General features: G+C 59.5%; 47 protein-coding genes and 1 pseudogene (1 of these 48 running past the window's edge). 18 read left to right on the forward strand and 30 right to left on the reverse strand.

The features are described from left to right. Positions 1-982 precede the first annotated feature (982 nt). From AC5YUO_RS14820 to tssI, 10 genes and pseudogenes are all read right to left on the reverse strand, one after another. On the reverse strand, positions 983-2707 hold the full coding sequence (locus tag AC5YUO_RS14820; protein WP_496155748.1) for a ParB N-terminal domain-containing protein: 1725 nt from the start codon (positions 2705-2707) through the stop codon (positions 983-985). Continuing rightward, a complete protein-coding gene (locus AC5YUO_RS14825) occupies positions 2694-3731 on the reverse strand; it encodes a DNA-methyltransferase (protein ID WP_496155749.1) in 1038 nt (345 codons plus the stop codon). The genes AC5YUO_RS14820 and AC5YUO_RS14825 overlap by 14 nt, the downstream gene beginning before the upstream one ends. Before the next feature lie 560 nt (positions 3732-4291). Then, positions 4292-5214: pseudogene (locus tag AC5YUO_RS14830) on the reverse strand (SRPBCC family protein). Next, entirely contained in the window at positions 5211-5552 is a 342-nt protein-coding gene (locus AC5YUO_RS14835) for an ArsR/SmtB family transcription factor (RefSeq protein ID WP_400819196.1), read from the reverse strand. Before AC5YUO_RS14835 ends, AC5YUO_RS14830 begins: the two are co-directional and overlap by 4 nt. Positions 5553-5869: 317 nt before the next feature. Then, entirely contained in the window at positions 5870-6757 is an 888-nt protein-coding gene (locus tag AC5YUO_RS14840) for a hypothetical protein (RefSeq protein ID WP_496155750.1), read from the reverse strand. 55 nt (positions 6758-6812) lie between these two features. Further along, positions 6813-11189: an RHS repeat-associated core domain-containing protein gene (locus tag AC5YUO_RS14845; protein WP_496155751.1), complete on the reverse strand. Its 4377-nt coding sequence runs from the start codon at positions 11187-11189 to the stop codon at positions 6813-6815. Further along, a complete protein-coding gene (locus AC5YUO_RS14850; RefSeq protein ID WP_104680217.1) occupies positions 11179-11688 on the reverse strand; it encodes a hypothetical protein in 510 nt (169 codons plus the stop codon). Before AC5YUO_RS14850 ends, AC5YUO_RS14845 begins: the two co-directional genes overlap by 11 nt. After that, a complete protein-coding gene (locus tag AC5YUO_RS14855) occupies positions 11685-12272 on the reverse strand; it encodes a PAAR-like domain-containing protein (RefSeq protein WP_496155752.1) in 588 nt (195 codons plus the stop codon). The genes AC5YUO_RS14850 and AC5YUO_RS14855 overlap by 4 nt, the downstream gene beginning before the upstream one ends. Then, the gene (locus AC5YUO_RS14860; protein WP_496155753.1) at positions 12272-13480 is read right to left on the reverse strand and encodes a DUF2169 family type VI secretion system accessory protein; all 1209 of its coding nucleotides are present in this window, start codon (positions 13478-13480) and stop codon (positions 12272-12274) included. Before AC5YUO_RS14860 ends, AC5YUO_RS14855 begins: the two co-directional genes overlap by 1 nt. Positions 13481-13496: 16 nt before the next feature. Then, the gene (tssI, locus tag AC5YUO_RS14865) at positions 13497-15761 is read right to left on the reverse strand and encodes a type VI secretion system tip protein TssI/VgrG (protein WP_496155754.1); all 2265 of its coding nucleotides are present in this window, start codon (positions 15759-15761) and stop codon (positions 13497-13499) included. Positions 15762-15958: 197 nt separating this feature from the next. Here tssI and AC5YUO_RS14870 point away from each other — a divergent pair, with 197 nt between their 5' ends. From AC5YUO_RS14870 to AC5YUO_RS14920, 11 genes are all read left to right on the forward strand, one after another. Beyond that, complete coding sequence (locus AC5YUO_RS14870) at positions 15959-16132, forward strand: hypothetical protein (RefSeq protein WP_496155755.1); 174 nt, start codon at positions 15959-15961, stop codon at positions 16130-16132. Positions 16133-16334: 202 nt separating this feature from the next. Then, the gene (locus AC5YUO_RS14875) at positions 16335-18746 is read left to right on the forward strand and encodes a TonB-dependent receptor (RefSeq protein WP_496155756.1); all 2412 of its coding nucleotides are present in this window, start codon (positions 16335-16337) and stop codon (positions 18744-18746) included. Between the two features lie 66 nt (positions 18747-18812). Next, positions 18813-19736: an iron-siderophore ABC transporter substrate-binding protein gene (locus tag AC5YUO_RS14880; protein WP_496155757.1), complete on the forward strand. Its 924-nt coding sequence runs from the start codon at positions 18813-18815 to the stop codon at positions 19734-19736. Further along, positions 19733-20761 (forward strand): FecCD family ABC transporter permease, encoded by a 1029-nt coding sequence (locus tag AC5YUO_RS14885; protein ID WP_496155758.1) that lies wholly within the window; start codon positions 19733-19735, stop codon positions 20759-20761. The genes AC5YUO_RS14880 and AC5YUO_RS14885 overlap by 4 nt, the downstream gene beginning before the upstream one ends. Beyond that, positions 20758-21744 (forward strand): FecCD family ABC transporter permease, encoded by a 987-nt coding sequence (locus AC5YUO_RS14890; protein WP_496155759.1) that lies wholly within the window; start codon positions 20758-20760, stop codon positions 21742-21744. Before AC5YUO_RS14885 ends, AC5YUO_RS14890 begins: the two co-directional genes overlap by 4 nt. Continuing rightward, entirely contained in the window at positions 21731-22525 is a 795-nt protein-coding gene (locus tag AC5YUO_RS14895; protein WP_496155760.1) for an ABC transporter ATP-binding protein, read from the forward strand. Before AC5YUO_RS14890 ends, AC5YUO_RS14895 begins: the two co-directional genes overlap by 14 nt. Positions 22526-22810: 285 nt before the next feature. Continuing rightward, positions 22811-23353 carry an RNA polymerase sigma factor gene (locus AC5YUO_RS14900; protein WP_496155761.1) on the forward strand — a complete coding sequence of 181 codons (543 nt, stop codon included), beginning with the start codon at positions 22811-22813 and terminating at the stop codon, positions 23351-23353. A gap of 125 nt (positions 23354-23478) precedes the next feature. Then, a complete protein-coding gene (locus AC5YUO_RS14905) occupies positions 23479-24435 on the forward strand; it encodes a FecR family protein (protein ID WP_496155762.1) in 957 nt (318 codons plus the stop codon). Positions 24436-24568: 133 nt separating this feature from the next. Continuing rightward, complete coding sequence (locus AC5YUO_RS14910; protein WP_496155763.1) at positions 24569-25462, forward strand: DMT family transporter; 894 nt, start codon at positions 24569-24571, stop codon at positions 25460-25462. 96 nt (positions 25463-25558) lie between these two features. Then, the gene (locus tag AC5YUO_RS14915) at positions 25559-27562 is read left to right on the forward strand and encodes an aq_1923 C-terminal domain (protein WP_496155764.1); all 2004 of its coding nucleotides are present in this window, start codon (positions 25559-25561) and stop codon (positions 27560-27562) included. 234 nt (positions 27563-27796) lie between these two features. Next, the gene (locus AC5YUO_RS14920) at positions 27797-28285 is read left to right on the forward strand and encodes a cupin domain-containing protein (RefSeq protein WP_496155765.1); all 489 of its coding nucleotides are present in this window, start codon (positions 27797-27799) and stop codon (positions 28283-28285) included. 127 nt (positions 28286-28412) lie between these two features. Here the strand turns inward: AC5YUO_RS14920 and AC5YUO_RS14925 are convergent, their stop codons facing one another. Both AC5YUO_RS14925 and ampC read right to left on the reverse strand, forming a co-directional pair. After that, positions 28413-29735 carry a solute carrier family 23 protein gene (locus AC5YUO_RS14925; RefSeq protein WP_400819151.1) on the reverse strand — a complete coding sequence of 441 codons (1323 nt, stop codon included), beginning with the start codon at positions 29733-29735 and terminating at the stop codon, positions 28413-28415. Between the two features lie 312 nt (positions 29736-30047). Continuing rightward, entirely contained in the window at positions 30048-31205 is a 1158-nt protein-coding gene (ampC, locus tag AC5YUO_RS14930; protein ID WP_496155766.1) for a class C beta-lactamase, read from the reverse strand. A gap of 133 nt (positions 31206-31338) precedes the next feature. Here ampC and AC5YUO_RS14935 point away from each other — a divergent pair, with 133 nt between their 5' ends. Continuing rightward, on the forward strand, positions 31339-32220 hold the full coding sequence (locus AC5YUO_RS14935) for a LysR family transcriptional regulator (protein ID WP_496155767.1): 882 nt from the start codon (positions 31339-31341) through the stop codon (positions 32218-32220). 3 nt (positions 32221-32223) lie between these two features. On the opposite strand, the gene chrA is transcribed toward AC5YUO_RS14935, so the two are convergent. The 7 genes from chrA to AC5YUO_RS14970 form a co-directional block, all read right to left on the reverse strand. After that, complete coding sequence (chrA, locus tag AC5YUO_RS14940) at positions 32224-33453, reverse strand: chromate efflux transporter (RefSeq protein ID WP_496155768.1); 1230 nt, start codon at positions 33451-33453, stop codon at positions 32224-32226. 222 nt (positions 33454-33675) lie between these two features. Further along, on the reverse strand, positions 33676-34431 hold the full coding sequence (locus AC5YUO_RS14945) for an aspartate/glutamate racemase family protein (RefSeq protein ID WP_496155769.1): 756 nt from the start codon (positions 34429-34431) through the stop codon (positions 33676-33678). An 11-nt stretch (positions 34432-34442) separates the two neighbouring features. Then, positions 34443-35261 (reverse strand): ABC transporter permease, encoded by an 819-nt coding sequence (locus tag AC5YUO_RS14950; protein WP_400819139.1) that lies wholly within the window; start codon positions 35259-35261, stop codon positions 34443-34445. A gap of 4 nt (positions 35262-35265) precedes the next feature. Then, positions 35266-36177: an ABC transporter permease gene (locus AC5YUO_RS14955; RefSeq protein ID WP_400819137.1), complete on the reverse strand. Its 912-nt coding sequence runs from the start codon at positions 36175-36177 to the stop codon at positions 35266-35268. Positions 36178-36413: 236 nt separating this feature from the next. Continuing rightward, positions 36414-37703, reverse strand: coding sequence for an ABC transporter substrate-binding protein (locus tag AC5YUO_RS14960; RefSeq protein WP_080796270.1), 1290 nt, complete (start codon positions 37701-37703; stop codon positions 36414-36416). 30 nt (positions 37704-37733) lie between these two features. Continuing rightward, a complete protein-coding gene (locus AC5YUO_RS14965) occupies positions 37734-38819 on the reverse strand; it encodes an ABC transporter ATP-binding protein (protein ID WP_496155770.1) in 1086 nt (361 codons plus the stop codon). Between the two features lie 182 nt (positions 38820-39001). Then, complete coding sequence (locus AC5YUO_RS14970; protein WP_496155771.1) at positions 39002-39982, reverse strand: 3'-5' exonuclease; 981 nt, start codon at positions 39980-39982, stop codon at positions 39002-39004. Positions 39983-40172: 190 nt separating this feature from the next. Here AC5YUO_RS14970 and AC5YUO_RS14975 point away from each other — a divergent pair, with 190 nt between their 5' ends. Continuing rightward, a complete protein-coding gene (locus AC5YUO_RS14975) occupies positions 40173-41075 on the forward strand; it encodes a hypothetical protein (protein ID WP_496155772.1) in 903 nt (300 codons plus the stop codon). Positions 41076-41111: 36 nt separating this feature from the next. Here AC5YUO_RS14975 and AC5YUO_RS14980 read toward each other — a convergent pair whose 3' ends face one another. The 3 genes from AC5YUO_RS14980 to AC5YUO_RS14990 form a co-directional block, all read right to left on the reverse strand. Further along, the gene (locus AC5YUO_RS14980) at positions 41112-41525 is read right to left on the reverse strand and encodes a hypothetical protein (protein WP_496155773.1); all 414 of its coding nucleotides are present in this window, start codon (positions 41523-41525) and stop codon (positions 41112-41114) included. A gap of 162 nt (positions 41526-41687) precedes the next feature. Continuing rightward, a complete protein-coding gene (locus AC5YUO_RS14985) occupies positions 41688-42581 on the reverse strand; it encodes a transglycosylase SLT domain-containing protein (protein WP_496156561.1) in 894 nt (297 codons plus the stop codon). Positions 42582-42951: 370 nt separating this feature from the next. Beyond that, positions 42952-44736, reverse strand: a complete 1785-nt coding sequence (locus tag AC5YUO_RS14990) for a methyl-accepting chemotaxis protein (RefSeq protein ID WP_496155774.1) — start codon at positions 44734-44736, stop codon at positions 42952-42954. A 274-nt stretch (positions 44737-45010) separates the two neighbouring features. Here AC5YUO_RS14990 and AC5YUO_RS14995 point away from each other — a divergent pair, with 274 nt between their 5' ends. The 5 genes from AC5YUO_RS14995 (at position 45011) to AC5YUO_RS15015 (ending at position 50106) form a co-directional block, all read left to right on the forward strand. Then, positions 45011-45484, forward strand: a complete 474-nt coding sequence (locus AC5YUO_RS14995; RefSeq protein WP_400819120.1) for a VOC family protein — start codon at positions 45011-45013, stop codon at positions 45482-45484. Positions 45485-45744: 260 nt separating this feature from the next. After that, positions 45745-47088, forward strand: a complete 1344-nt coding sequence (locus tag AC5YUO_RS15000) for an extracellular solute-binding protein (protein ID WP_496155775.1) — start codon at positions 45745-45747, stop codon at positions 47086-47088. A gap of 82 nt (positions 47089-47170) precedes the next feature. Further along, positions 47171-48061 carry a carbohydrate ABC transporter permease gene (locus tag AC5YUO_RS15005; RefSeq protein WP_400819115.1) on the forward strand — a complete coding sequence of 297 codons (891 nt, stop codon included), beginning with the start codon at positions 47171-47173 and terminating at the stop codon, positions 48059-48061. Positions 48062-48068: 7 nt separating this feature from the next. Beyond that, on the forward strand, positions 48069-48953 hold the full coding sequence (locus AC5YUO_RS15010; protein ID WP_496155776.1) for an ABC transporter permease subunit: 885 nt from the start codon (positions 48069-48071) through the stop codon (positions 48951-48953). Between the two features lie 31 nt (positions 48954-48984). After that, positions 48985-50106, forward strand: a complete 1122-nt coding sequence (locus AC5YUO_RS15015; RefSeq protein ID WP_496155777.1) for a sn-glycerol-3-phosphate import ATP-binding protein UgpC — start codon at positions 48985-48987, stop codon at positions 50104-50106. A gap of 118 nt (positions 50107-50224) precedes the next feature. On the opposite strand, the gene AC5YUO_RS15020 is transcribed toward AC5YUO_RS15015, so the two are convergent. From AC5YUO_RS15020 to AC5YUO_RS15055, 8 genes are all read right to left on the reverse strand, one after another. Then, positions 50225-51172, reverse strand: coding sequence for a LysR family transcriptional regulator (locus tag AC5YUO_RS15020; RefSeq protein WP_496155778.1), 948 nt, complete (start codon positions 51170-51172; stop codon positions 50225-50227). 62 nt (positions 51173-51234) lie between these two features. Further along, the gene (locus AC5YUO_RS15025) at positions 51235-52743 is read right to left on the reverse strand and encodes a carboxylesterase/lipase family protein (RefSeq protein ID WP_496155779.1); all 1509 of its coding nucleotides are present in this window, start codon (positions 52741-52743) and stop codon (positions 51235-51237) included. Position 52744: 1 nt separating this feature from the next. Next, the gene (locus AC5YUO_RS15030; RefSeq protein ID WP_400819102.1) at positions 52745-53533 is read right to left on the reverse strand and encodes an ABC transporter permease; all 789 of its coding nucleotides are present in this window, start codon (positions 53531-53533) and stop codon (positions 52745-52747) included. 8 nt (positions 53534-53541) lie between these two features. Continuing rightward, positions 53542-54417: an ABC transporter permease gene (locus AC5YUO_RS15035; protein ID WP_496155780.1), complete on the reverse strand. Its 876-nt coding sequence runs from the start codon at positions 54415-54417 to the stop codon at positions 53542-53544. Beyond that, the gene (locus AC5YUO_RS15040; protein WP_496155781.1) at positions 54417-55472 is read right to left on the reverse strand and encodes an ABC transporter ATP-binding protein; all 1056 of its coding nucleotides are present in this window, start codon (positions 55470-55472) and stop codon (positions 54417-54419) included. The genes AC5YUO_RS15035 and AC5YUO_RS15040 overlap by 1 nt, the downstream gene beginning before the upstream one ends. A gap of 20 nt (positions 55473-55492) precedes the next feature. After that, positions 55493-56566: an ABC transporter substrate-binding protein gene (locus AC5YUO_RS15045; protein WP_496155782.1), complete on the reverse strand. Its 1074-nt coding sequence runs from the start codon at positions 56564-56566 to the stop codon at positions 55493-55495. A gap of 30 nt (positions 56567-56596) precedes the next feature. Then, positions 56597-57598, reverse strand: a complete 1002-nt coding sequence (locus AC5YUO_RS15050; protein ID WP_496155783.1) for a dipeptidase — start codon at positions 57596-57598, stop codon at positions 56597-56599. Next, on the reverse strand, positions 57595-57671 hold the 3' portion of the coding sequence (locus AC5YUO_RS15055) for a 2-hydroxychromene-2-carboxylate isomerase (protein WP_496155784.1). 568 nt of this gene lie beyond the right edge of the window; the window shows 77 of its 645 coding nt (coding positions 569-645); its start codon lies off the right edge, out of view — the gene reads right to left on this strand; it ends in the stop codon at positions 57595-57597. The genes AC5YUO_RS15050 and AC5YUO_RS15055 overlap by 4 nt, the downstream gene beginning before the upstream one ends.

A 57671-nucleotide genomic window follows, 5' to 3' on the forward strand; every position in this document is an offset into this window, starting at 1 on the left:
TAATCATTCTCCAGTCAATCCAGTAATTTCAACATAAAAATCATATATTTACGCGTTATCGTCCCGCAATCCGCAAATTGCAAGTCGTAAAAGCAGGATTCTGGCCATGGATTTTCCATCCGCCACAAATGTTCATATATAATTCAATAAAGCATATGTTTTATATGTTTATGCGTATGCATCTATATAAATATATGTTTATGGAATCCTCCCAGGTCGAAGGGGTGCTCCCGTCTTCATCTCGGCTTCCAAATTCAAATTCTTCTTCTGGTTGTGTAAATATTGCTTCTTGCGCCGACGATTCACAATCTTCTCCACCTCTCGCCTCATCAGGGCTGTATCTGCACGAGCTGCAAGGACGTACATCTCATAGAGACCCATTGAAGAACACACCTTTCCTATCACGCGACGCAGTTGCGACCGTGTTATGAGCTTCATTTCATTTGCCCATCAACCGTTCAGCTCGATGGGCATTGCAACGGGGCACTGAAAATTGCCGCCTATGGAAATAAAAGACACTTATCAGCGCCCCGCATCAGTATTTTGGTTTACGCCTAGCAAAGCCACCCGCCAACCAATGAAATTCAGAGAAATAGAAGAGCCACCACAAACCCATTATCTCTCCCCCTATCATTGCCAGAGGATTTTCATTATCAGGCACGAAGTATGAGAATGACGTCCCCTCTCACAACCGCGCTGGTTCAGCGAGAAAACCAAGATGTTCCTGGCTTCATCACGAAACAGGAGCAGTATAAGTCATGCAATCAAAGCGGGGATAATCGAACAACAAAAAAATCGGACAAGGAAAAAGAGACGGGGCCAACGTATTGAAAATACATATTTTTTCACACGAAAAATGTGCGGCTAAAAATAGCAATCATGAAAAAAGAAAAAATTACTTAAACATCATTCGCAATCATAAGTACGCCTCTTATAAAAGAAGATACTCACAAAGCTCATTGGAAGGGTTTATGAACGATACTCAACCGGAGAAGTAAGTCTTGAATATCGCAGTTGACATCACGGTATATTGGCTCGACCGATAATTCTCAAACGGGAAAGACTCCAAACCGGACAGACGATCATGCAGATTCTGAAATGTCATTTCCACCCCAGCATCCAAAACCTGTCTCAAGGCTCCGATGAGACCGTTAACGACTGTCGGTGTAAGAAGGCGATCGTGTACAGTTCGAGAGGTGGTCCACCTGTCCGCAGGCAAACGCGATTTCGCAGCTGCAAAAAATAGCGCAATCTCGCTCGAGCAATAGTGGACGTATCGCTTGCGCGCATCATCATCCTCTAAGCTAACAAAGGTATCTTTTTCAGAATCCATCCAACGCGCAAAAAGAGGTCCAGGAGCGCTAGGTCTGACAAGTGGCCGAAGACCGTAGCTGACCACAGAAGTTGTGCGCAGACCGCCACCATCAAAAAAGCTTTGGGAAAATTTGCCAGCTAGAACGCCTTGGCCATCGTTCAATTTATCCAAAACATCTCTGGCGATAGAATCCGCGAGGAAAGGTCTGATAAGTTGATTGATAGCCTGTTTGAGTTCGGACTTTGCATTTGACTGCGTCGAATTAATTTCCAGAAACAGCCCGGCCTCAAAACGGGTCTTTTCTGGATCCTTGACGTTGTCTGGATATATGATGCCGGTTACCAAGAGATTTTGTTGTGAACGCAAGGCACCGATAACGTTCTCGTTAGCTCCACCTTCATAGTAAGAAAAAACACGATGCTGACCGTCGATAACCCCTACCGAATTGAATTCGCTAGGAATGGATATTACAGCCGGCTGTGTAGAGTGAATATTTGTCGTATCGATCGTATTATCGTTAGAATCGAGGATTTTTGTACCGGCTGGAAGAGTAACGATGATGTTGTTCACAAACACCCGCTTCTGATCAACAAGATACTTTCGAATGGAGTCCAACTTACTCCGCAAGATCATCCGCTGATACAGGCCGCTACGATCCCTCCACCCATCCCTGCGAAGCACATAGGCCCGCGATAATAAGGCTGATGGTTGAATGTAGAAGGAAACGACTTTATATCCTTTCGGAAATTTAGAGTGATGCTCAGGGAGAACTGATCCGTTGAACGGGTCTCGCGATGAGGAATTCGTATTGAGCGCCCTATCGGCAAAAAACTTATATTCGATATCGAGAAAAGCCAATAGTTCATGCTGAGCGGACCGGCGCACTGTCTTCGTTAAAAGTTTAAAGTAACGTACTATGCTGTAGTCCATAAATAGAGCGTGGTTAATCTGATCCTTTAACTGCGATTGGACGGAATTTAAAGAGCAATACAGTAATACCACCCGAATTTGATTATCACTATACTTAGCGCCTAAAGACCCATTCAAATTAAGTGGCGCGCCTCGCGCAAACTGAATGAACTCCGCATCGTTTTTCTTGATGCGGTCGTACATTAGGTACTTTTTCTTAGCATGCTCAGAAACGTCGTTTGCAGTAGTGTACTCGGCGAAGACAACAACGTTCTCCAAAACAAAGACATCGTCAAAATCTGAAGTTACCCCACCGTAAGTAAACTCTTTATCAGACGCACCCTCAGCACGATGAAACCCGGCTGCGGAGAATATCTCTCGGACATCTCGCCGATGACGCATCTGCAAGTTTCGCTTAGCACGTTCCTCAGGACTCAAAACCTTCTTCTTGGATTTAGCGACCTTACCTTTAGCCCTCGCCATTTTCGCCTCCAGCAGCCCCCGTTTCAGACCCCACTTGGTCTTGTCGCCATTCGATGGGAACCTGAGCAACGCTTTCCGTAGACCGGGGACGGCGAACGGGTTTGCCCAATGGTCTTAATGGTAGATCGCCCGTCGCATATTTAGTGATGCGTTCCTCGGCAATCGCGAGATAGGGTAAATAACGGTCAATGCCGATTGCGTGTCGGCCATGTTTAATTGCAGCAATAGCGGTTGCACCGGTTCCAATAAAGGGATCTAGTACAGTGTCTCCAGCTTTGCTGAGTGCCAGAACACAACGCTCCGCAAGTTCCACTGGAAACTGACAGGGATGCTCAGTATGCTCGGGGTGCCTCGCCTTGACGTTGGGCACATCCCAAACCGGGTTATTCTGAAAATCTTCAACAGCCGAAAACTCCCAGTAATCTGAAGGGTTCTTTCCCAAGGGATTGCCGCTAGGTTTCCCGGCTTTTTCCCCTTTCGAAGCGCTATGGCGCTTGCCGGGGTAAAGCTGGGGAATGCGGACGGGATCTAAATTAAATGTATAGGTGTCTGTTCTACTGAACCATAAAACAGTCTCGTAACGACCGGAGAAGCGTTTGTCAGCATTGTAACCGAAGTTGTAACGCCAAATAATACGATTGCGTAGACGAAATCCCAAATTGCGAAAAATTTCAATGAAGGGCACATCGAGCGGGTATAACTCCCCACCAGTTATGTAGGTGCCGACTTGCCAACAAACAGAAGCATTCTCAGTGAGGGCGGGCAGCATGGTCTCAATGACTTGCCTTTGCCAGGCTAGGTATTCGTCGTAAGAGCGCTCATCCTCTCGTTCATAGGGCTTTCCTATATTGTATGGCGGTGAGGAGATGACCAAGGCACAGGTAGCAGGCTCGATACGCCGAAGTTGCTCGAGAACATCACCGCCCATAAATCGCGCACCACCAAGCTCGTTGTCAGAGATGACGCTATCTTCCTTTGCAAAGGCCATTTCTTCGTGCGGCAGTTTATCGACTTTACAGAGCATTCAATGTTCCGGAATTATGCAGCTTACGGCTCGATATGTTTCATCGCGGGTAAAGTTACAAACCCCACATGCTATTGCAAGTTAGCCTGCAAATCACCTTACGCCCCAAACCGCTCCTAATAACTCCTCGGTAACTCAGAAATGATTCGCGAGCAAGCCAATTAAACCCTAGGCTGCATCTAGTGAACGAGTTAATGCCGTTTTGGAATTTGGCCGCATTGCGAAAGTCACAACAGCTTACAAACTGAAAAACCTTAGAACTGCAAGCCAACAGGGAGCTCCGTCTTGCAGGATACTCATCATGCCAAGATCGCCATTATCAAGCTTCTGAATGGAAGGAAGGCACTCGGCAGTTACCCTTATTGTTTGTCACCGCCGGGTCGGGAATCGACCATGTTATTTGAACAAGGACAATAGCGCAGCAAGGGATCAAATCGCTGTAGCATGGCGGGACCTGCAAGACGATCTCGCAGGCGCAGAGCGGCCTTGAAGAGTAATTGCCGCTCCGGACACGAGGCCAGTACGAGACCTCTACACAGGGAACTGGCGGCTCAGCGCGTCTATAGCGCCTTGGCAAAGCGCTCCAGTTTGCCCAGCGTTTGTTGACCCAGTTCCACGGCACCGAAACCCTTCGCTTGCTGGAACTCGGCTTCCGTGCTGAACACCATGCCCAGCACAACTTTCGTCGCGCCATCCTGATCTCCGAAGGAGGCCCAGGCGTCGGCATGTTTCGGCCCGTTTTCGCCCCATAGCAGCGTATAGGCGAGCCGCTCTTCAGGCCGGACCTCGACATAACGATGATGGTTCGGGAAGACTGTGCCGTCAGGGCCGATCATGTCGAAGACCCATTCGCCGCCGGTCCGCAGATCAATCCTCTTCGTGCGGCAGGAAAACCCTTCAGGGCCCCACCATTGCGGCAGCGTCTTCTCGTTCATCCAGGCTTTCCAGACGATGTTTCGCGGCACCTTATCGTTCGTTCCAGCACCATGGTGCGCCCGGCCACGCTGGCCAGATTATTGAGACCCGCACCGAAACCTTCTTGATAACCATCGCGCATATCCTTGGCCAGAGAGGAAAGTTGCACCGTCACGGTCAAGCGGCTCCGCTCTTCCGCAGACTGAAAATCGGCAGTTACCAGCGCTGCCGACTTCGTCACACCGCCGGATGAGACCACCTCGTAATTCACGCTGCGGCGGGTTGGCTGCAGCTCCAGCCAGCCGCACTCACAGCGAATATCCGGCTGGCCGGCGACCTTGCAGAGCGACACTTCGCGGCCGCCCAGCCTGCTGTCCGCCTCCAGGAACTCCACGGTGACCGAGGGTGAGGGAGAAGCCCACACCGCCCGGGCGGCGGGTGACAGCCAGACCTGCCAGAGCGCCGATAGCGGAACGGCAATTTCCCGTTCGAAGCTGAGCGTTGCAAAACGGTCTTGTGGCTGATGCGGTTCAGCGTGTGCGTTTTGTTGACCCGGTTTCGTTGTCATTCGGAATCCTCCTTCATGGCCTGCATTGCAAATGCCTCCAACCGGTCAAGCCGGCTCTCCCACACGGCCCGCTGCTCATCGAGCCATGTCCTTACCGGCTCCAGCGCTTCAGGCACGATGGCGCAGGTGCGCACCCGCCCATCCTTGGACGTGATGATCAGCCCCGCCTCCTCCAGCACGGAAAGGTGCCGCATAACCGTGGGCAGACGCAGCCCCGTGGGAGCGGACAGTTCCATGACCGGTGCCGGCCCGCCGCCGAGGCGCGCCAGAATCGCCCGTCGCGTCGGATCGGCCAGAGCCTGGAAGATCAGTGACAATTCACGATGATGCTTAGTCATGTTGCTAACTATCATGCTTCATCGTGACTGAGCAAGGGAAAACTTAGCATATCAACTAAGTTTTATCGGCGGAAATGATCTCCGGGGATGAGGGGCCTGAGTGTCGACCAGACGTTTCGTTCGGGTGGCGAACCCTCCCTTCAGCGCATGGCTTGTGGCAAGGCACTTGCTGGCCAGATGATCGGCGAGGCTGCAGCGAAATATTCCGCTACATTCTATCATCCAGACCGGATGACCTCATGAAGACAACGAAGTATTCATGATCCTGAGGCAACCAAATCCATAGCCCGCGGCGGAGGTCGCGACACGAAGAACGGTCATAAGGCAGCGAATTCGTCGCCGAGGGCGTCGTGATCTCCGCCTTCTTCATAGAACGGATCCCGAGCGCGATAGGCGTTGATGACATAATTCTCAAGCTTCGGGAAATTGTCGCGCGGAAATTTGCAGGGATAATGCGACGCCTCAAGGTTTTCGAGCGACCTGCTCGCCAGCTTATCCCAGCCTTCAAGCTTGTTCTTACCCTCGAAACGCAGTGATCGCAGTTTGGTAAGTTCCGACAAGCGTGACACGTCACCGGTAATTCTGCTGGAAACAAGTTGCAGGACTTCAAGATCCTTAAAGCGCAGAATGTCGTCAATATCTTTGATAGTCGATGAGATCAGAAAGAGTTTTCTAATCGGTGACTTTTCGAAAAGTGCAAGCGATCCGCTGAACCCGTGAAGCGCGAGATTTTTCAAATCCGGCCATCCGTTTCCGAGATTCTCGACCTTGTTAGTCTTCCAGTCGAGATTGAGCCAGGTCTCGAGCTTCGGAAAAAGCTCAGGCAGTCTCGCCCGGAAAGAAATGCCGTGCGTTGTAATTTTCCTGATGTTCGGGAATTTTTTGAAGACGTCGAGGTCGAAATCCTCGGAGAAGGCGCCAGACCCGACTATTCCGATCTCAATGATATCATCCTTCTTGCGGATGCCGCTGAAATCGGGAGAGAAATAGTCCTGCAGCTCGTTCTCGGCGACATCTTCAACCTCGATCGAAAATCCGGTGCAGCCATGTTCGTCGATGAGGCGCGAATACGCAGTGAAGGCGGCCTTGTTGAAATAGGCTATCTTCTGAAATGCTGGGGATCGCGTCTCCTCGATGAAGACGTATGGCCCTGTCATCAGGTTTTCCATCGTTCTTTCATCTATTTCCAAAACGATCTCGGACACTTAACTTCTCCATTATCCATCGGCAGCACAGAACGCCTGATTGTTGTTTCGATACTCAGCATCGACCGAACGCGGTTCTTATTCTCGTTGCAGTCAACGTTGCAGCCGCTCTTTGGGCCGGTGTAGCACGGTTAAACACCGATTGCCCGTCAAGTTTCACATTGGCCCAGTTGCTGTCGGCCACCGCATTAAATCCGGATTGGGACAAGAGCCGGTTCTCGACCAACGCGCCATAGTCTCTTGGGTTCATACCCGCCGCCGCCGCATCTGCATCGGTATTGGTATAAAGACGGCGCGGGCATCGGTTACGACCTTGCTCTCTCGTGCTCGACCCGGTTCGATAACGCATTGATTCCGCCATGCGCGTCGGCTCACCCTTGCCCACATAACACCGCTTGCCTGGCTTCATCTGGAAGACATATACCCCATAAAGGCCGAGTGGATCCGCCCACCATGTCGGAATCTCGACATAACCATGGGTGCGCAGCCCCCCGAGAAGCCCTATGGGATCGGGGCTCAAATATTGGCCTGTCGACGGGTCATATGTCCTGAAGCGGTTGTAACAAAGGCCAGACTCGGCGTCTTCCCATTGGCCCAGAAACCGGATGGGGCATAGATCAGCATCAACCACCGCCGCGTGTGCGTTTATCCCGGGTTGGTCGTCGCCCACCGGCGCAGCATCAGCAACGCTGACAAGCGAGGCCTGAATCGATCTGAAACCCTGCGATGCGAAACCGCCAGAAACAGCGCCACGATTGTCGTTGGCCGCCGTCCACACGCCCCGCATTCCACCCCACAGCCTGTAGGAGGAGGACCAGACGATTTCGCCTGATGGCCTCACCAGCTCTCTCGGCGCACCAAGATGGTCGGTCACGACATGGAGAATACGTTGCTCGCCGGAAGAATCGATGTCGACCCTCAGCATTGGCACAAAGCTGTTGGGCTCAAAATGCCACCAAACGAAAGACTGCCTGTCTTCCGGATCATCCGCTATCCGATATTCCGCCGCTGGGACGTCGCCATCCCAAAGGAACCGGTGCACTGAAAGAGTGGCATCGCTATCCCTGCCCTGTCGCCTTCCTGCCCGAACCTGCCGCTTTTCGATCCGGCGTCCGAACGGATCGTAGGAGTACCGCCAAGCCGACCCATCCGGGCATTCCACCCCGACCAGCTGATCGAAACCATCCCAAAGGTAATGGAAGCTCTGCCGACGAAACCCGTTGCGATCCACGTGTCGGTAGCAGACACGACCGGCAGCATCATACTCGTAGCTTATCTGCTCGCCGTGCGGGCCAAAGGCCTCCAGCACCTCACCGCCCGCGGCATGTGACCATTGCCGAAGCGGGCGACCGAGCGGGTGGTCGGGAAGGGCCGTTTCCGACGCGGCAATATCCTGGGTCGGCGCGTAGTCGAAACGCTCCACCTCGCGGCTGTCGCCCCCGATCCCGGCAATGGCATCGGCCGGAACAGTCGCAAGAACAGGCGCCCCAGGACTAGGCCCTCCGTGCCACGCAGCGGTGACCTGTCCGTTGCCATCCATTTCATAACAACTGGCGCCCCAAAGTGGATCGGCCACCATGGTCGGTGCTGCGGAGCGGTCCCATTCGAACTGCCGCGACCAGATTTCGGGCAGCAGAGCCGACTGCTGCCCGGTGGCCCGCACGCGGCTTGACACCGTCTGGCGGACGAGCTGGCCTACGGGGTCATGGACAAATTCGGTAACGAAGCCATCCGGCGCCGTGCGGCGGACGGGCTGCCCCAATCGGTCCCGTGTGACATTCAAAACAGGAAGTTCACCGAGAGATACGCCGGTCAGGGCGCCGAGCGGGTCGTAATCATAGGTGACCACCTGATCGCCTATACGGCGTTTCACCCGATTGCCACAACAATCATACTCGCTTTCGATGCGGATCCCGTTTGTCGTTTCCGAAACCGGCTGGCCGGCTGCATCATATTCCAGTGAAACCGTGACATGGGCATTGCTTGCGAAATTCAATCTTCCAACATCGTCATAAGCAAATGTTTCGCGCTGCAGCGCTTCGGTTTCCCCCGGCAAAAAGGCAGAGCGGCTGACAATGCTTCCCGACGGGTCCCGCCCATAGGCGACGAGCCTGCCATCCGGCTGCTTCGCCTCGACCACTCTGTCCGCTCTGTCGAGCACGTAATCGGTTGTTCGCCCGCTAAAATCGGTTTCCTGGACGATACGTCCGCCAGCGTCGCGAACGAAGGTCCATTCCCGTCCAGCCTCGTTGACCACCTTCATCAGATTGAGTTCGTCGTCGTAGTGAAATCCGATGCGCCCACCCATGGGGGTGATCGACAGGACAAGATTGCCAAGTCCGTCATATTCGTAGCGGCTTCTGCGCCCCTCTCCATCCACGGTTTCCAGAAGGCGCCCGTGCTCTGAGGTATAGCTGCTGAACACAGCGCCATCCGGTCGGATAATACGCGTCGGGCGAAAGAAATTATGCCCTGACTGGTCCTCGTATTCGTAGGTGGTCGACGCGCCGTTTGCTTCAGTCATCCGGATGACGCGACCGAAGTTGTCCCGTTCGAAGCGCGTGCGCGCATTGCGGAAGTCCAGCGTTTCGGTGAGCCAGTTGTGGCCATCATAGGCGTTCTGCGCAATCAGTCCGTCATGCCGAATGACGCCGGTTGGCAGCCCAGCCGCATTGTTGCGGATTTCCGAGATATGCCCGGTTGGGCTTTTGACAAGGCTCAGTGCGCCAAAATCGTCGTAGTGGAAGTCCCATGCTTTTCCAGCATTGTCTATGACGAGTTCCATATCGCCTTCGGACGTCCAGCCATAATAGGTCGAGCGACCGACGGGATCGCGAATGCTTTTCACATTTCCGGCCGCGTCATAGGCGTAGCGGGTCTCGTTGCCCTCTCCGTCGATCTCGGCTGCAATCCGTCCTTCCTCGTCCGTTACAAAGCGTTTTTCATGGCCGAGCGCGTTCACTTCGCGGATGATGGCGCCATTTTCGTCATAGTGAAACTGGATGGCGCGGCTCCTGTCCGAGCCGGGCAAGTAGGTCGTGACCCTGTTTACCTCGTCATATTGGAAAGTCGCAGATACGCCCTGGTTGCTCTCCGTTCGCGTGCGCCTTCCCTTTTCGTCATGCTCGAACTTCGCGTGATAATGGCCGTTGCGGATGACTTCGGAAAGCATGCCGCGGTCGTCATAGGCAAATTCATGACGTTCGCCATAGGGGCATTCCGCCAGCACCATCCGCTGCTTATCATCATAGCGATAGCGCATGACCGTCTTGCGGCTGCCATCAACACCTTCAAGTTCAGCCAGCGTGCGCAAGCTGCCGGTGTAGGAAAACAGTATTTTCAGGCCTTCGGGAGTCGTGATCGACACAAGGTTGTCGACGGCATCCCGCGCGAACTGGAGCGTATTTCCGTGCCGGTCCTTGATTTGCGCGATACGCCAGATACCGTCCCTGCCTTTGGCAAAATGGGTTTCCAGCGCATCTTCTTTGAGGATCAGTACGCGGCCTTGGCCCTGCATCAGACTGGTATTGCGGACCGTATCACCCTCCTCCCACCCATCGGGAATAGGCGTCGGCGCCTTGAAATTGACAGCGAAACCGTCTTCGTCGAGCAGGGTGAAACCCTTGGCCTCGTTCCTGCTTATGGTCGCATCGATATCGCTCAGTCGGCCGGGTCCGAGCGGGCCGCTGGCCTCGACATCGCCGTACCAGGTGCTGGTGATCGCAAGTTTAAGCAAACCGGGAATGGCGAAATCGGGATCGTAATGGACCGGAATTCCCGTCGGCATAAAAGCCGGATTGCCGGCGAGCCGGCACTCTTTGCGTTCACGTCGTTTGCGCCTGCGTCCCCTCACGCGTTCCTGTGCGCGAGTACGATTGCCTCCCAATCGGCCACGCGGCCTTCGCCAACGCCCGAAAAGTTTTCTCCCTCGCCTGCCCAGCCATCCGCCGGGACCGCCAAGCAAGTCCTGCGGGCCTACTTCTATTATATCCCACCCGGAGGCCCGTGCGAGGAAGTCATCGGACTGGCCGCGCGCCATATGAAGGCGCTGCGGTCCCGTCATGTTATCAAGAGACCCTTGCATGCTGCCATTGGTCTCTATGAAATCCTCAAAGGATTCCGCGTAGGAGTGATTTTCCAGCGCGTTGAGTTCCGTCGCCGCTATATAGGCGTCGGCCTGCAGGTTGGTCCCGTATTCGATCTGCTCCTCGTTTGGACGATTGCTACCCACCTCACGGTTCAGGGCGCTCAGCTCCTCATCGATCTCGCGCAGCTCCTGCTTGCGGTCATCGATCATCTGCTGGCGAAGCGCCTCGGCATCCTGTTGAGGTGCGCCCGATCCTACGACCACACGCCCATCGGCATTGGCGGGCGTCTGGGCGACATGCGGCTGTCCGCCATCGCGCTGATGGACCTCTTCATCACCCGCCATGTGAGGCCTCCTGCATCGCCAGGTAGGCCGCGCCCCAGGAGACATCCGCCAGATTTGAATAGGCGGAAAACTCCCAGCCCACCGTCTTCCGCGGGCGCGAGACAATCACGAAACTATCGCGCGCCGCCTCTGGCAGCTGCCGCCATTCGGGCGAGCCAAGCGCGACGCCCTCGTGGATGTCGAGATGGTATTCCTCGGTCATAAAGGCGTGGAAAACGGCGCCATCGAACCGCAAGCTAAGGCTCGCGGGCAGAACTTCCTGTGACCGAAGTCGTAGACCGGTGAAAACCCCAGACAGCGCCTCGCTGGAAAGCACTGCTTCGTCGTGTAGTAGAACCTCACCGCCATCGTTTAAGACGACCCACTGGCAACCGTTGCAAACGAGCTCCACCTCGCCACCATCGGCCGCGAACAACAGATGAAAAATGCTGCCGTAAATATATTTTGACTGAACGACAGGCTTGCCGATCAGATTTTGCAGGCCATCCTGAAATGTCATTTCCCAAACTCTTCTATAATAATTTGCTTGATTTCCTGATAGCCCAGACCCTGCCCGCCGATGATACGATGAAGTTGCTGGCGCTCGTCCTTGCTAAGGCTGTATATTTTCACCAGCGAATTGATCTGCTTGTTCTGCGCCTGATTGTTGCCCGGCGTGCCACCACTGCCGGCCAGGAGGATCGGCACCTTTTCTTCACCGATGGTACGATGGGGTTCGGTGCCTCCCGGTCCCGGCCTGTTGATCCAGGCCGGATCGGAATCGCGTACAACTGCCCAGCCTTCAGAAAAGACCGTTTTCGAACCCTTTTTGGCCAGCGCATGAGACTTGTAGCCGCTGACCTTGACGCCCTTTCCGACGCCAGGCTCATGCCCTGTCACGACCAGTGCGCGAGAATTCAACTGAAAATCCTGCTTGCCGTTATTACGAACCGTCCGGGACGTGCGCACGGAAGACCCCAGTGCCACCATGGACATGTAGGGTACCGGCACCATGGAGGAGCCGATGGGCGTCTTGCAGACATCAGGGCCGGTGCAATGCATGATGTTCGCGCCGTCGCGACGCGCGGAAATCGGAATTGCCATCAGGCGGCCTCCTCTTCATCCTGGTCGGGATCGAGAAGCACAGGGTCGCATGCAACCTCATCGGGGTTCACCAGAACGGGGTTGATCCGGCGCAGCTCCTGCGAGCTACAGCGCAGAAGGGCAAGCCCCTCCGTCGCGGCCATATCGTAGGGTGTACGCCAGATACAATAGATCCGCGGATCGTTCCGGTCCCGCTCGCTGATCTCCAGAAAAACGGTATCGAGAACCATCTTGAGCGGCAAAACGCTCTCGTCATCGCGCAGCGACATCGCGACCAGCTGCTCGTCAGGCAAGCGGATGCTGAAGTCGGGACGGTCGGGAAAGAGGTTCTGCAATTTTATGCGAACCGAGCCTTCCAGATAACGGGCTCCCTGGCTGCCGGCAGGCGCGGAATTGTGGAAACGGTAATCGTAGTCCGCCGCCCAATTGGGCCAGACATGCTCGATCCAGTGCTCGTCATAGGTTCCGCCCAAGGGACGCCGCGGCAGCCATGCGGGCGGAACGGGACCGAGGCCTTCAACCGCATAGTGTTCATAGGGATCCGACAGGATTGCGCCCCGGCTCAAGATTTGCGGCGCATGGACCGGCCGAGTGTGATCGGTGAACTCCCGATCAATCAGACCGCGCCCGATCGGGTTGTACTCGAAGGCTTCCAGTATGGGATTGCCGTCATCGTCGAGACCCTTATCGATCATGCCTCCGAAAGCATGCTCGTACCGGATCGGCAAACTCTCGATCGGGCTCGGGGAAGACAATGCCCAGCCTCGGAAAAACGGTTTGAATTTCCGCCAGTCCGGCTTTTGCTCGTCACTCAATGCCTTCAGCCAGATCGGGGTCCACTCTCGCGGCCCGGTGACCATCAATTCATGATGGACGAAAACGCCCAGATCGTCGGATATTTTGATGGAAACAGGCCATTCGGTTGCCGGCTTTCCATCTGGAGCGTAGGCGGTTGCGTCAACGATGACCTCGCTATGCGGCTTGTAGGGCACGAAGTCAGACGGGTAGCGCACCGAAGAGACATTGAGGTCATCGTGGTACGTGTCAGTAAAGACGAACGGCTCCTGCTCGCTTGAGAACCGGCACTCGCCATCGGCGCCGATATCAAGGGCAGTTTTTGCCATGAACACACCGAATTCCTTACCCGCCGCATTGCGGTTGGAGAACCGCAGGTTCGCAAATGGCGTGTAGTTGATGATCTTGACCATTTTCCCACGAACCCGATCAGTTGAGATCTATGACTTTGCCGATCTGCTGAAACGAACCTTCAGCCTCGAAATGAAACGTCACACCCTTAATGATGATCGTGCCGTCCTTCTTCATCGTCATGGACGACTTGCCGACTTCGATGACATATTCCTCTCCCACAGTGAGTTTCTTCGCCTTGCCGACATTTTCCATCGACGTCTGGCCGACATTTGTGACCTTGCTGACCCCGACCTGCTCGGTTTTTGCGATGCCAACAGATGTGGACTGAAACGAACCGATGATCGTGTTCATGATGCCCGGCAGCGGAAAGAGGCCCGACGCATCGGAACCGACGCCCGAACCGGAACCGGCAAGCGCCGTGCCCGCATCCGCACGGGGACTTGGACCGGAGACGACACCCTCACGTGAGGAAAGACCGCCCGCACCGAGGAAGCCGAGTGCGGATGAAGCCAGCGTGGTGGCAAAAGCCGCGACACCGGGGCCACCACCGCCGGCGATCTGGGCGGCCTGCGAAAGCAGCCCTGCCGTCTGTCCGGATAGAGCCTGCACGCCTGCCATGGCCATCATCGCCATCGGTCCCGTGCCGCCAACGACGGTGTTTACCGAGCCGCCGATCTCGTGTTTCTGGTTACCGGAGACCTCAACGGCGCGGTTGCCGCCAACCGAGGCGACCTCGTGCCGGTCAATGCGCTTAGTTCGGTCGTTCAAGACCCGGGTGGTCTGGTCCTTCTGGGCGTGGAAGAACTGGTTCTCCTTGCCGGCCTCGTCCTCGAAGGTGATTTCGTTGAAACCGTCACCCTTGTGACTGTTGGAGCGCAGCACCATGCGCGTCTTGTTGGCGGGCAGGTCGTAAGGCACGGAATTGGCCGGATTGTTGACCACGCCGATGACGAGCGGTTTGTCCGGGTCGCCATCGATAAAGGCGACCATCACCTCCATGCCGATGCGCGGAATGACCTGCGCACCCCATGTGCCGCCGCCCCATGCCTGGCTGACCCGCACCCAGCACGTATCCGTGCCATCCTTCTTCGCCTTGCGGTCCCATGGGAACCACAGCTTGATGCGGCCATATTGATCCGGATGGATTTCCTCACCTTCAGGGCCGGCGACGATCGCCACCTGCGTACCCTCGATGCGTGGGCGTTTTGTTGACCGGTGCGGCGTCAGCGGCACGCGGGCCGGGATCGCCTCGAAAATGTTGCGGTATTCCGGCTCGTTGCCGTTTGTCTCATAGGAGAGATCCACGATGCTGTGGCTTGCCCTGATGACCACATGCTCTTCATAGGCGTGATCGGGATGGGCGACCTCGTAGGGCGTGAAGCGGCGGCCGGCTTCCAGAATGCGCGAGGTGGACGAGCCGAACACCCGGTCGTGATCGGCCTCTATCGCCTGGGTCCGGAGCTTCTGCGCCCGCTCGGCCTCTTCCACGGTGCTGATGCGGGCCGGATATTCGTAAAGCTCGCGCTTGGTCGCATCCGGCATCTGCACCAGCGACGGCGTCATCGTACCCGGCACCATGCCCGGCGTCTCGAAGTTCCAGTCCGCACCCGCCCGCTGGCCCGAAACATAGGAAAAACGCCGCGCCCAGTCATTGATGTGGTTACGGTCCGACGAACCCTGCGCCAGACGTATCGTGCCTTCCCCCTGCGCGGCCGGAGACGGCCCGAGCCAACCGCTGGCGCTGTCGGCCACATGCAGCTTGTGGGAACCATCATCGTGGCTGAACCAGTAGAACAGGCCGTCCTCTTCGAAACGGCGGGTGAGATAATCCAGATCGGTCTCGTTCCACTGCACGCTGTAATGCTGGGCAGGCGGTGGCGAGATGATGCCCGATGTATCGGGGGCCGGAATGCCATGTTCGGAAAACAGCGTCTCGACGATCTCGATCGCCGTCTTGTCCATCCAGATACGGCAATCGGAGCGACGCGACAGCAGCCACATCTGCGGGCGGATCGTCAGCGCATAGGAGCGCATGCCGCGGGTGATTGGCGGGCCTTCATGCAGCTCCGTCACCAGACCATTGAACGGCCGGCGAACGCCGCCACCGTCACCATCTCCCTGGCTTATCTCGATGGAGATGTCGACCAGCCGTCCAATCAGCTCTTCCGGCTTGACCGCTTCCTTCTTGGCCCGCACCGTCAAGCGAATGTCGAAGAGCTGCGACGCGCCCTCCTCAACCGTCAGACGTTCCGGCAACAATTGGTCCTCGCCCAAGGGCGAAGACACCTTCAACACGCGGCTCGCCTGAACGAAATCGGAAAACGAAGGCTGGTCATTCATGGCAAACCTCGATTAGCAGAGCCCAAAAAATCAATCAGCTGTCAAAATTTCGACCGAATGCAATCAAACATTGTGGCGAAACCAAGGTTTCAACATGAATTATGCAACCTGAATATGCCAAAATACCATCGATGAAATCTGACAGGCTTGGACCTGGACGCCGGTTCCGCACGGTCGAGGCGGCGAAGGCGGCGGTGATGCGTATTCTCAAAGTTGCCGGCTCGCCGCCTGCCGATCGCGCGCTTCACCATTTCGATTTGACGGTGCTCGACAGGCATCACGAAGAGTTTCATATATCTTCCGTCAGCGCGGCGGCGGCTGCCGGTTTTATCTGGTCGAAGGCGGACAATACTGTCGCGCCTGTGTGCTGAAGGCACCTGCCGAGCGGGATGACGAACCTCGTGTCACCATGCACCAGCACCTCGGCGGCGCCTGATCGGTTATTTCATTAAATTTTTCTGAAACCGGAGTCCCAAATCCAACCCGTCAATCGTCTACATCATGAGTTGAATGTGTAGCCATTCCTCGTTGTGAACTTGCGGCGCCTTGAACGCTGTACGATTGGGGGTTTTTATGACTATGACTGAATCCGTCGCGCGCGGGGCTGGGGCGAGCCTCAAGGCGGTATTTCTGGCCGGGACAGCACTCGCGATGTTGAGCCCGATGCTGCCGGCAACGGTGCGGGATGCGGCGGCACAGGCATCGCAGCGGCCGATCTCGGTGCGGCCCGGCCCGCTGACGCCGGCGCTGAACAACCTCGCGGCCCAGACCGGCCTTCAAATCCTGTTCGATGCATCGCTCGCCGAGGGGAAGACGACCCGGGGTGTGAACGGCACGCTGACACCGGAACAGGCGCTGAGGGGCGTGCTTGCCGGCACCGGCGTGGATGCCCGCTTTGCAGGAAGCAACCGGGTGTCGCTGCAGAACGGCGCGGATGCTTCCGGCGCATCCGCCGACGGCACAACGCAGCTCGAGGCGATCACCATCTACGGTGCTCGCAATGCCTCGACCCTGGGCGGCACGACCAGCAGCGTCGCCATCGTGAATGCCGAAACCCTAGCCGAAAGCCAGATTCGCACGACGCAGGAAACCTTTCGCCGCATGGCGAACGTGCAGGACAGCGCCACGGTCAATGCCGGTTTTGTCATTCGCGGCATGAGTTCCGAAGGTCTTGTCCCATCCGGCGGACCGGCCGGCTCCGTCTATGTCGACGGCATCGTCCAGACGCGCTACAACGCCCGATTTGGTGCACGCAACCTCTGGGACGTCGAGCAGGTCGAGGTCTATCGCGGCCCGCAATCGACGCTTTCCGGCCGTGCGGCCATGACCGGCGCCATCTATATCAAGTCGAAGGATCCGACTTTCGACAGGCAAGTCGAACTGTCCGGCACCGTCGGCAGTGACGACCTTGCTGGCACCGCCTTCATGGTGAACACGCCCGTCGTCGAGGACCAGATAGCGTTGCGCATCTCCGGCGCTTTCGAGCGTTCGCACGCCCAGCCCAATTATTCCAATTTCAGTATTTTTGACAATTTTGACGACCTGACGACCGACATTAGCGGCGTGCTTCGCGCCAAGGTGCTGATAACGCCTTCGGAAATGCCGGACACCCGTGCATTGCTCACTTATTCCTACTCGAAGGACCGGCCCAACGACGCGCTTGTCGGCCTTGACAGCCTCCGCGGCGACTTCAACGATTCCCCGGTTACCTATACGGAATACCGCTGGACGGAAGCCCACAATGTCGGCCTCGAGGTCACGCATGACTTCTCGAATACGCTGCGTTTCACCTCTCAGACCGGCTATCAATATGGCATCAACAACCGGCGTTCCATCGACTACGGCACGCCGGGAACCATCTTTGGAAGCACTGGCGAAGACGACAACTCCATCTTCACGCAGGAGTTCCGCCTCAACTACGAGGGTGATCGCTGGAAATGGGTTGCCGGCCTCTACGGCAGCCACGAGGTCTGGGATGGCGCGACAGATTTCATCGTCGATTACCCCGGCTTCGGACCGGTGCAACTTAGCGACACGCAGAACCGCAAGACGTCGAACTTCGCCATCTTTGGTGAAGCGACCTATGAATTTGCACCCACATGGTTCGCAACGGTCGGAGGCCGCCTCGACTATCTCAAAGACAGAGACGACCAGCGAAACTATTTCGGCATGATCGATCCGGCTGCGGTCTTGGCGGGCGACCCGTCATCGTTGAACGAGTTGAATTTCGTACCCAAGCTCGCCATTTCCAAGGAGCTCAGCGATACGCAGACGATCGCCTTGACCTATACGCAGGGATTCCGCTCGGGCGGTTCCTATATCGACCGTCTGGACCCGACGAATTTCAAGGTCGCCACTTACGATCCGGAGTTTTCCCAGAACGTGGAATTGTCCTACAAGGGTACGCTTCTCGACGACCGACTGACACTCAATGCGAACGTGTTTTACACGAAATACGACGACCAGCAGATAGAAATCCGGCCGAATGCGGCCATCCCCGGCTATCGCATCACCTCGAATGCAGCGACGTCGAGAGCCTGGGGATTCGAGATCGAGCCAACCTTCCAGGTTACCGATCAATTCACCGCCTTCACGTCCATCGGTTATCTCAATACGAAGTTCCTGGAATTCAACCATGCTTCCATCGGCGACCAGTCAGGAAAGGCTTTTCCTGAAGCGCCGGAACTGAGCTGGGCTTTCGGTGGCCGTTACGAGTTCGACAACGGCGTCTTCGTCGGCGCCGACGCCAAATACACGACAAGCTACAATTCCCGCTTCGGCACGAAGGGCATGTATAATATCGACCCGCGCTTCATCGTGAATGCGCAGGCCGGCTTCAAGAAAGACAATTGGGAAGTGACCGCATTCGTGGAAAATCTCACGGACGAGAAATATTTCACGATCGTGGATCGCGATGCGGCAAAGCCCTTCGGCCAGCTGGGCGAGGGTCGCGCCTATGGCTTGAATGTCCGCGTGAAGTTCTGACGAACCCGACTGTGCGGCGTCCTGCCGCACAGTCTTTTCCACCCTAACGACGAAATGATATCTCCCTTGCGCTTTTGTCTCCTTCTTCTCGTTTTCCTCCTGCCCGCCTCGTTGTCGCAGGCCGCCTGCGCAGGAAAGGCGATAACCGAAGGGGTCTACAATCCCCCCTTCTGTATTCCGGCGGCAGCAAAACGGATCGTGACGCTCGATCCGCTGATCACGCTTGGATTGCTTATCGAACTCAAGGCGCCGGTCGTGGCGACGCCCTATATGGCGATCACCGAAAAAGAAGTCCTCGACGTGGTGAAGGCGCAGAAGATGGTCGATCTCGGCAACCCGAGGGAGCCGAGCCTGGAGCGGGTGGCGGCGCTGAAACCCGATCTCATCATCGGATCGGCGGAAGCGCATTCGGGGATTTACGAGCAGGCCGCACAGATCGCGCCCACCGTTCTCTTCAAGCATATGGACTGGAAGGCATATCTTCAGCGTCTTTCCGAGGTGACCGGCAAGGAAGGCGTGGCAAACGACGCACTCAGCGCTTACGAAAACCGCGTCGCCGGTATCCGCGCACGGATGAAGGACAAGAACCTCACGGTCTCGACCGTCCGTTTCGCGCCCGACCGCTTCGTCGTCTTCGTGGATGGTCCCGACGCCTACGCCCCCTTCGCCGTGCTGCGCGAGGCGGGGGTGACGCGCTCCGCCTACGAGACCGTTACCGACGGCACAATCGTCAAGCGGCCGGACTGGGAGGAACTCGCCAATCTCGATGGCGACGTGCTGCTTTATGTGTCCGCCAGCGGTTTCGAGAGCGGCCCGGACGATGCGCTCGAAAAGCAGGTGACCGGCAATCCGCTCTGGCAATTGCTGCCGGCCGTCCAGGCCGGACGCGCCCATCGGGTCGACCGTGGCCACTGGCAGAGTTTCCACGGCATCGGTTCGGCCAATCGCATTCTCGATGACGTCGAGCGTTATGTATTGTCAGAACGATGACCGACCGAAGGGCCGCCCGGCCCGCCACTGCCTGTAGCATGCGGCTGCTCGCGCTTGGAGCGCTTCTCTGTCTCGTCGCCATGGCGGCGATGAACGCTGTCGCACTCGGCACCTCCGCCATCTCGTTCTCCACCATAACGGCCGCGATCTTTCAGTTCGACGGCTCGCGCGACCATCTTCTCGTCACGTCCATCCGCCTGCCCCGCGTGTTGGCCGCGCTGCTTTCCGGCAGTGCGCTCGCCGTTTCCGGCGCGATCATGCAAGCGGTCACCAACAATCCGCTCGCTTCCCCCGGCCTGCTCGGCATCAATGCCGGCGCGTCATTCGCCGTCGTTTCGGTGATGACCCTGTTCGGCGCAGGCATCGGCGACATCTATGTCTGGTTCGCCTTTCTCGGCGCCGGCATCGCCGCCATCATCGTCTATGCGCTTGGTTCGTTCGGGGCCGTCGCCCACTCCCCGCTCGGGATCGTGCTGGCGGGCGCCATCGTCGCGACATTCCTGACGTCGCTGACCACCGCGATCCTCATCTTCGACCAGAGCACGCTCGATGCCGTTCGCCTGTGGACCGCAGGCTCGGTGACGGGCAGAACCATGGGGCAGGCAAAAACCGTCGCGCCCTACATCCTCACCGGTCTGGTCGCGGCCCTGCTTCTGGGACGCCATCTCACGACGCTCAGCCTCGGCACGGATGCCTCGCGCTCGCTCGGGCAGAACCCGGTCCTGTGGCGCGGCGCGTCGGTCGTCATCGTCATTCTGCTGGCAGGCGGTGCCGTGGCGCTTGCCGGGCCGATAGGCTTCGTCGGTCTTGTCGTTCCGCACATGGTGCGGATGTTGGTGGGTGTGGACTATCGCTGGGTTATCCCTTTCTCGGCGCTCGGCGGCGCGCTGCTGGTTGTCGTTTCCGATACGGCTGGGCGGCTGGTCTTCGGAAGCCAGAGCTTCCCCGTCGGCGTCACGATCGCGCTGATCGGCGCGCCGTTCTTTCTCTATCTGGCGCGAACGCGGCTGCGAGGCGAGGCATGATCCGGCTTCTCATCGGCCTCACGATCTTGCTCGTCCTGCTTGTGATGGCAAGCCTCGCCTTCGGCGATGTCCCCTTGACCTGGCGGGAGCTCTACAATGTCATCATCGGTACGGGCGATGGCGCGCCACAGAGCGCGATGATCGTCTTCGACCTGCGTTTGCCGCGCGCGCTTCTCGCCCTTCTCGTCGGCGTGGCGCTCGCGACGGCAGGCACGATCACGCTCGCGATCATGCGCAATCCCCTGGCGGAGCCCGGCGTTCTTGGAATAAACAGCGGCGCGGCGGCGGCGGCGATGGCCGTCATCGTTCTGATGCAGAACCCGCCGATCTCGCTTTTGCAGGCAGCGAGTTTCCTGGGGGCCGCCATCATGGCTCTCGCCGTATACGCCCTTGCCTGGCGGGGCGGTACATCCTCGCTGCGCATCATCCTCATCGGCATCGGCCTATCCGCGCTCGCAACCGCCGGAACGACCTTTCTCTCCGCATTCGGCGACATCGGGGATGTGCAACGGGCAATGGTCTGGCTTGCCGGCAGTGTCTATGACGCCAACATGGTCAAGGTTGAGCGTCTCGCCGCCTCGATCATCGTTCCCGTCGCGCTTGCCTTTCTCGCCGCCCGGGAACTCGATGTGATCCGCTTCGGCGATCATTCGGCCAGGAGCCTCGGCCAGCCGGTCGATCGCATACGCGGCCTGATGATCATGCTCGTCACATTGCTGTCCGGCGCTGCCGTGGCCGTGTCGGGCCTCATCGGCTTCGTCGGCCTTGTCGCGCCGCACATCGCCCGGCGGCTGACGGGGGCATCGCATGCGCGGATATTACCTGTCGCCGCGCTTGTCGGCGCCTGCCTCGTCGTCGCCGCCGACCTGATCGGCCGCGTCATCCTGCCGCCCGTGCAGCTTCCGGCGGGCATCGTCACGAGCCTCATCGGCGCACCTTTCTTTGCTTATCTTCTCTGGGGACGCCGCCATGGCCAAGGATAAGGAATTCCCTGCCAAGATTGCCGGGTTGGGTGTCGACATCGCCTACGCCCGGCACCGCATCATTGAGCGGCTCGACCTTGCCATTCCGGAACGACGTTTCACGGCGCTGATCGGCCCGAACGGCAGCGGTAAATCCACGCTGCTTCGCAGTTTCGCGGGGCTGCTGAAACCCTCCGGCGGCAGCATTCTTCTCGACGGCCGCGACCTGAACGACCTTTCGACCCGGGATGTCGCCCGTAAGGTGGGGGTCCTGCTTCAGGGCCCGGTCGCACCGGAAGGATTGACCGTCCGCGATCTCGTGCGGCAGGGCCGATATCCGCATCGCTCGCTCTTCAGCCGCTGGTCGACGCAGGATCAGGACGCCTGCGACGAGGCGATGGTGCTCACAGGTACGACAGATCTGTCCGACCGGGCGCTGGACAGTCTTTCCGGTGGTCAGCGACAGCGCGCCTGGATCGCAATGACGCTGGCGCAGCAGGGCGAAGCGATCCTGCTCGACGAACCCACGACCTATCTCGATCTTGAACACCAGATCGAGTTGATGAACCTCATCACCACGCTCGTCGCGCGGCACGGAAAGACGGTCGTCGCCGTCCTGCACGACATCAACCAGGCGGCGCGCTACGCCCAGCATATCGTCATTCTCCATCACGGCAGGATCACGGCCGCCGGAACGCCCGATGCGGTCATCTCGTCTGAAACCATCGCCGATGTCTTCAAGGTGAAGACCATCGTAATCCGCGATCCCGTTGCAGGAACGCCACTCTGCATTGCGCTGTGAGGCTCAGGCGGCCGTTACCGAAATATCACACCCTTCGTTCTTTTGAACCTTCGGCCTCTATCGCCGGCAACCCACCGCGGAATGGAGGACATGAAATCGGGTAACGAAATCAGGTATAAAGATGAGCTTTTAACTCCTGATTTATCTGGTGGCCGCGCAACCAGTTTTCATTTTTTCTAACCTATTGCACTTGCAAGGGTTTTATAGATTCGCTAGCCATTCGGGTCATCGAGGTTCAGCCGTGTTTACGCTGAACCTGACTGTTGGTTCGGGAACTGTTTGCCAATGTCGAGTTCTTCGCCCTCACCCGTTGCCTGGGACAGTGTTGACAGCAACGACCTGCTGAACCGGGCGATGGAAGCGCACTATGCCGACATGACGAGCGCTGTGCGCAGACGCGGCCATCCCTCCGCCACGGCCCGGGACGTGGTGCACGATCTCTATCTGAAACTTGCCGCGAAGCCTGAAGTGCTGCAGCAAAAACGCTCGATCAAGTCCTTTCTCTGCCGCGCCGCGATCAATCTCGGCATCGACCGCCAGCGCCGGGAGAAGAAGGAAGCACGGCTCTTTTCCGGCTCGGAGCGCGAGGCACTTTCGGTGGCGAGCAGCGGGACTGCGCCGGATCAATTTCTGGAAATCGAGGCGCGGCTTGCTGCCCTGCGCGAGGCAATCGCCGAACTGCCGGAACGGCGTCGCCTCGTTTTCATCCTGCACCGTCTGCATCATCTGACACCGGACCAGATCTGCGTCAAGCTCAACATCTCCAGGAACATGGTAGACCGGCACCTGCGCCGCGCCCTCGCCCACTGCCTTGATCGTCTTCTCTAGAACGACAAGAGATACTCGCGTTCCATGCGGAAAACCGCTACGGATTTTTGCTGGAATTGGTCTAAAAGGTCCTCAATCGGCGAGGTCGAACGTCTAAGGGTCGAGGGACAAATCTGGAGATGCCTATGCCGGCCCAAGGAGCGGCGAACGCTCAGAAAAAACGTAACCGCGAAGCGGCCGACTGGATTCTGCGCAACAGCGACCCCAACCAGACGAAGGCCGACAGGACGCGCTTTCAGGAGTGGCTTGACCGCGACCCGGAAAATTGTCGGACCTACAGGGCCGCCGAACGCCTGTTGGGTGATGCCACCAGGGCGATACAGTCGGATTCTGCGCTCGCCAACATCAAGGTGAGGTCCCGCAGCGGAGGAAAACCGATCATAGCAACGCTCTTGGTTGTAGCGCTCGCGACAGGGGCCTTCTTCGCCCTCGATGGCCCCATGCGCCTGGAAGCGGACATGATCGCCGGAACGAACGAGATGCCCGTTATCACGCTGGAAGACGGCTCCGAGGTTCAGCTGAATTCCTCTTCAACAATCGCGGTGGACTTTACCGACAGCCGCCGCACCATCCGTCTTCTCCAGGGCCAGGCCTTCTTCAAGGTCGCTCATGCGGCAGAACGACCCTTCGCGGTTGTCGCAGGAACGGCAAAGGTGACTGCGCTCGGCACAGCATTCGATGTCCGCTACGGCAATGACGACACTGAAGTGACCGTCACGGAAAACGCGGTCCAGATCGAAATCGACGGAAACCGCGCCGGCTCTGTCCGCGTCGGTCAAGGCGAGCAGGCGATCTATGACTACGCAAAAAAGGAAGTGGCCATCGCACCGGTCGACAGTCTTGTCGCACTTGCCTGGAAGCGCGGCCAGATCGTTCTCGACAACGCACCGCTTTCCTACGTCGTCGAGGAAATGAACCGGCATTTCTACGGTCGGATCGTCGTTGCCGGTTCGGCACTGGCCGGTCGCCGCGTCAGCGGTACGATGAAGATTGCCGACACCGACGACGCGCTTGCATTCATCACGCAGGCTCTGCACGTGAAAGCGACACGCCTCGGCCCCCTTATCGTCATTCGCCAGTAGAGATATCAGCGAAGATACGCAGATCAATCCTTGGCAAGGCTTATGGTATGGCGGGCAAACCCGGAATCTGCGATGGGTGCAGACAGGGATAGTGTCCGCAGCCGGAAGCAGGCGGCGATTCGACGGGGAAAACATGCCGATCTATGAACTGGCCGCCGTGGGCGCCGCAACCTGCTGGGCGATGACCGGACTTCTCGCCGCGGGTCCGGCGGGCCGGCTTGGGGCGCTGGCCTTCAACAGGACACGGCAGCTTTTTGTCGCCGCCCTGCTGGGGGTCTATGTGTTCGCCTCGGGCAGCTGGCGGGAGCTTCAGCCGGAGGCGCTTTCATCGCTTCTCCTGTCCGGCTTCATCGGTATTTTCGTCGGCGACACGCTTCTCTTTACCTGCCTCAACCGGCTGGGGCCGCGTCGCTCGGGAATCCTCTTTGCGCTGAATGCCCCGATCGCCGCGGTGCTGGGATGGGCGGTGCTTGGCGAGCAGCTTCCCGCGAACGCCATCGCCGGCATAGGCCTGACGCTCGGCGGCGTGTTGCTGGCCATCGTCTTCGGCAAGCGAAAGGCGCAGCTGCACGAATGGGAAAGCGTGAAGGGGCCGCTTTGGCTGGGCGTGCTTTTCGGCCTTCTGGCCGCGCTCAGCCAGGCGGTCGGCTCGCTGATTGCAAGGCCCGTCATGGCAACCGGGGTCGATCCCCTTGCCGCTTCCATGCTGCGCGTCGGCATGGCCGCCATTTGCCTCACGGCGTTGACGATGCTGCCCATCGAGGCCGTCAAGCCGAGAAGCAGGCTGACCGGAAGCCTGTTCCTTCAGACGGCGCTCACCGGCATCATCGCGCTTGCTTTCGGCATGACGCTGCTTCTCTTTGCCCTTTCCGGCGGAAAGGTCGGCATTGTCTCGACGCTGTCGGCAACGACGCCTGTCATCATCCTGCCGCTGCTGTGGCTGAGGACCCGGGAGCAACCGGCGACCGGCGCATGGGCGGGCGCAGCACTTGTCGTGGCCGGCATGGCGCTGATGTTCTGGCGGTAGCATCGGCCATCTCACCCGGAGATGAACACTTGCTAAGCAACTTTTGCGTGCTTAAAAGGCGCGCAACATCATCAGTTCGAAGAGAGGATCAGCTTCGTGGAACAGGAAAATACCGGGACCGGCAAGGGTCGGCGCAGGGCGCTTTGGGCGGCGGTTGCAATCATTGCCATTGCTGCCGCAGGCGTCATCGGCGGCAAGACCTTCTACGAAGCAAAGGTGAAGGAACTCGTTGCCCGCAGCGGCGCGACTGCCGGTTCCGTGGAGGTCGATTTTCTCGGGAAAATTCATGTTCGCGATCTGACGCTGCCGCTTGAAGACGGCAAGAACATCAAGATCGCGGCGATCGACGGACGTCCGAAACTTCCGTTTCTGGACGGCGCGATCGACATGAACACCATCGACATCGATGTGCCGACCGGAAAGATTTCGATGGCGCAGGCCCGCATCGAGAACGCCGCTTTCGACAAGCCGGGACAGGTGGGCGAAAACGGCGGCTCCCTCGCCCGCCGCATCGAGCGCTTCGCGGCGGCACGCATCTCAACGCCGGAGGTGACGTTCACCCAGTCGGTCGCGACCAGCGAGCAGAAGACCGTTTACAAGAACCTCGCGCTCTCCGAGATCGCCGGCGGCCGCATTGCCCGATATTCGATCGACAATGGCAGCTACGACATCAAGATGCAGCTTCCCGACAGCGACGGCGCGATGAAGGACAAGCATATGGTCGTGTCGACCGGCGCTATCGCCGGCCAGGACATCGACGTCGCTTATCTCGCCCGGCTCTATACGGAAAAGGCCGGTCCGGAAGACAAGGAAGCGAAACCGCTCTATGGCCCGCTCTCCGTCAAGGCTGTTTCCTTCTCCGAGGGAGACGGCCATTTCAGCTACGATGAAATCCGCAGCGATGGTTTTACCGCCCGCATGCCGTCCGAGCCGCTGCTTGACACCCTCAAGGCGCTGACGACGACCCAAGATCCGGACACGCTTTCACCGCAGGAACGCCAGGCGCTTTTCACGAAGGCCGTGTCCATTCTCGACATGATCGGCAAGAGCAACATGCAGCTCATCGGCTTCAAGGCCGACGCGCCGGACGAAAAAGAGGGAGCTGCCGGCAAAAGGGTCAAGGCCGCCATTGACCGCATCGACATGCAGATGGACAGCCGCAAGCTCGACTTCGGCATGAATGGCATGTCGATCGGCGACGGCGATGGCAGGATCGAAGTCGCGGAAGCAAGCCTCAAGGGCTTTGACTGGAGTTCGACGATCAAGGGAATTTCCGAGATCATCGCGCTCGACGAGACGCAGATCGAGACCTTCCAGTTCAATCGCCTGATACCGGAACTTGGCCGGGTGCGCCTCGGCGGCATAAATGTCGATATGGCCGCGCCGGAAAAGCCGGAGGAAGAAACGGCCGGAACGCCGGAACGTATCAAATTCTCACTCAAGAATTTCGAGATGGGGCTGACCAAGCCCTTCAACGGCATTCCGACCGATATCGAGATCAGGCAGGACGAGCTCACGCTTCCGATCCCGGCGGACTCGACGGAGGAAGTTTTCGTCGAAGCCCGCAAGCTGGGTCTCGAAACGCTCGCCTTCTCGTATGGCCTTGCGGCCGGCTGGGACGAACCGAACAGCAATCTGGTGATCCGTGACATCTCGCTCAGCAGCAAGGATTTTGGCAGCGTCAATTTTGCCGGTCTGGTAAGTGGCTTTACTGAAGAGTTCTTCTCTTTTGACGTCAATCGCGCGCAGGCCGCGCTCTTCGGGCTCGCCGGCCGCGAGGTGAAGCTCACGATCAAGGACGAAGGTTTGATGGCCAAGGCGATCAAGCTCTATGCCCTGCAGAACGATATGACAGAGGATCAGGTGCGCGCCACGCTGACATTGGTGGCCAGCGTGATGTTGCAGCAGGTAACGGCTGAACAGCCGAAACTGCAAAGCGCGGTGGAAGCGCTGGTCCACTTTATCAGCACGCCCGGCACCCTGACGGTCACGGTCAAATCCACGGGCGTTAACGGCCTTGGCATTTTTGATCTGGTTGCGGCCTCCGAGGATCCGATGGGCCTTCTCGACAAGGTCGATATTCAGGCGACGGCCGAATAAATCGCCCAGTCCGCGTCAAACGTCTCAAGCCCGGTTTTCCGGGCTTGAGACGGCCGGGAAAGATATCCTCATCACCATGGTCCGCCCGCCCTGACCGTGACAAAACGGGAAACCCAAGGGAACTGCCGCTCCCTGCAGGGATTACGACAGGAACGGCTGACGATATCGCCCTCCTGTTTCAGCCGGCCTTTACCGGCTGGCAAAAACAGCGGGCAGCACCATGAGGAGCATCACATGAAAACCGAGCAACTCACTTTCGCTCCCAGCGGGCAGGTTCCCAATAATCAATCCTTTGCCGTCGTGATTTATAGAGAGGTCGGGCCGAATTTCGGCTCCCCTGATTTCGAGGCGCTGTTTTCCCGCAACGGATGGAGCGGCATCTGGCGCAATGGCGTGTTCGCCTACCACCATTATCACAGCGGAGCGCATGAGGTTCTGGGCGTGGGACGCGGTGAAGCGACGTTGCAGATTGGCGGACCGGAGGGGCAAGTCCTGGACGTCAGACAGGGCGATTGTCTGATTCTGCCCGCCGGTACGGGCCATATGAAGCTCAACTCATCTCCGGATTTCCAGGTGGTCGGCGCTTATCCGAAAGGACAGAAGGCCGATATTCAGACATCCGCGCCGGACGGCGAGATGCTTGCGAGGATAAAATCCCTGCCGAGACCGGATAGCGACCCCGTGCACGGGGCTTCAGGCGGCATCGTCGATCTGTGGCGCTGACGGCTGGACTGTCCAAGCCGGCAATCCCTGAAGGACGGCGGCAGGATGGACCATATTCATCCATCCCCCCACCCGTTTGCCGGACCGCGCCTGCGCGCCGCCCGACGTTTGTGCCGGCGCTCCCGCCTTATCTGCCCTGTGCCGGCTTGCCGAGACCAAGCAGGTGATAAAAGGCGATGGCGCCGATTGTCGCCGTGCCGATGCCATCCAGCGTGAAGCCGGCCACATTGAGCTTGAAGTTGCCGGCGCCCAGGACAAGGGCGATACCCACGGTGATGAGGTTGCGGGGCTCGGAGAAATCGACCTTGTTTTCCACCCATATGCGCCCGGCGGTCGCCGCGATGAGGCCGAAGACGACGACGGACAGGCCGCCGATGACAGGTCCGGGTATCGTCTGTATCAGCGCGCCGAATTTCGGCGAAAAGCCGAGAAGGATGGCGACCAATGCCGCAACGACGAAAACGAGCGTCGAGAAAATGCGGGTTATCGCCATGACGCCCATGTTTTCGGCATAGGTCGTCATGCCCGTTCCGCCAAAGGCACCGGAGAAGATGGTGGCGATGCCGTCGCCGATGAAGGCGCGGCCGAGATAGGGATCGAGGTTCTTGCCGGTCATCGCGCCGATCGCCTTGATATGCCCGAGGTTTTCCGCCACCAGAATGACGACGACCGGAGCGATCAGCGCGATTGCCGACGCGGAAAAGACAGGGGTGGTGAAAGTCGGCAATCCGAACCAGGCCGCGGCCGCGACACCTGAAAAATCGACGGGCTTGCCGAGACCGAGGCCGTTCGCCACCACCAGATAGGCAAGATAGGCAATCGCCCCGCCGATGAGGATCGGCAGGCGCCGCGCCATTCCGGGCGCATAGACGGCAATCGCACCGACGGAAGTGACCGTCAGTATGGCAATCCAGCGTGACAGCTGGTCACCGTCGGGATTGCCGGGACCGGAGCCGGAGGCGCTGGCTATGGCGATGGGTGCAAGCACAAGACCGATTGCGGCAACGATGGCACCCGTCAGAACCGGCGGCATCAGCCGTTCGATCCAATTGTGGCCCGCAACCATGACGATGACGCCGATCAGCGCATAAAGCACACCCGCCGCGATGATGCCGCCAAGCGCGAGCGCGATATTGGGGCTGGCCGCGCCGGCTGCCGCCCCGGTGGCCACCAGAACGGGGCCGATGAAGGCGAAGGACGAGCCAAGATAGCTCGGCACGCGCCCGCCAACGGCAATGAAGAAGATCAGCGTCGAGATACCCGAAAACAGGATCGACACATTCGGATCGAAGCCCATGATCAGCGGTGCGAGAACCGTGGAGCCGAACATGGCCACGACATGCTGCAAACCGAGCACCGCGGTCTGCCCGGCGGGCAACCGCTCGTCCGGCATGATGCGCCCTTCGGTTTTCAGCCGCCAGCGAGGAAAATAACCACCCGTTTCGCTCATCGTCGTCCCCCACGAACCGGCGGGCGCGAGGCAGACGGTTTTTCCCGTCGCAGATCGCAGCCGCATAAAAAGATTTGCCATTTCATGATATGCGCCCGTCGCCCGAGATCGAATCGGTGGCCAGCGTATCTTTTCTGCGGTAGCGCGATTGCTCGCCGCTGTCATCGGGCATGAATTGTTTCCCACTACGTTGGTTTTCAGCCAGAGTGGCGGCAAGCGCAGGTCCGCAGCGCTCCCGTCCGTCGAGGCGACGTGTTCGCGCCGATGCAGGCGGTGCGGTAACAATAAGTTCCCGCACCGAAATTCCGTCTGCTATCGCGCCTGTTCAAGCGCCGACAGAATCTCGAAAGCCGCCGAAACACGATCCTCATTGGGATAGTTTTTATTGGCCAGGATGACGATGCCGAGTTTCCGTTCGGGTATGAAGGCGACATAGGCGCCAAAACCATTGGTGGAACCGGTCTTGTTGATGAAGACATCCTGTCCGGGTTTCTCAGGCGGTGAGATTTCCCTGACCGGCACTGTCTTCAGGAGCGCGCCGGAATTCAACTCGACCAGCGTCTTCAGGGCGGCGGGATAGGCATATTGCTCCCAGACCAGATCCTGTGTCATCGCGCCAACGCCGAAATAGCCGGTATGGGTGTTTGCGATCGCCTGCCGGATTTTGCCGTCCAGCTTTTCGAGGCCCATATTCGCGTTAACGAAGCGGACCATGTCGGCCACCGTCGATCTGACGCCATAGGCCTCGGAAGCAAGAATGCCCGGCGTCACGCGGGCGGGCTCGTCATTTCGTTTGTAGCCCTGCGCATAGTCAGCCATTTTCGCCTTGGGCACGATAGTGAACGTGTTCTTCAGGCCGAGCGCGGGGAAGAGTTTGTCCTGCATGGCGCTGTCATAACTTTGCCCCATCGCCTTTGCGGTGATGTAGCCAAGCATGCCGATGCTGGGATTGGCGTAGGTTCTGTGCGTCCCCGCCTGGTAAGAGGGCTTCCAGCTCTTGAGATAGGCGAGAAGCTGCTTTTCCGTCTTGATCTTATCCGGCACCTGCAGCGGAAAGCCGCCCGCAGTGTGGGTGCCGAGATGCATCAGCGCGATGTCACCGAAGGACTTGCCCTTCATGGAGGGAAGATAATCCGCGACCTTGCCGGAGAGCGAAAGCTGGCCATTCATTTCGGCATAGGTGCTGAGGGTGACGGTAAATGTCTTGGAGATGGAACCGAGTTCGAACAGCGTTTGCGCCGTCACCGGCTCACCCGTGGTCTTGGACATGACGCCATAGGTGAAGATGTGGCTATCACCATCAACGGTGAGACCAACGGCAAGGCCCGGTATGCCGTTCTTTTCCATGGCCGGCTTGATCGCGGCATCCGTTATCGCTTTCAGCCTGCCCTCATCGGCGGCAAAGGCCTGCGTGAACAGGCTCGTCGAGAGCAAGGCAGCCAGTGCGATATGTCTGCGATTAAGATTCATCTTTCGCGTTCTCCAAAACCTTGAGTGGATTTTCGGCGTGTTCGCCATCCCCAGCGAAAGACGTTTAACCGCCCTACATTGCACGAACAAATCATGATATCTCGGATGAGATACAAGAAAATCTAGGTCTTGCATGGTTCGGCAGTTTCTTCCCCTGAACGGTCTGAGAGCCTTTGAGGCATCGGCCCGGCACCTCAGCTTCACCCGCGCGGCAATCGAGCTCTGCGTCACGCAGGCGGCGGTGAGCCAGCAGGTGAAAGGGCTGGAAAAGCGGCTTGGCGTCCCGCTTTTCCAGCGGCTTCCCCGTGGTCTGAAGATCACCGCGGAGGGCGAAGCGCTTCTGCCGACGGTGACCAGCTCCTTCGACCAGATGGCGACGACGCTTGACCGGATCGAGGCAGGACAGGTGCGGGAATTGCTGTTTCTCGGCGTCGTCGGCACTTTCGCGGTCGGCTGGCTGCTGCCGCGGCTACAGGCGTTTCAAAAGCAGCATCCCTTTATCGACGTGCGCGTTTCCACCAACAATAATCGCGTGGACATGGCGGCTGAAGGGCTGGATTTCGCCATTCGTTTCGGCCAGGGCTCATGGCATGGCACGGATGCCTTCCGGTTGTTCGAGGCGCCTCTCTCACCGCTCTGCACGCCGAAACTGGCGGAGACGCTGAAAACGCCCGCCGATCTGATGGAAGCGACGCTGCTGCGCAGCTACAGGGCCGATGAATGGAGCAACTGGTTTGCGGCGGCCGGCGTCACACCTGCGGCACAGGTGAATGCCGGCATCGTTTTCGACACGTCTCTCGGCATGATGGAAGCCGCGCTGCAGGGGCTGGGGGTGGCGCTGGCGCCGCCATCGATGTTTTCGCGGCATCTCGCCTCCGGCGCCATCATTCAGCCTTTTGCCGTCACCATCTCGTTTGGCAGCTATTGGCTGACCCGGCTGCAATCGAAACCACCCACACCCGCCATGCAGGCCTTTTCCGACTGGATGTTCGACAGCATCGGCACTGCGCGGTGAGGCCTATGCCAGCGCGAGCAGAACGCCGCCGGCCGCGCAGAGCAGCACCACGACCCATGGCGGTGTTTTCCAGATCGTCAACAGGATGAAGCCGGTGAGCGCCAGGGTGAAATCCTTTGGCGTGAAGATGGCGCTTGTCCAAACCGGATCATAAAGCGCCGCGCCGAGAATGCCGACAACGGCGGCATTGGCGCCGCGCATGGCGGCCTGGGCCAGAAGGTGCCTGCGGAACCCTTCCCAGAAGGGCAGCGCGCCGACGAGCAGCAGCATGCCCGGCAGGAAGATGGCGACAAGGGCGATGGCCGCGCCGGCAATGCCGTTTGGCTGCGGACCCACGACCGCGCCGAGATAGGCGGCGAAGGTGAAGAGCGGTCCGGGCACGGCCTGGGTGGCGCCATAACCGGCGATGAAGGCATCTTCCGTGACCCAGCCCGTGGCGACGACTTCCGACTGCAGCAGCGGCAGCACCACATGGCCGCCACCGAAGACCAGTGCGCCGGCGCGATAAAAGGCATCGAACAAAGAGAGGCCCTGTGACGCCGCCACGGCTGCAAGCAGCGGCAGGAGGCCGAGCAGCAGGGCGAAGGTGACAAGCGCGATATATCCGGCGCTTCTCGGTACCCGGAAGGCGAGATGGGTGGCCTGCCGCGCGGCCTCGGCACGACAGAAGACAAGCCCGGCGAGTGCGCCCACGGCAAGCGCCAGGATTTGCCCGAAGGCGCCGGCGACAAAGACGACGCAGACGATACCGGAGAGCGCGATACTGGCGCGCTCACGATCCGGCGCGAGGTTTTTCGCCATGCCCCAGACCGCCTGCGCCACGACGGCAACGGCGACGATTTTCAGCCCATGCAGGAGGCCGGTGCCGACCGGCCCTTCGATGGAGGCGGCGATCGTGGCGAAGAAAAGCAGGAGAATGGCGGATGGCAGGGTAAACGCCGTCCAGGCCGCCAGCGCCCCGAGCGGGCCTGCCCGCAGCAAACCCAGCGCAAACCCCACCTTGCTGGAGGCCGGGCCGGGCAGAAACTGGCAGAGCGCCACGAGATCGGCATAACCGGCCTCATCGATCCATTTGCGCCTTACGACCAGCTCATCGCGAAAATAACCGAGATGGGCGATGGGGCCGCCGAAGGAGGTGACGCCGAGTTTCAGGAAGGCCGCAAAAACCTCGCCGGGCGTGCCATGTTTCTGGCTGTGCACTTCGGTCTCAATGGTTCGCGTCGACGATTTCACGAAAGAACTCCCTGCGTGCAACGGCCATTCGTAAACACATATCGGCTTCAAAACGGTTCCGGTATCAGACACCATTATGACAGGGATATGAAGGGGCTGGCCGCACCCGACGCCGGAAAGTTGCGGCTCGCCCGGGCTCGAAATGCCGAACATCCAGCGCGATCTGGCCTATCGGCTGGCATTCCTCAGCTGGTGGGCGGGGATCGTGAAAACCTCACGCTTTCAGTCTCCCGCCAACCCCGAGAGCGTGTCCGGCCGGAATGCCTCCAGCAATCCGTGATAGGGCTTGGCAAGCGGCGTGGCATAAGCGCCGCGCTTTGCGGTCGACAGGCCCATGGAGACCAGCGATTCCGCCTGCTTGACGGCGGCTGCGACGCCATCGACAACCGCCACGCCGAATTCATCGCGCAGTTCGGCGGCAAGGTCCGCCATGCCGGCGCAGCCGAGCACGATCGCCTCCGCCCGGTCCTCTTTCAGGGCGAGCGCGATCTCTTCGCGCAGCCTTTCGCGGGCATTCGAGCCGGGATCTTCCAGCGACAGGACCGGAATATCGGCGGCGCGCACATTGCAGCGGGCGGACATGCCATAACGATGGACAAGATGTTCCAGCGGCAGCCGCGAGCGTTCCATCGTCGTGACGATGGTGAATTTCTGCGCGATGAAGGCGGTGGCAGAGACCGCCGCCTCGCAGATGCCGATAACGGGAATATCGGCCAGAGCACGGGCCGCATCGAGGCCGGTATCGTCGAAACAGGCGATGACCGCCGCGTCGGCTCCCAGCGCCGGGGCCTTTGCAAGCTCCAGCAACAGGCCGGGCACGGCGAAAACCTCGTCGTAATAACCTTCGATGGAGACAGGCCCCATGGAAGAGGTGACGGCCATTATCTCCGTATCGGGGCCGGCTATCCGCGTCGCGGCGTCGGCGATGGTCGCGGTCATGGATTGCGTGGTGTTGGGATTGATGACGAGAATGCGCATTGTACGTTTCTTTATCCGCGTAAATGGCGGCGATTGAGCGTGACGATCAGGCCGAGCGTGGCCGCGATCACCAGGAAGGAAAACAGGGTTGTAACAGCACCGAGCGCATAAAGCACCGGCGTCGTGACATTGGTGGTCATGCCGTAGATTTCCAGCGGCAGCGTGTTGTAGGTGCCCGACGTCATCAATGTGCGGGCGAACTCGTCATAAGAAAGCGTGAAGCCGAAGAGACCGACGCCGATCAGGCTCGGCGCGATCATCGGCAGCACCACATGGGCGAAGGTCTGCCAGGAGGATGCCCCGAGATCGCGGGCCGCCTCTTCATAGGACGGCGAAAAACGGTTGAAGACGGCAAGCATGATCAGCACGCCGAAAGGCAGCGTCCAGGTGAGGTGTGCGCCGAAAGCTGATGTATACCATGAAGGTTCAAGCCCAAGCTGCTGGAAAAGAACACCAATACCGAGTGATATGATGATCGACGGAACCACCAGGCTTGCGACAGAGAGGTAAAACAACGGCGTCGCACCGATGAATTTGCGCCGGAAGGCCAAGCCCGCCAGCAGCGAGACGAGCACGGTGACGGCCATGACCATCAGGCCAAGACCGAAGGAGCGGCGGAAGGAACCGCCGAAATCGCCGACGGCCTGCTGCTCGAAGAGATTGCCGAACCAGTGCAGCGAAACACCGTTCAGCGGGAAGGTCAAGCCGCCATTCGGCCCCTGAAAGGCAAGGATGAGGATGGCCGACAACGGACCGTAGAGGAACAGCACGAAGAGGGCGAAAAAGAAGGCGAGGATATAGAATTCGCGGCCGCGTTTTTCCTGATGCATAAGATCAAAGCTCCTTGCGGATATCGACGATGCGCAGGATGCCCGCGACCATCAGAAGAACGAGGATGAGCAGGATGACGGCATTGGCGGCAGCGGCCGGATATTGCAGCAGCGACATCTGGTTCTTCATCATCAGCGCCACCGACGCGCTCTGGCCGCCGGACATGACCTGAACCGTGGAGAAATCGGCCATGACCAGCGTCACGACGAAAATGCTGCCGATGGCCATGCCGGGTTTGGCGAGCGGGATGATGACGTTGCTGAGCGTCTGCCAGCCCGTGGCACCGGCGTCCCGCGCCGCCTCGATCAGCGATTTGTCGATGCGCATCAGCGTGTTGAAGATCGGCGTGACCATGAACAGCGTATAGAGATGCACCATGGCCAGAACCACGGCGAAATCGGAATAAAGCAGCCATTCGATCGGCTCGGGAATGATGCCGGTGCCGACCAGCGCACCGTTGATCAGGCCATTTCGCCCGAGGACGGGAATCCATGAGATCATGCGAATGATGTTCGACGTCAGGAAGGGCACGGTGCAGACAAGAAAAAGCACCATCTGCATCGTCGTGGTGCGGATGTGGAAGGCAAGGAAATAAGCCACCCAGAAACCGCAGAACAGCGTGATGGCCCAGACCATGGCGGCATATTTCAAGGTGTTGAGATAGGTCTGCCAGGTGACCCAGGAGCCTAACGTCTCGCTGTAGTTAAACGTCACGAAATCCGGATACATCTGGGCGAAATCGTAGTCCCAGAAGCTGACGACGGCGATCATCAGGATCGGCAGAGCCAAGAAAAAGCCGAGGATCAGCAAAAGCGGCGCGGCCTGCACATAGGAGACGAGCTTTTGCGGCAGCGCGAAGCTGCGGGGCGGCCTGTCCTTTTTGTCGCTGACGCCGATGAGTCTGACCGTCACCATGGTGGAGCCTTTCGCTGGATTTGCAGAGGTACCGGCGGCTTTCGCACCGGGTAGTGTGTCAGGCAAAGTTCTCTTCAAACGCGACGTCATCCTCGGGCTTGTCCCGAGGATCCAACCACGTTTGGTGTGGTGGGTCGTTAGATCCTCGGGTCAAGCCCGAGGATGACGGAGAGTTTGGAGGCTCTGTTGCTGTCAAGATCGGCGGCCAACGCCACCGATCTTGTCTGTCTCAGGTACTAAGCCGCGATGAATTCGTTCCAGCGGCGGACCATGTAGCGGTCTTCGTCCATGACGGAGTTCCAGCACGCCACTTTGCCCATGCGTTCCTCGAAGGAGCCGCCGTCGCGCACCGCGCCGGCCTTTTCCATGACCTTGCCGTCGGGCGCGATGATGTCGCCCTCAGCCGGCTTGCCTTCGACCCAGTAACCCCACTCGTCGGCGGTCATGTGCTCCTTGGCCGTTTCCATGGCGGCAGAATAATAGCCCTGACGGTTGAGGTAAGCGCCGACCCAGCCGGAGGTATACCAGTTGATATATTCATAGGCCGCATCGAGCTTGGCGCCGGACAGGTGCTTCGCAAGGCCGAGACCGCCGCCCCAGGAGCGGTAGCCTTCCTTCAGCGGCTGGTATTTGCAGGCAATGCCCTTGGAACGAACAGCCGCGACGGCGGGCGACCACATGGACTGGATGATGACTTCGCCGGATGCCATGAGGTTGACGCTTTCATCGAAGCTCTTCCAGAAGGCACGGAACTGGCCGTCCTTCTTGGCCTTGATGAGGAAATCGATGGTCTTGTCGATCTCCTCCTTGGTCATGTTGCCCTTGTCGGCATATTTGATGTTGCCCATGGCTTCCATGATCATCGCCGCATCCATGATGCCGATGGAGGGGATGTTGAGGATCGAGGTCTTGCCCTTGAACTTGGGGTCCATGATATCGGCCCAGCTGGTGATATCGCGGCCGACGAGATCGGGGCGGATGCCGAGCGTATCGGCATTGTAGATGGTCGGAACCATGGTGAAATAATCGGTCTCACCCTTGGCGAAAGTCTTGTCGCCGGGCTTTTCGACGAAACCGACCGTGTGCGGGGCGGTACCCTGCGCCACCACACTGTCCGGCTTCAGCTTGCCGTTTTTGAACAGCGGCACGATCTTGTCGTAATATTTGAGCTTCTTGATTTCCATCGGCTGGATGACGCCGGCCGGATAGACCTTCTTCAGGATCCAGTATTCGATATCGGCGATGTCGTAGGAATTCGGCTGGGTGACCGCGCGCTGGGCGGCGGCATCGGAATCCGTCGCCGTCATCTCCAGCGTTATGCCGAGATCGGCCTTGCACTTTTCGGCAATGGCATTGAGGTTCGAGACGCCGGTGCCGAACTGGCGGATGGTGATGGGGTTCTGCGCCCAGATGGTCGGAAAGCCGGTGATGAGGCCGGAGCCGATTGCCGCACCCGTGGCGGCAGCGCCCGCCTTCAGGAGGCCGCGGCGGGACAGGCCCTTCTTGCTGTTGGTGGTATCGGTCATTTCAAAGTTCTCCTCTGGTTATTTTTGGGGTCACTTCTCTACCCGGCCGAGCACGATGGCATCGGCCGCATTCCATGAAAGCGGTATGGCGTCGCCGGCCTTGACCGGATTTTCGAAGAAGGCGGCATCGCTGAGGATGACGTTGAAATCCTCGATACCCGCGCCAGTCACGGCGATCTTCACGCTCGCGCCGCGATATTCGACATTCGAGACGATGCCGGTGAAACCGAGACCCGGCTGCTCCGCCTCGCCGACACGGACGCGGTCGGTACGCACGGCGATATCGACCGCGCCGTCCTCCGGGGACATGCCGCTTGCGGTGAACCTGCCGCCTCCCGCCACTTCCAGCGTCACGAGATCGCCGGCCTTTTCCCGGTAACGGCCGGAAATGACATTGTGGTCGCCCATGAATCTGGCAACGAAAGCGGTCGCCGGGCGCTCGAACACCTCACGCGGGGTGGCTGACTGTTCAATGCGGCCGTCATTCATGACGACGATGATATCGGCCAGCGCCATCGCCTCTTCCTGGCTATGGGTGACGTGCACGAAGGTGATGCCGAGCGAGGTCTGCAGCTTCTTCAGCTCGGCGCGCATGCGGATCTTGAGGAACGGGTCCAGCGCCGAAAGCGGCTCATCCAGCAGCAGCGCCTCGGGATCGGTGATGAGTGCGCGCGCCAGCGCCACGCGCTGCTGCTGCCCGCCGGAAAGCTGGGCCGGACGTCTGGTGGCATAGGGTTCGAGCTGCATCAGCCGCAGCATTTCGAGCGCCTTCGCCCGGCGGGTTTCCTTGTCCGCCCCCTTCATCTTGAGGCTGAAGGCGACATTGTCGACGAGATCGAGATGCGGAAACAGCGCGTAGGACTGGAACATCATCGCCGTGCCGCGCCGGGCGGGCGGCAGATCGGTCACAACCGTATTGCCGAGCCTGATATCACCGCTGGAGATGCTCTCGTGGCCAGCGATCATCCTGAGCGTCGAAGTCTTGCCGCAGCCCGACGGGCCGAGCAGGCAGCAATAGCTCCCGGCCGGGATCTTGAGGCTTATCGCATGCACGGCGGTGGTATTGCCGTAAATCTTGGATACGGAAGCGATGTCGATTGCTGCGGCTTTGCTCATAAACACTCTCCTGCGACGTCTTAGTCATGCAGGAGCCGTGCCAATTGGCTTAGCCTTTGATGTAAAATGATATTTTTTTGCGCTCCGGAAACCCTTGCGCGGACATGCCCAATTTTACATCGATTGTTTTCGATTCATTGTAGAAATTGTATGCAATCTGAAAATCCGGGGCCGGGCGCGTTTTAACCGGCCTTGAACCGGTCAAAGGCCGTGAGATATTTGACCATCGGATCGGCATCCCAACGGTAAATTTCGGTCCGCAGGAAATGCAGTTCCTCTTCGAGCTTCTCCTCCGGCAGTTCCACCCACCAGGATTTCGGCCGTCCGTCGGAACCATCCGACCAGCGGTAAGCCCGCTTTTTCAGATGATCCTTCATATCGAACGGGCTGTTTTCCGCATAGATGCGCACCCTTGACCGCTGGCTCGCCTCGCGGAGTTCGGCAAAGGGCGTACCCTCATGGCCGGGGCGTGTCTGTTCCAGCACCTCCAGCAGCGCGAAACAATCATCGACAGCGCGATGGCCGTCGTGGAAATAGCCGGATTGCCCGATCAGGTAGCCAAGCTTGTTGCCTTCGAAACCCCGCGCCCGCCAGTCTATTTCCGAAACGGAACAGGCCCAGGCCTTGTCATGGAAGATGGGTGAGAAGGCCTCGCAAAAGGGACGGTCGAAGCCGGCATTATGGGCGATGATCAGATCGGCCCCGGCGATCAGAGGGGTCAGCCGGGCCATCTCTATCGCCTGCCCCGCAACCATCTCATCGGTTATCCCTGTCAGACGGGTGATTTCTTCCGGAATGGCGATGGCCGGCTGCCGCAACCCGCCATAGATGCCGGTCACATCGCCGATCACACCCTGATCGTCGAATGTGAAGGTGATGACGCCGATTTCGATGATCTCGTCGGTGCGATGATTGAGCCCCGTCGTTTCCGTATCGAGGATCACACCCCGGCGGGAAAATTCCGGTCTCGGCCGGTCAACCACCGCGCGCGGCTGCAGCCTGCGCAGAACGCGATAATTGCCGGTCGATTCCAGATGGCCGGCGAGCGCCTCGTCATCCATGCCGATCTTGGGCGTGGCCTCGCGGCCAGCCGATTTTCGCCCTCTTTCAGCCTGCGGAAGCCGCGCTGCCGCGGAAGCGAAAAAATCCAACTGGGAGGTCATTATGCGCCTGTCCGCCTTGCCCGGAAATCGAGATTCAGTACTGTAACATATGCGCAGAGGCTCACGGGAACAACAGCGCTCACTCTCATCCACAGAAACGGCATATCTCACGGGGTACAGTTGAGGGTTGCGGCTTCAATTTACGATGGTAAAAAAAGCGCACCGTTCCGTGTTCCAGGAGAGAAGAAGAATGCCGCTTCCATCGCCTTCCAACCCGAAAACGCTCGCTGACCAGAGCCGGCTGAAGCTGTTTCCGCTGCAAAGCGGGCCGCATTTTTCCGATGCAGGCCTCACCAACGGCGCGAGCGGCATTGTCTTTACGGGCTATACGCGCGATGCCAGCGTGGACAATGAGGCCTTCTCCTGCTGCGGCAGCTATACCCTGCGCAATTCCGTCCATGCCGCCATTGCCGGCACGACCAGCGACAATTGCACCGTCTTCGCCCTGAAGAGCATCATCAACCAGCGCCCGTGCCTCGCGGTCGGGAAGTTCGACCCGGATGGCAAGCCATTGGCATTGTCGAAGTCGGAATTCGAAGAGGTCACCAGACCGCTGTTCCAGTTCGCGGACAAGGTTTCGCCGATCCTCGGCAGCGAACCGGCGCCCGGCATTCAGATCCGCAGCGGCGACGCCTCCTATAATTATCAGGTGGATGCGCGCAGCGGCCGCTTCCGCTTCACCTATAAGGACGCCATGAACGGCGGACGTTTCGGACCTTCGGCCGACGGCAATTTTTCCCTCGAACATGACGGCCATCGCCTCGCCAGAATAAGTGCCGGCGGCAGCTATAGCAGTTCGGACAATTCGATTGCCGCCTCGGCCTATCGCGACATCGATTCCCGCGGTTTCGAGACGACGGTGCGCAGCGGCCATGCTTCCGCCATGTTCGGAAGAACCTACACGGAAAATGCCATTACCCGCAAAATGGGCGTCGGTTACGGCAACACCTCATTCCGGCGCGAGGATACGCCGGGTGGAACGATCAAGGAAAGCCTTGGGCACAAGGTGGACAAGGTCACGCTTGAAGTATCCCGCACGCGCGACCGGGCGAAGGGCACCGAATATATGCTGACCATCAAGATGGAGCTTTAAGGCGTTCCGCAGTCCGGGCGGTCGCAGCGACGTTTCTCAGGAAGCCGGGCGATTGAGCAGGTTTTCGCAATTGGCCGGATTGCCGATGATCTCGCTCGTCCTGATGGTGGAGGCGGCGTCCGCGGTGATCTTGACGATGCAGTCGCGGCGATGTTCCTTGATCTTCATGCCCTCGGTTTCCGAAACCCGCGCCTGCCCGTCGACGGTCTTGACTTCGCGCCTGTTGCTGAGGCCGGCATAGGTCTCCACATCGACTTTCAGCCAGTAGGATTCGGTTTCGCCGTTTTCGATGATGACCTTGTTCGGGCGGCCAAGCCGGGCGATTGCGGCCTCGCGCGGTTGCCCCACGAAACCTGCGACCGTGCGGGAAATCTCCGTCTCTCCGGTGCCGGTACACGCCGCGACAACGACCAGCACAGCCGCCAGACATCCGGTTTCAAGCCATCTCATTTCCAGATCATTCCCTAAAAACGCCGCCGGCTCCGGTCATCGGCCACCGCCCGGGACAATCTAGGCACGATCCTTTTGCACCGAAAGATGGCACGGCCCAAAAGCCGATCAACTTGTCATGATCGGCCTCGCCGCGGAAGATCACGCCAACATGCGCGACCGCTACCTGTTGCGAAACACCGTGCAGGGAACGCCGGCCCGCCGGATATTGCCACAAAGCGTATTGGCTTCAGCTCTCGTTTCGCGGCCGATGCGGGCGGCATAACGCGGGCGCGAACCGAAATTTCCACCCCGCTGCCGCACGATCAGAGCCCGCTCGGCATTGAGCGGCTCCGACAATTGGCCGATCGCGCGGGTGAAAAGCCGGTTGGCCACCGCCGGATTATAATGCGCGGCAAGCTGCACGCCCCAGGGCGCCCAGTCTGCAGACGAGAGAAGGACGGGATCGTTCATGGTGCGGGTATCGGCCAGGCGTATGCAGGCATCGAGAAAGGAACGGCTGTCATCCAGGGCCGGAGCCGCCTTTTCCGGCGGATTGTCCTTCCAGTTTTCAACCGGATAACCGGTGATCGCAAACACATAGTCCCGGGTTTCGGTCGGCAGGCGGCCGTTGGCGATGAAGTTGCGCAGGCCCGCCTCGCCCGCATTGTAAGCCGCCGCGGCAAGGCCGAAATTGCCGAACTGCGCGTTCAATTCGGAGAGATAACGCGAAGACGCCTCAAGGGCGGCGATGATGTTGAAACTGTCCTCGAGACCGCGCAGCCGCGCCGTTCCCGGCATGAACTGGGCAATGCCCTCCGCTCCCTTCGGGCTGACCGCATTGGGCCGGAAGAGGCTTTCCCGCCAGATCAGCCGGGCGAAATAATCCGGCGGAACGGCATGGCGGGCGGCGAGAACCTCGATGGCATGGCAAAGATCGTTATTGTAGCTGCCGGCATTGATGCACAGGTCCGGCGCGACATCATGGGTATAGGCGCAGGCGGTTTTTTCCCTGGCGGGCTCTTCGGCTTGCGCCGCCCCAAAGGCTGCGATCAGCAGACACAGGGCAAGAGCCACGCGGCTTGTCGATATCCCTGCCAAGCGAAAGTCCCCGAAAACTCCAAACACCGATTACCGGCCAATCGGGAGGATATGCCCAGCTTTCCGGCTTGTCATCAGGTATCGAACCCCGAATGGACTGGCGCCATCGGATGCGGCGAGGACGGCGGGCAGCCCCTTTTCAAGTCAGTAACGGAGGGTCAACAGTCTCTCGACGTCATCCTCGGCCCTGTGCCGAGGATCTAATCACGTCGAATAAAATCAATCGGTTGCAGATCCTCGGGACAGGCCCGAGGATGACGTCGGTGTGACTGCTCGACTTGTCTTCCCATCTGACGACACTATTCTTCTTTGGTGTCCGGTTCGGCACTCAGGGCGACTGCAGCGTTTAGAAGTCCTGCCACTCCTCATGCCTGACGGCAACCGCCGCGGAACCGCGCGTCGTAAGCGGGCGGGATGCGCTGCGATGCGAGGTCACCGGCGCGGATTGCTGCTCGAAGCCGCCGCGCGCGGAGGCGGAAGATCGCGGCGCATCCTCGAACCTGAATTGGCCGAGAAGCTCGAACAGGGCCGCCGCTTCCCGCGCAAGGCTGTGGCTTGCGGCGGTCTGCTCCTCCACCATGGCCGCATTCTGCTGCGTGCCCTGATCGACGGTGTTGACCGCCTGATTGATTTCCGCAAGCGCCGTGGATTGCTCGCGCGCGGCATCGACAATCGCCACGACATTGGTGTTGATATCCCGCACCTGCTCGGCGATTTCCTGCAGGGCCGAGCCAGCCCGGGTGACGAGGCCGACGCCGTTTTCCACCTGCGCGCCGGAAGCGTTGATCAGGCTCTTGATTTCCTTCGCGGCGGTTGCTGAACGCTGCGCGAGTTCGCGAACCTCCTGAGCAACCACGGCAAAACCCTTGCCCGCCTCGCCCGCGCGGGCGGCTTCCACGCCGGCATTCAGCGCCAGAAGATTGGTCTGGAAGGCGATTTCATCGATCACCCCGATGATGTTGGAAATTTCGCGCGATGATTTTTCGATCTGGTCCATGGCGCCGATCGCATCGCGCACCACCTGGCCCGAATGTTCCGCATGGTCACGGGCGCGGGCGACGATCTTGCCGGCCTCTTCGGCGCGGCGGCTTGAATCGTTGACGGCGGTGGTGATTTCTTCGAGCGCGGCGGCCGTTTCCTCGATGGAGGCGGCCTGCTGCTCCGTGCGCTTGGCGAGATCATCGGCGGCGGATCGGATCTCGTTGGAACCGGACGAAATGGCGCCGGCATTTTCAGACACCAGCGTCATGGCCCTTTTGAGCTTCTCCGAAGCCGCGTTGAAATCCGTGCGCAATCTCTCAAGCGAGGGAATGAAAGGTTTGTCGATGCTCTGCGCCAGATCACCCTCGGCCAGATCGGTAAGGCATTGCGCCAGCTTTTCGACGTTTTCGACGCGGCCGGTCACGTCGGTGGCGAATTTGACGACCTTGAATACCTTGCCGTTGAGATCGAAGATCGGGTTATAGGACGCCTGAATGAAGACCTTGCGGCCACCCTTGCCAAGCCGCATGAACTCGTCCGCCACGAGATCGCCGCCGGCCAGCCTTGCCCAGAACTGCTTATATTGCGGCGACTGCGTATAGGCCGGTTCGCAGAACATGGAATGATGCCTGCCCTGCACTTCCGAAAGCGAATATCCCAGCGCCGCCAGAAAATTCTCGTTGGCGGTCAGAACCTCGCCATCCGGGGAGAATTCAATGATCGCCTGCGCCCGTGACAGGGCGTCGATCTTGCCCGCATCTTCCGCCGCCTTCAGCTTGCGATCGGTGATATCGGTGGCGATCTTGACCACTTTCACCGGCTTGCCGCGACGAAACACCGGATTGTAGGACGCCTCGATCCACACTTCCCGGCCGCCCTTGCCGATGCGCTTATATTGCCGCTGATCGAACTGGCCGGACGAAAGCTTGGACCAGAAGGCCTTGTAATCCTGCGAGGACACGACCGCGGGCTCAACGAACATGCTGTGGTGCCTGCCGACGATCTCCGAAAGCTCGTAACCGAGCGCCCGACAGAAATTCTCGTTGGCGGTGAGAATCTTTCCCGAAAGATCGAATTCTATGATGGCCTGGGATTTGGAAAGCGCGGCGAGAACCGCAAAGGCATTGGCACCACGATCAAGAATACTCACGCGCGTTTCTCCGGTGAAAGGGATGATTCCTATTCAAAATCATTCGTGAATATTATCATTACAGTATTAAATAATATTTAAGGATAAAGTTGATGTTCGTCATCTGAAGTTGCAGATACCGTGGCAGTGTGTTGCCTGCCGGTTTTCCCTCGCCGCCGTTTTTTTGGGAACGTTCAGGCCCTTGGTCGCATTCTATACCGAATGGGGGAATGGCAATGGCCGGCGCGTTTACGTGCCGGCGCGACGACGAGTTCAATTTGGGAGGAAAACGCAAATGGAAAAGAACACGATCTGTATCTGGTACGACAAGGATGCCGAGGCCGCGGCCCGATTTTATGCCGAAACCTTTCCCGATAGCGCAGTGACCGGCGTTCACCACGCGCCAAGCGACTATCCTTCCGGCAAGAAGGGAGACGTGCTGACGGTGCAGTTCACCGTCGCAGGCGTTCCCTGCATCGGCCTCAATGGCGGACCGGTCTTCAAACAGAGCGAGGCTTTCTCGTTCCAGATATCGACCGAAGACCAGGAGGAAACCGACCGCTACTGGAACGCCATCGTCGGCAATGGCGGTGAAGAAAGCGCCTGCGGCTGGTGCAAGGACAGATGGGGCGTTTCCTGGCAGATCACGCCGCGCGTGCTGATGGAGGCCATGGCCGCCGGTGGCGCTGAGGCCAAGCGCGCCTTCGATGCGATGATGGACATGAAGAAAATCGACGTCGCCGCCATCGAGGCCGCACGTCGCGGTTGACTGGCAAAAGCTGTTCAGCAACAAGTAGCGACGTGGGACAAGAACAGTAAGAATTTGATAAATAATCTCAAATTCCGATTTTTCGCATTTGTCGCACTTTTTCCGCCGCGCAGAATGGGCTGCGCGGCCAGTCATCATAAAACGTTCAACAAACTGTAAGCCATCCGTCAAAGACGGCTGTTAGCAGAGCCCGTGGCTTCGTGCCGGGGACATGAGGTCCTTGCCGAGCAGGCCATCATTCCATCAACGGGGCTCAACTCATGAAATCTTCCGCTCTGACTTCCTTCGTGGCGGGCGTCGCCATCGCCGCCGCCTTTGGCGCCACGGCCGCCCAGGCAGAAAAGACCAAGTTCGAATTCTGGTACGGTCTTTCCGGCGATCTCGGCGACCGCGTCCAGGAAACCTGCAAGAAGTTCAACGATTCCCAGGCCGACTTCGAGATCGTCTGCACCTCGCAGAACGATTACGAATCCACCCTGCAGAACACCATTGCCGCCTATCGCGCCAAGAAGCAGCCCGCCATCACCCAGATTTATGACGCCGGCACGCTGGACATGATGCTGTCCAAGGCTTTCGTTCCCGCCAAGAAGCTGATGGCCGACAATGGCTACAAGATCGACTGGAACAATTATTTCCCCGGCATCGCCAATTATTACGCGACCGCCGCCGGCGAATTGAACTCCTTCCCCTACAATTCCTCCACCGCCGTCTTCTATTACAATGTCGACGCTTTCGAAAAAGCCGGCATCACCTTCAAGCCCGACACCTGGGAACAGGTCGAAGAGGCCGCCAAGAAGCTGAAGACCGCCGGCTTCGAATGCCCGCTCGCCTTCAACTTCGACACCTGGATGCTGATGGAGCAGTTCTCCGCCATCCATAACCAGCCGATCGCCACCAAGGCCAACGGCTATCAGGGTCTCGACGCGGAACTTTCGATCAACAAGACCAAATTTGTCGACCACGTCAAATTCTTCAAGAAGATGCAGGACGAGAAGCTGTTCGTCGTCAAGACCAAGCAGCTCGGCATGGACATCCTGCCGTCCTTCACCTCGCAGACCTGCCAGATGTTCATGTCCTCGATCGCCAGCCATGGCACCGTCGGCAAGGGCATGCCTGAGGGCGTGAAGTGGGACGTCGCGATGCTGCCGATCTGGAAGGGCACCGAACGTCACAACTCGCTGGTGGGCGGCGCTTCGCTGTGGGTTCTCGCCGGTCGTCCGGACGCCGAATATAAGGGTGCAGCCGCATTCCTCAACTTCATCGCCCAGCCTGACATGGTTGAATGGTGGTCGACCGTCACCGGCTACATCCCGGTCACCAAGACCGGCTTCGACGCCATGAAGGCCAATGGTTTTTACGACAAGGCTCCCTATAAGGGCCGCGAAAAGGCCATCGAAAGCCTGACCTTCACGCCGCCTTCCGAATACACCCGCGGTATCCGCCTCGGCGGTTTCACGCAGATCCGCAAGGAAGTCGCCACCTCGCTCGAAGCCATCTTCATGCAGAACGCCGATATCCAGGCCGAACTCGACAAGGCCGTCGAGCGCTCCAACACCGGTCTGCGCCGCTTCGAAAAGACCTATGAAGGCGCCAAGCTGAACTAAGCGCGCTTTCATTGCTGTCATAAGGCCTGTCCGGACAGTCTCCGGGCAGGCCCGCCGAAATCTCGAACCCCGCCGGACTCCAATGGAAAAACGTACCGTCTTCAAAAGCACGTGGCTGCCTGTGCTCTTCGCCCTGCCGCAGTTCCTGCTGATCCTTCTGTTCTTCTATTGGCCGGTTGCGGCGGTGCTGAACTGGGCATTCACCCTGGAGCCGCCTTTTGGCGGCCCGGCGGAATTTGTCGGTCTCTCCAATTTCGTGGAAACCTTCGGCGATCCGCTTTATTGGCAATCGATCCTCACCAGCCTGATCTTTGCTGTCGCCGGGCCGTTTTTTGCCATCCTCATCGGCCTTGTGCTCGCCCTTGCGGTCGATCGCCAGCTTCCCGGCTCCGGCTTTTTCCGCGTGCTTTATATCCTCCCCTATGCCATTGCCGGCCCCGCCGCCGGCATGGCCTTCCGCTTCATCCTGTCGCCGGAACGCGGCCTCGCCGCCTCGCTGAATTCCTGGTGGCCCGACATCTGGAACCCGGCCAAATACGGCGAACACGCGCTCATCCTCGTCATCGTCATCTTCATCTGGAAATGGGCGGGTTATACCTTCATCTTCCTGTTCGCCGGCCTGCAATCCGTGCCGCGTTCGCTGACGGAGGCCGCCGCCATGGACGGCTCCGGCCCCATTCGCCGCGCCATCGACATCCAGGTGCCGCTGCTTGCGCCCACCCTGTTCTTCCTGACCGTCATCATGATGACCGAGGGTTTCGTCGGCGCTGATACGTTCGGCATCGTCGCCTCCACCACCGAAGGCGGCCCCAACCACGCCACCGAAGTGATGGTCTACCGCATCGTCAGCGAAGCCTTCGAGGGGCTGAACTATTCCGGCGCCTCGGCCCAGAGCCTCGTCCTCATCGGCCTCATCATGGTCTTCACCTTCATCCAGTTCCGCTTTGTCGAGCGGCAAGTCCACTACAAGTGAGGCGGCCATGATCCAGCGCACTCCCTATGCCGACGCCCTGACCTACGCGATCATGGTGGCCGGCTTCTTCCTGCTCATCGGCCCCTTCATCGTCGTCATTTCCGGCGCCAGCCAGAGCGTCCAGCAGGTCAACAGCGTCCCCTTCAACTTCATGCCGCAGGGCGAATTCTTCGCCAATGCCGAGGCTGCCTGGCAACGCGCCAATCTCGGCAGCGCCCTCCTCAACAGCCTGATCATGGCGACGCTGGTAACGATCGGCAAGGTGGCCCTTTCGGCCTTTACCGCCTTTGCCATCGTATTCTTCCGCTCGCCGCTCAGGCATCTGTTCTTCTGGACGGTATTCATCACCCTGATGCTGCCGCTCGAGGTTCGCGTGGTCCCGACCTATTCGGTGGCCGCCGACCTGTTCCAGCCGTTCCGCTCCATTCTCGGCCTGTTCGGCATCGAGGTCACGCTCGAATGGAACCTCCTGAACTCCTATGCCGGCCTCACTTTGCCGCTGATCGCCACGGCCACCGGCACGTTTCTCTACCGGCAGTTCTTCATGACGATCCCGGACGAGCTGGCGGAGGCCGCCCGCATGGACGGTTCGGGCGCAGCGCGTTTCTTTGTGGACATGTTGCTGCCGCTGTCACGCACCAACATGCTGGCGCTCACCACCATCATGTTCGTTTATGCCTGGAACCAGTATCTCTGGCCGCTGCTGATGGTCACCGATCCGTCCTACAAGACGGTGATGATGTCGCTGAGGGCGCTTCTGCCCGCCGATGATGGCACGCCGGACTGGAACGTCACGCTGGCCGGTTCCCTCATCATCATCCTGCCGCCGCTTCTCGTCGTGGCCTTCCTGCAACGCTGGTTCGTCCGCGGTCTCGTCTCGTCCGACAAGTGACAGCGCGGCTCTCAACAACAAGGTTTTTATCATGGCTCAGATCGATATTCGTCAGGTCCGCAAATCCTATGGCAAGACGCCGACCCTGCACGGCGTGGACCTCTCTTTCGACTCCGGCGAATTCGTCGTCATCCTCGGCCCATCAGGCTGCGGCAAATCCACGCTTTTACGCATGATCGCCGGCCTGGAGGACATCACCTCGGGCGAGATCGCCATTGGCGGGCGCGTGGTCAATGCGCTGGAACCGCGTGAGCGCGGCTGCGCCATGGTGTTCCAGAATTATGCGCTTTATCCGCATATGTCGGTGGCCGGCAATATCGGCTATGCGCTGAAGGTCGCCGGTGTTCCCAAGGCCGAGCGCCAGCGCCGCGTCGAGGAAACCGCAAAGATCGTCGGCCTTTCCGACTATCTGGAGCGCAAGCCCGCGGCCCTTTCCGGCGGCCAGCGCCAGCGCGTCGCCATGGCCCGCGCCATCATCCGCGAACCTGCCGTGTTTCTTTTCGATGAGCCGCTCTCCAACCTCGACGCCAAGCTGCGCGTGACCATGCGCGCCGAAATCCGCAAGCTGCACCAGCGCCTCTCCGCCACCTCCATCTTCGTCACCCATGATCAGGTTGAAGCCATGACGCTGGCCGACCGGCTGGTGGTGATGAACAAGGGTAATGTCGAGCAGGTCGGCCATCCGCTGGATATCTATCACCGTCCCGCCAGCACCTTCGTCGCGTCCTTCATCGGCTCGCCCGCCATGAACCTGTTCAGCACAAGGGTTGAGGTGGAATCCGCTGCCGTGATGCTCGCCGGCACGCCGGTCAAACTTTTCCCCGAAACCGCGCTGGAACTGCGCGGCCGCGACGTGACGGTCGGCATCCGCCCGGAACAATGCGTCGTCAGCACGGATGGCGCCGGCGTGCCGGCGATCGTGGATTTCGTCGAAGAACTGGGCTCGGGCCGCATCGTGCATGCCGATATCGCTGGCGAGACCTTCTCCGCCGCCATCGGTGAGGATCTCTCGGTCAAACCCGGCCAGCGCATCCATCTGGACCTCCCCACCGCCCACCTCCATTTCTTCGACCCGGCCACCGGCAAGCGGATCGAAACGGAGGGCGCCGTCGAAACCACCCGTATCGGCAACGAGAAACTGCTGGCGGTTTAGCGGCCGTGCAAGACGTCTCCGGTGCGGCCACCAATATGGTGCGTCTGCACCGGAACCGGGAACACTATACCCCCGGTGTCAGGCAGCCGATCCGATCGCAGAAATGAGATTAGGAAATTCAGTCAATATTCTGAATTTGCGATATTTTATCATAGACAACCGCTTGCGGAATATCCGCCACCAGCCGCTTTGCTGTGGCCACCAGCTGTTCCACTTCGAAGATGACCGGCCGGCCGGCAGCCGTGACCAGCCCCCACTGGAACGGGATGTGGAACGAGAGCGGTATGACGCGGACACCCTCCACCGGCAGACCCCAGAGCGTGATCGATTCGACGATTGCGACACCGAGACCCATGCGCGCCAGCGAAAGGGAAACATAGGTCGCATTGCTGTCGATCACGGAGGAAAGGTCGACACCGAGGCCGGAAAGCACGTCATTGATCCGCATGCGCAGGCGGAAGGGGTTTGCCGAAGCGATAAGCCGGTTTCCGGCAAGATCTTCGGCGGAGATGACCGCCTTCCGGGCGAGCGGATGATCCTCCGCCACCACGGCCACGCAGGGCACTTCCCCCAGCCAGTGAATGTCGACACCGGGATTGTCGAGCGGAAGGCTGACGGCGCCGAGATCGGCCGTGCCCGCCATCACCGCCTGCACGACATTTTCCGAAGAAATGCTCTGGAGATGCACGTGATCGGGAAACCGGTCGGCCGGCAGGGCCGCGAGCGCCCGTGGCAGGAGACTTGCGGCAATCGCCGGAATGGAGGCGACCTCGATAGCCGTGCGGCGCGCGGCCTGAATGCGCCTTGCGCTTTCGCTGATGGTTCTGAGGCCGCCAAGAAACAGTTCCGCCTGCGCGAAAAAGGCCACCCCCTTTTCGGTGGGCGTGATGCGGGGGCCATTGCGGTGCAGCAGCGCGAAGCCGATTTCGCCCTCCAGATCCTGAATGAGGCGCGTCACGACGGGTTGCGACTTGCCCAGCGCCTTGGCGGCGCCGGTGATGCTGCCGATCGAAACCACGGCCACGAAAGCCTCGAGCTGCCGCGTATCGAGATAGTCAGACGCCATTTTCCACTCCGCCCCAAGACCTGTGTTCAAGACCTGTGTTTCTGCCTCATCGTCACCAAGCGCTATACCGGCCCGCGATCTTCATGGCCAGCCGGCAGCCAAAGCGCCTCGCGCCCGTCGAAAGGATCGGGAGTAGCGCCAAACCCAGCTGGGCCTGCCCGCAGAACCATTGGTTTTTCGGCATGATATAGCGGCCACTCACCATTGGGGGCACGAGGCCGTTCGTCTTTTATGAAGGAGGCCCACAGATCGTGGATCGCTCTTGCAAAGCCCGCATCCGCCACCCGCTGACGCTCGGGCAGTTCGCGGCCATTCGAACCATCGTGGTACCAGACCGCGCCGACTTCCGCCCCGTGCGGCGCGCCCAGTTCATCGGCCTCCAGCGAGCCGTAGAGATATTTATAGACCGGGTTGCGGCGGGCCTGCAGCCTTGCAAAACGGATCGCCGGAAGCTGGAATACGAGATCGCCGGCAACCGCGCGCCAGATGCCGCGCGGGCTGTGGCTCGGCAGAGCCCTGCGATAACGCTCGACAATAAGGGAGCCGGTGAGGCCACGCGGCAGAACCCGCTTATGCAGCAATTCCGCGCAGAGCGCGAAATCCATCTCCGGCTGCGCCGTCGCGTGGGTCACATATTCTCCCGTCGTGCAGCCGATCATCATCGGCACGGCGGCGGTGCGGCCTTCGCGCGCGGCAGTTTCGGGATGTTCCGGCAGGCTTACCCCATCGATGACGGGAACGAAGGGCACGCCGAGCATCGAGGCTGCGCCGTCACGGGCAAAATCATGCTGCTCATAGGACTGGTTGCAGAGATCGCGCTGGATTTCGAGCAGCCGGTGCATGGGCAGGGCCGCCAGCGAAGTCTCATCGGCATTGGCGGCGGCCACGAACCGGCGCGTCAGCTTCGCGGCATCTTCCATCGAAGCGACACCCGTGCTTGCGCCGCTTTGTGGCATCGCCCGGTGGAAAAGCCCCTGCGCGCCCGGCATGGCCATCAGCGCCGCGACGGCAAAGCCACCCGCCGAACGCCCGGCCAGCGTCACCCGGTCCGGATCGCCCCCGAAGGCGGCAATATTGTCGCGCACCCATTCGAGTGCGGCGACAAGATCGAGCAGACCGCGATTGTCGGGCCTGCCTTCAAGATGGAGGAAACCCAGCGCGCCAAGCCGGTAATTGACCGTGACCTCAACGATGCCGCTTGCCGCAAAAGCGCCGCTCTGCAGCACCGGCTCATTGGCCGAACCGACCGCATAACCGCCGCCATGGATCCAGAACAGCACCGGCGCCCTGCCCGCCGGATCGGGCGTGCGGATATTGACGGTGAGGAAATCCTCGCCGAAGGCCAGTTTCGAGGTCGCGGCCGTGCCCACAGGGCCATAGGTCGGAATTTGCGGACAGACGGGGCCAAGCCGGCCGGCGTCCCTTATGCCCTGCCATGGCAGGACGGGCTGCGGGGCTTCAAACCGGCGCTGCAGCGTGACAGGCGCGGCATAGGGCACACCGAGAAAGGCCTGAATTCCGTTTTCCGTGATCCCCTGCAGCACGCCGGCCGCGATTTTCACCATCGTCATGTCACAGCACCTTGCGCAGCCCGATCAGCCGCTCGACCGCCACCACGACGATGACCGAAATCAGGATGAGGATGACGGACAGGGCGGCAATCTGCGGATCGGTGGAATATTCCAGATAATGATAGATTTCCGTCGGCAGCGTCGAGGATTTGACCGAGACGATGAAGAGCGAGATCGTCGCCTCATCGAAAGAAATCAGGAAGGCGATGACCGCACCGGCGATGAGGCCGGGCCGCACCAGCGGCAGGGTGATGCGCCACAGCACCATGGCCGGCGATGCGCCATGAACGCGCGCCGCCTCCTCGATACGGCGATCCACCGCCATCAGGCTCATGGTGATGGTGCGCACCGTATAGGGCGTGGTGATGCCGAGATGGGCAAGGAAAATGCCGGTATAGCTGTCGAGCAGGCCAAGCGGCCCGAGCACCAGCATCACGCCGACGGCGAGCACGATATGCGGTACGAGGAAGGGGGCGAGGATGAGGAAATTGATCGCGCCCTTGCCGCGGAATTCGTGCCGCGACAGCGCCAGCGACAAAAGCAGCCCGGCAAGGATCGAGACGAAACCGACGAGCAGGCCGATGCCGAGGCTGCGCCAGAATGCGCCGATGAATTTGGCATTGGCGAAAACCTTGGCATAGGAGCCGAAGGACAGGCTTTCCGGCGGAAAGGCCAGATATTGCCGTGTATCGAAAGAAATGATCAGGACGACGATGATCGGCGCCAGAAGAAACAGATAGAGCAGCGTCAGCAGAAGCGCGTGGGCGAAGCGTCCGAATTTTGCGTCCATGGCCGGCCTCACGTCTCAAGCGCGCGCATGGCGCGCTGGTAAATCACGATCACGCTGCCGAACAGCACGAGCAGCAGCACCGAAAGCGCCGCCGCCAGCGGCCAGTTCAGCGTCACCGTCGCTTCATTGTAAACCTCCGTGCCGATGACGAAGACGCGGCCGCCGCCCATCAGGCGCGGCGTGACGAAGGAGGAAATCGCCAGGACGAAAACGAGAAGCGCTGCGGTGAGAACGCCGGGCAGCGAAAGCGGCAGCACGATGCGGGTGAAGACGCGCAGGCGGTTAGCACCCAGCATGGCGGCGGCCTCCTCCAGCTGCGTGTTCAGCCGGCCAAAACCGCTCAGCATCGCCAGGATCGCATAGGGCATCAGGATTTCGATCAGCGCGACAGTGGCGCCGAAATAATTATTGGTCAGCCGGATGACGCCGTCCGTAAGCCCGGAGGATTGCAGCACCGTATTGATGACGCCCCGGTCCCCCAGAATGACCATCCAGCCATAGGTGCGCACCACCGAGGAGGTGAGAAGCGGCGCAACGGCAAGTGCCGTCAGCACCCCGCGCCAGCGGCTTTGGGTGCGGGCGAGAAAAAGCGCGATGGGATAGGAAAGGACGACCGCGAAAATGGCGACATTCACGCCGAGATAAAGCGTGTTCCAGGCGATCTTCCAGTAAAACGGATCGAACAGCACGGTCCTGTAGGATTCGAGCGTCCAGTCGCCGCCGCGAAGGGCGGCCATGGACGAGGATGCGAATGAGGCGCGCACCAGCCAGATGAGCGGCAACAGAAACGTCGTCAGCAGAGCTACGAGGCCCGGCAGAAGCAGGAGAAGCAAAACGCCGCGATGCGACGTGCCGCCACCGGAAGCATGGCTTGCCGCCGCCATCAGGCCGCCTCCCCGATCAGCGTCACATCCTCCGGCGCAACCGACAATGTCACGCGCTCCCCCTTTGCCGGCAGAGCGGCGGCATGGGTGGGCAGATCGGCCTGAAGGCGATGATCGCCGGCGCGCACGCCGAGCGTCAGCATCTGACCGCGATAGGTGACATGCTCGACGATGCCGGAAAAAGCATTGATGCCATCGCCAAGGAGAAAGCGATGCGGGCGAACTAGAAACCGCGCTTTTTGGCCAACCGGGACAGCGCCCGAGAAATGCAGGAAACCGAGACCGGGAATCTCGGCGCGTCCCGGCGCAACCACGGTGCCCGCAAGAAACGAGCCGGCGCCAATGAAGGAGGCGACAAAATCCGTTTTTGGCCTATCGAAAATCTCGCGCGGCGTGCCGATCTGCTCCAGCCGGCCTTCGGACATGACGGCGAGCCGGTCGGCCATGGACAGGGCTTCGTCCTGATCATGGGTGACGAAAATGCTGGTGACGCCGGTTCGGTTCTGGATATCGCGGATTTCATCGCGCATCTCGTCGCGCAGCTTGGCATCGAGATTGGAAAGCGGCTCATCGAACAGCAGCAGAGCGGGTTCGATGACGAGAGAGCGGGCAATCGCCGCCCGTTGCTGCTGGCCGCCGGAAAGCTGGGAGACACGCCTTTCGCCGAAGCCGGAAAGCTTGACCAGATCGAGCGCCTTTTCCACCCGCTCCTTGCGCTCCGACTTGGCGATGCCGCGCATTTCCAGCCCGAAGGCGATGTTTTCGGCAACATTCATATGCGGAAACAGGGCATAGGCCTGAAACACCATGCCCATATTGCGCCTGTGGACCGGGGTTGCGGAAATATCGCGACCGTCCAGCCGGATTTCACCCGAGGTTACGGGAATGAGGCCGGCGATCATGCGCAGGATCGTCGTCTTGCCGCAGCCTGAAGGCCCCAGCAGCGCCAGCATTTCCCCGCGCGGTAAGGAAAGGCTGACGTGATCCACGGAGGGCTTGAGGGCGCCCGGATAGGTCTTCACGAGATTGTCGATCTCGACATGATGATCGGCCATGACGTCCTCTGCTTCCTGTCTCAATTCGCCGCGATGACCTCACGGTTGATCCGCTGTATCCACGCCGAATATTTGTCCGCCACGAAGTTCCAGTCGAGTGAAGACTGCGCGGCCTGGGCTTCCTTGCTGCCATAGATGCGGGCGGCCACCGGCTCGCTGAGCGCAACCTTGCCGTTGACCGGACCGTAGAAGCTCTTTTCAGCGAAGGTCGCCTGCGCCTCGGCGCTCAGCGCATAATTGACGAAGAGTTCGGCAGCCTCCTTATTGGCGGAACCCTCGACCAGACCGATCGTGTTCGTCTGGCCGATGGAGCCTTCCTTCGGCAGGGCAATGCCGATCTTGCCGCCCTGCGTGTCGTGCAGATATTGCGCGCGGCCGTTCCAGCAGATGGAAAGATCGACTTCGCCGCTCTGCACCACCGCATAACAATCCGGCGCAGGTTCGAAGGTCGAGACGCTCGGCGCAATCTCCTTCAGGAAATCGATGGCCGGATCGATGGAGGTCTTGTAGTCGCCGCCCTTAAGCTTGGTGAGGATCGGCAGGAGGATGACGCCGCGCGTATCGGAAAGCTTGGCGGCGATCTTTCCCTTGTATTTCGGGTCTGCGAGATCGGCCCAGCTCGTCGGCGGCTCCTTCACCGCGTCGGTATTGTAGAGAATGGCGAGATTGTCCTGCGAGAAGGCGACGGCGCGATCGCCATCGATACGCGCCCATTCCGGCTGTTCGGCAAGGTTCGGCACCCTGGCGGCGTCGAGCTTCGTGAACAGCTCTTCCTTGTTCGCCTTGATCGCCACCGAAACGTCGATCAGGGCGACGTCGACCTTCGGCTCGGCGCGCTGAAGGGTGAGAAGCGCCAGCGTTTCGGCCGAATTCTTGCTCTGCTGATAATTCACCTCGATGCCGGGATGTTTGGCCTTGAAGGCGTCGATGATGAATTTCTGATAGTTATCCGCAAAGACGCCGGAGAAACCGACGATGTTGACGGTGCCCTTCGTCGCATCCTGCGCGAAGACGGTTCCCGAGAGCGATGCGATCCCGGCGGCAACGATGCCAACGACGAGAGCGGCCTTGCGGCGCTGATGAGCATTTTTCATTTCAATTGCCTCCGTTTGTTTTTGATATTGTCAGTTTGCCGGCCGCCAGGCGGCATCCAGCACACGCAGCCAGTTCTGGCCGAGAAGTTTGAGGACGAGCGTTTCGCTCCAGCCGCGCGCCAGCATGCGGGCGGTGATGTTGGGCACCTCGCCAATGCGCTCGATGCCCTTCGGCTTGGAAATCTTGACGGTCGCGAATTCCGTCAGCGTGCGGGCCGTGCCCTTGTCGCGGTTGGCCCAGAGCTGCCAGGGGCCGGGGCGCGGCCGATCCTGCGAAAAATCCGTGCCGATGCCGACATGATCTTCGCCGACGAGATCGATGACATATGCCATGGCATCGAGATAATCCTCCACCGTCGCATCGTTTCCGGCGGCAAGGCCCGGCGCAAAAAGGCTGATGCCGATGATGCCGCCCTTTTCCGCGCAGGCCTTGAAGAGTTCATCCGGCTTGTTGCGCTTCACGTCGCGCAGCGCCCGCGGCAGCACATGCGAGATGCAGGCCGGCGCTTGCGAGCGGGCGATGACATCCGCCGTGGTTCTGTCGCCAACATGGCTCAAATCGCAGAGCACGCCGACGCGGTTCATCTCCGCCAGCACCTCGCGGCCGAAGCCGGTCAGGCCGCTGTCGTTTTCTTCAAGGTAACCGGCACCGGAATAATTCTGGGTATTGTAGGTCAATTGCATGATGCCGACGCCGAGATCCTTGAAAATCTCGACGTAATCCAGCTTGTCCTCGAGCGGCGAGGTGTTCTGCCAGCCGATGATGATGCCGGTCCTGTTTTCGGCCTTGGCCGCATGAATATCGGCAACCGTGCGCACCGGGCGGATGAGGTCGTCATTTTCCCGCAGGAAACGCCTCCATTCGCTGACATAACCGATGCCCTCGCGGAAGTTTTCCCAGATCACGCTGGAGACATTGACGGCGGTAAGGCCGCCGGCGCGCATGTCCTCGAATATGGGCCTGCTCCACTGGCAGGTTTGCAGACCGTCGATGACGATGGCCTGATTATGGAGTTTTGCGGCATCGGTCATGCGGATGTCCTCACTGCGGATGATGAAATTTGATGTTTCAGGGCAGCGAGCGCGCGGCTCACGAATTCCAGAC

It is taken from the genome of Agrobacterium sp. LEGMi-208b, from assembly GCF_059511785.1.

Coding starts and splice junctions, on each gene's coding strand:
- AC5YUO_RS14945 (WP_496155769.1), bottom strand. CDS start 34,431: ATGCGCATTCTCGTCATCAATCCCAACACCACGCAATCCATGACCGCG.
- ampC (WP_496155766.1), bottom strand. CDS start 31,205: ATGAATCTTAATCGCAGACATATCGCACTGGCTGCCTTGCTCTCGACG.
- AC5YUO_RS14920 (WP_496155765.1), top strand. CDS start 27,797: ATGAAAACCGAGCAACTCACTTTCGCTCCCAGCGGGCAGGTTCCCAAT.
- AC5YUO_RS15035 (WP_496155780.1), bottom strand. CDS start 54,417: ATGGCGGCGGCAAGCCATGCTTCCGGTGGCGGCACGTCGCATCGCGGC.
- AC5YUO_RS14910 (WP_496155763.1), top strand. CDS start 24,569: ATGCCGATCTATGAACTGGCCGCCGTGGGCGCCGCAACCTGCTGGGCG.
- AC5YUO_RS14980 (WP_496155773.1), bottom strand. CDS start 41,525: ATGAGATGGCTTGAAACCGGATGTCTGGCGGCTGTGCTGGTCGTTGTC.
- AC5YUO_RS15000 (WP_496155775.1), top strand. CDS start 45,745: ATGAAATCTTCCGCTCTGACTTCCTTCGTGGCGGGCGTCGCCATCGCC.
- AC5YUO_RS15020 (WP_496155778.1), bottom strand. CDS start 51,172: ATGGCGTCTGACTATCTCGATACGCGGCAGCTCGAGGCTTTCGTGGCC.
- AC5YUO_RS14820 (WP_496155748.1), bottom strand. CDS start 2,707: ATGGCGAGGGCTAAAGGTAAGGTCGCTAAATCCAAGAAGAAGGTTTTG.
- AC5YUO_RS14875 (WP_496155756.1), top strand. CDS start 16,335: ATGACTATGACTGAATCCGTCGCGCGCGGGGCTGGGGCGAGCCTCAAG.
- AC5YUO_RS14825 (WP_496155749.1), bottom strand. CDS start 3,731: ATGCTCTGTAAAGTCGATAAACTGCCGCACGAAGAAATGGCCTTTGCA.
- AC5YUO_RS15045 (WP_496155782.1), bottom strand. CDS start 56,566: ATGAAAAATGCTCATCAGCGCCGCAAGGCCGCTCTCGTCGTTGGCATC.
- AC5YUO_RS14845 (WP_496155751.1), bottom strand. CDS start 11,189: ATGGCGGGTGATGAAGAGGTCCATCAGCGCGATGGCGGACAGCCGCAT.
- AC5YUO_RS14835 (WP_400819196.1), bottom strand. CDS start 5,552: ATGACTAAGCATCATCGTGAATTGTCACTGATCTTCCAGGCTCTGGCC.
- AC5YUO_RS14965 (WP_496155770.1), bottom strand. CDS start 38,819: ATGAGCAAAGCCGCAGCAATCGACATCGCTTCCGTATCCAAGATTTAC.
- AC5YUO_RS14855 (WP_496155752.1), bottom strand. CDS start 12,272: ATGGCAATTCCGATTTCCGCGCGTCGCGACGGCGCGAACATCATGCAT.
- AC5YUO_RS15015 (WP_496155777.1), top strand. CDS start 48,985: ATGGCTCAGATCGATATTCGTCAGGTCCGCAAATCCTATGGCAAGACG.
- AC5YUO_RS14895 (WP_496155760.1), top strand. CDS start 21,731: ATGGCCAAGGATAAGGAATTCCCTGCCAAGATTGCCGGGTTGGGTGTC.
- AC5YUO_RS14935 (WP_496155767.1), top strand. CDS start 31,339: ATGGTTCGGCAGTTTCTTCCCCTGAACGGTCTGAGAGCCTTTGAGGCA.
- AC5YUO_RS14900 (WP_496155761.1), top strand. CDS start 22,811: ATGTCGAGTTCTTCGCCCTCACCCGTTGCCTGGGACAGTGTTGACAGC.
- AC5YUO_RS14860 (WP_496155753.1), bottom strand. CDS start 13,480: ATGGTCAAGATCATCAACTACACGCCATTTGCGAACCTGCGGTTCTCC.
- AC5YUO_RS14890 (WP_496155759.1), top strand. CDS start 20,758: ATGATCCGGCTTCTCATCGGCCTCACGATCTTGCTCGTCCTGCTTGTG.
- AC5YUO_RS14850 (WP_104680217.1), bottom strand. CDS start 11,688: ATGACATTTCAGGATGGCCTGCAAAATCTGATCGGCAAGCCTGTCGTT.
- AC5YUO_RS14885 (WP_496155758.1), top strand. CDS start 19,733: ATGACCGACCGAAGGGCCGCCCGGCCCGCCACTGCCTGTAGCATGCGG.
- AC5YUO_RS14905 (WP_496155762.1), top strand. CDS start 23,479: ATGCCGGCCCAAGGAGCGGCGAACGCTCAGAAAAAACGTAACCGCGAA.
- AC5YUO_RS14870 (WP_496155755.1), top strand. CDS start 15,959: ATGCGTATTCTCAAAGTTGCCGGCTCGCCGCCTGCCGATCGCGCGCTT.
- AC5YUO_RS14975 (WP_496155772.1), top strand. CDS start 40,173: ATGCCGCTTCCATCGCCTTCCAACCCGAAAACGCTCGCTGACCAGAGC.
- AC5YUO_RS14950 (WP_400819139.1), bottom strand. CDS start 35,261: ATGCATCAGGAAAAACGCGGCCGCGAATTCTATATCCTCGCCTTCTTT.
- AC5YUO_RS15010 (WP_496155776.1), top strand. CDS start 48,069: ATGATCCAGCGCACTCCCTATGCCGACGCCCTGACCTACGCGATCATG.
- AC5YUO_RS15025 (WP_496155779.1), bottom strand. CDS start 52,743: ATGACGATGGTGAAAATCGCGGCCGGCGTGCTGCAGGGGATCACGGAA.
- AC5YUO_RS14960 (WP_080796270.1), bottom strand. CDS start 37,703: ATGACCGATACCACCAACAGCAAGAAGGGCCTGTCCCGCCGCGGCCTC.
- AC5YUO_RS15040 (WP_496155781.1), bottom strand. CDS start 55,472: ATGGCCGATCATCATGTCGAGATCGACAATCTCGTGAAGACCTATCCG.
- tssI (WP_496155754.1), bottom strand. CDS start 15,761: ATGAATGACCAGCCTTCGTTTTCCGATTTCGTTCAGGCGAGCCGCGTG.
- AC5YUO_RS14970 (WP_496155771.1), bottom strand. CDS start 39,982: ATGACCTCCCAGTTGGATTTTTTCGCTTCCGCGGCAGCGCGGCTTCCG.
- AC5YUO_RS15005 (WP_400819115.1), top strand. CDS start 47,171: ATGGAAAAACGTACCGTCTTCAAAAGCACGTGGCTGCCTGTGCTCTTC.
- AC5YUO_RS14955 (WP_400819137.1), bottom strand. CDS start 36,177: ATGGTGACGGTCAGACTCATCGGCGTCAGCGACAAAAAGGACAGGCCG.
- AC5YUO_RS14925 (WP_400819151.1), bottom strand. CDS start 29,735: ATGAGCGAAACGGGTGGTTATTTTCCTCGCTGGCGGCTGAAAACCGAA.
- AC5YUO_RS14995 (WP_400819120.1), top strand. CDS start 45,011: ATGGAAAAGAACACGATCTGTATCTGGTACGACAAGGATGCCGAGGCC.
- AC5YUO_RS15030 (WP_400819102.1), bottom strand. CDS start 53,533: ATGGACGCAAAATTCGGACGCTTCGCCCACGCGCTTCTGCTGACGCTG.
- AC5YUO_RS15050 (WP_496155783.1), bottom strand. CDS start 57,598: ATGACCGATGCCGCAAAACTCCATAATCAGGCCATCGTCATCGACGGT.